A 51,710-nucleotide genomic window follows, 5' to 3' on the forward strand; every position below is an offset into this window, starting at 1 on the left:
TATAAAAAGCACATAAAAAATCCGTTGCCAGTAATCAAGATTGGTCTTGATTACCAACAACAGATATTATAGAGCCGAAAAAAACAAAGGCTTAGCAGAAAAGGATCAGCGCAACGTGTGAGTACGTTGCGCTGATCCTTTTGAATAAGCTTATTTAGGCCATTTTTCCCAATCTTTAGCCCAGAATAGTCCCATCACGCCTTCGCCAACGTGCACGCCGACGACCGGTCCAATTTCACTTTGGTCAATGGTCAAGCCAGGAAAGCTTTCAGCAATATCTGCGACCCATTCAGCTTGAAGCTTGGGGTTATTCCCATTAACGATGGTGATCCGTAAGGGATAATCAGTCGTCTCAATCGCCGCCGCCAATTTTGCTTTAATCGCGGCATAGGCCCGTTTCATCGTCCGTTCCTTTTCGATGGCAACGATTTTACCGTCTTCAAAGGTTAGAACCGGCTTAATTCGAAGCAGGTTACCAACGAGTCGTGAGGCGTTTGAAAGCCGCCCGGTTCGAACTAAATGGCTGAGATTATCAACGACGAAGTAAACTTCGGTCGTGTCACGTAAGTGTTTGAGTTGTTCAATGACAGCTTCCGGCGTTTGGCCTTCAGCAATTAACTTAGCGGCTAACATCGCCATATTGGCCTCGCCGGCAGCAGTGATCAAAGAATCAAATGGATAAACTTTAATGTTTGTAATATTTGGTAGATAGCTTTCAAGGTTGGTGATGAAACTAGTGATGCCAGAAGAAAGATGAATACTAATTACGGCGTCATAACCGTCGGCGGCCAACTGGTCATACATTTCTTGCATTTGACCCAATGTAATCTGTGTTGTGGTCGGTAATTCTGGTGCGGTCCGCATCCGTTCATAAAATTCCTTGGACGTGATTTCAATATTTTCTAAATAAGTTTGCTGACCAAAAATAACGGTAATTGGAACGACAAAAATATTATATTTTTTGATATCGGCGGCCGATAAATAACTTGCACTATCGGTTACAATTGCTGTTCGCATTTTTCCCCTGCTTTCATCGTGACAGATTATGTTGTATTATACCGCTTGTGTCGTGTTGAATGCTAGTTTTCATGAATGCGATGCTGGTTTTTAACGGCATTTTAAGGCCGAAAAATCCGCTATAATGTTGTATTCCAACGCCAAAACCGCCATAATAACTTTAATGATGGGGGAGTTGATCAACGATGGCAACAATTGAAATTAAAACAGCAACAGTGGCAGATCTTGACGCATTGGCTGAGATTTATTTGATTGACCGGCAGCGTGATTTTCCGTGGGCAACGAATCCTAAATTAGCCGACTTTGAACATGATAGTCGGGGTGAATTTATTCAAGTTGCCTGGGTTGATGGTCAACGAGCTGGGTTCTGTTCGCTATACCGGTTAGCGAATTTTATTCATCTCTTATTCATTGCGCCAGAGTTCCGGAAAATGGGCGTCGGCGAAAGCTTGTTAGCTGAAATGCGACAATATGCAACCGAACCAATGACCTTAAAATGCGTCATGGCAAACGAAGGGGCATTGAAGTTTTATGCACGGGTCGGCTTCAGGGTCGTCAAAGCTGATCGTGATGCATTACCACCGAATTACACGCTGCGTGATACGCGAACTGAACAATATGTTGCCTTAAATTTACAATAAGTCATAAAACTGAACAAGACTGTCAAAGATAAGGCTATTTTGATCAACGATAAACGTGACTGATGAGTCTGGGACAAACTCCCAGACTCTTTTTGTAACTCCGAATATTAATAGCCGAAACGTGGAACAAAAGGCACGGATGTCACAGAGCTACGAAAACCGAACGATTGAAAGTCCCAATCATCCGGTTTCCTAGGCTATGCTCGGTGGCAAACCGCCCTTTGTCCCACTCTCTTGGAGCGACCTGTTTTCAGGACACTTTTTTTATTTTACACAGTTATTTTTAATAATTGACTTGACATTGATTTAAACTGGCGCTAAACTCAATTTATAAATTAAAATTTGATTAAAAAACTTTGAAAAGGAACGGAACTAAGTGGGTTCAGTTAGCGAGCTGCGGATTGGTGTAAGGCAGTCTGAACAGCTTAGTCATGATCACCTTTGAGTTGAGCCCCGAAATTAAGTTGGAGGCGGTTCTGGATGGTACCCATTAGTGTACCGGCGTATCGCAATTTTGCTGTACGCGCTAAGGTGTTTGTTGTGAGATGAACACGAACAAAGGTGGTAACCCGTTATCGACGTCCTTTAACTAACTCAGTGGAGTTAGTGAAGGACGTCTTTTTTAGTCAATTTAAGGTGGTGAGGACGATGAAATCGGACATTAGAGTGGCTAGTACCCGACAAACATGGCCAAGGCGTACTAGTCCACTAACGGTTCAAATAATGAATACATTGAACGTCCTAATCCCTAGGACTTCAGAAATGGTCATGGCGTAAAGCACATAGAAGCCAGCTTATTTAGTCTATTGACTAAACACATAAATAGGACCAACACATATTGATTAGCAACAGGCACACATAGAAACGGAGACATCGCTTATGACAACTGCTACTGTAACAGAAACCGAATTTGCACAGAAATTATTTGACGCTTATCAGACACAACATGCCTTGAATCCAACTGATTTTAAAGATGTCGTTGTTGACGAGGAGATGGCTTATCGTGTTCAAGCCAAGTTAACGGACCTCAAGCAACAACCGGTTGGGGGTTATAAAGTGTCACTAACTAGTGCGGAAACGCAGAAGATGTTTAACGCGCACACGCCACTGTATGGTGCGCAAGTCGCAGATCATTTTTTAGCAGCACCGGCAAGCGTTCGATTAAGTCAGCTGATGGCACCACTCGTTGAAGTAGAACTTGTTTTTAAAGCCAAAGAAGCGCTAACTGCCACAGATTCTTTAACTGATTTGTGGCGTAAGACTACTGTCGCGCCCGGCTTAGAATTACCGGACTCACGGTTTTCTGACTGGTTTCCAAGTCTGCCTAAAAATTTAGTGGTGGCAGATGCGGCCGTCGGGGGACTAGTTGTCTATGGTGAAGAAGTGGCAACCTCACAACGGTTTAAGTCAGTTGGTGCGGTGGCGACTGTTAACTGTCGGTTAACACATGACGGCGTGGAAGTTAAAACTGGTGTGGCCAGTGAAGTTCTTGGGAATCCATTGAAGTCGTTGCACTGGTTGGTGGGCAAACTAGCGGAACAAGGAAAAGTGGTCGGGGCAGGACAACGTGTGTCGTCAGGGACATTCGTCTTGCCACCAAGTTTAACTGCCGGTCAGTGGGAAGTATCTTTTGATCAACAACTCGGCAATGTCGCACTCGTTGTCACGAATGAGTAAGTCAGTTTGAAGGTTATATCTCAAAACGGTCGTCACATTTTTTGTGGCGACCGTTTTGATGTTTCACGTGAAACATTAGTTGTTTAAACGATGATAATTCTGATCAAAGTACTTACCGTTACGAATCTCATCAGGTAAGTTCTTATAAGGTGCTTCACTGATGACATCTTCATTATCTTGTCCGGCATCGCCCATGTAAGTGATGGTTGCAAATTCAGGGACAACTAGTTTGGGATAGGTGGCGTATTTTTCACGTGACGCTTCCATTAAGGCAATGTGCTCATTTTGGAAGGTAACCGTGATTTCAGGATGGTCTTGAACCCATTTAGGAAAGAAGATCGTGCCGTTAACTTTGTTCTCATTAGGTAAGAAGTCCAAAGCGACATCGGTACCGGTAGGCTCTGTCCAGGCAACTTTATAAATACCCTCAGTTAGCATGACGATATTTGCTTCTTGATCTTTAACCCAACGACCAGCAACCATGCCACCATGAATGCGGTAGTCAACCGTATGATCGTTTTTAGCGTACCATTCATATTCCCAACCATTGTCGTAAGTATAAATAAAATGTGTGCCTAGAAAGTCGTCTAAAGTTTTAAACTTTTTTGTCATTAGTTATAGCCTCTTTTAATTAAATTAGTAAAATTAAAACATGTAATTAGTTATATGTTTTAATCAACAAGGTTAGTGTATACTGAACTTAATGATTCGTCAAGGAGGGTCTTCTCATGGCGCAAAAAAACAAGTTACAATTTATTATTCTAGGCTTACTAAATCAGCAACCGTTGACGGGCTATGACTTAACAAAAGCTTTTGAGCATGAAATTGGTGAATTCTGGCAGGCACAACATAGTCAGGTTTATCCGCAGTTAAAACGACTCGAAGCGCAGGGCTACATTACGCATGAAATTACCATTAGTGGCGAGAAACTTGAAAAAAAGCTCTACCATATTGTGCCCGCTGGTCAAGCCGCTTTAACGACTTGGATTACGGCGGGGACGCCAGAACTCACGGCAACTAAGGATGAGTTTATTTTGAAACTCTACTTTGTGCGCACGAATCGTGATCCACGATTACCTGAGATGCTGACAGAACAATTACACTTACATCAAGACAAGCTTGAGCATTTACAGCAGCGCTTAACGACTGTCTTTCCAACGAAAGCCACACAGTCGGAAAATTTTGGCCATTATTTAATCTTGCAACATGCTTTAGGTCGGGAAACAGACTATGTAACCTGGTTGAAGCAGACACTTACGGCCTTGCCGAAATGAGCTGAAATTGGGTTGAAAAAGCAACTGGAACGACCACGTTAAAGCGATGAAAGGGTTATAATATAGTGGCAATAACCAATTCAATTTAATGAGGAGGGATATCATGGACAGTAATAAAATGAATGACCCGTTAATTTATCGACGGATCTTGTTGACCGTGGACGAGGACGACAATACGTCTTCGGAACGGGCTTTTCGGTATGCAACGACGTTGGCGCGCGATTATCGGGTGCCGCTAGGGATTGTGTCTGTTATGGAAAGTGAAGATATTAATATTTTCGATTCGCTGACACCATCAAAAATTCAAGCCAAACGAAGACAGGTTGAGCAAGTTGTGCAGGGCTATGTTGATTTGGCTGAAGCTGGTGGGGTTAAGACGGTTGAACCGCTTGTTTATGAAGGCGGCGATGTGGATGATGTGATCTTGGAACAGGTTATTCCGGACTTTAAACCGGACTTGTTAGTCACTGGGGCCGATACGGAATTTGCACATTCAAAGATTGCCGGTGCGATTGGGCCACGGCTAGCACGGAAAGCGCCAATTTCCGTCATTGTCGTTCGTTAAAACAAAAAATCAAACTCAACCCCCTCAGGAGTTGTATACGCGGAAAGAGGGCGTACCGTTTTGAAAAAGAAAACGGGCGAAAAAAAACAAACCAGTAAATTCATTAAGGAGACTGGTACCCAGCGTAAGAGTCTGGATGAAATTAACGGGACGATCGAGGTCCCAGAAGATAAAGGCTACTTTCGGACACTGCTGGCATACACTGGGCCGGGGGCATTAATTGCGGTCGGCTATATGGATCCAGGGAATTGGATTACGTCAATCGGTGGTGGTGCGAGCTTTAAATACACCTTACTGAGCGTCGTTTTGCTATCTAGCTTGATTGCAATGTTGCTACAAGCCATGTCAGCGCGACTCGGAATTGTGACCGGTCGTGATTTGGCACAGTTAACACGGGAGCGAACTTCTAGATGGGCTGGAATTGGGTTGTGGATTATTACAGAGCTGGCGATTATGGCGACAGATATTGCTGAAATCATCGGTTCTGGGATTGCGTTAGAGCTATTATTCGGTTTCCCATTAATTGTCGGGATCACGATTACGGCATTTGATGTGTTGATCTTATTATTCTTGATGAAATTAGGCTTTCATAAAATTGAAGCGATTGTGGCGACGTTGGTCGCGGTTATTTTGTTTGTGTTTGCCTATGAAGTATTTTTGTCGAAGCCGGATGCGCTGGGCGTTTTAGGTGGCTATGTGCCGCGGGCCGAGATCTTGACCAATCAACCGATGCTTTATTTGGCGTTGGGGATTGTTGGGGCAACGGTTATGCCGCATGATTTGTATTTAGGTTCGTCAATTTCACAAACGCGGAAATATGATATTCATGACGAAGCGTCTGTTCGGAAAACGATTCGGTTTACGATTGCGGATTCTAACATTCAATTGACGCTGGCGTTTGTGGTCAATAGCCTCTTGCTGATTTTAGGCGCGGCGTTGTTCTTTGGGACACACAGTGACCTAGGACGATTCGCCGATTTGTTTAACGCGCTGAACAATTCTAAAATTGTTGGCGCGATTGCGAGTCCAATGCTCAGCATGTTGTTTGCAGTTGCGTTACTTGCGTCCGGGCAAAGTTCCACGATTACCGGGACGTTAGCTGGTCAGATTATCATGGAAGGCTTTATCCACTTGCGGATGCCATTGTGGGCACAACGGTTATTGACACGGCTAATGTCAATTACGCCGGTGTTGATTTTTGCGGTTTACTATCATGGCAACGAAGCAAAGATTGAAAGCTTACTGACATTTTCGCAAGTCTTTCTGTCGATTGCCCTGCCGTTTGCGATGATACCATTGATTATTTTTACGAGTGATAAAAAGTTGATGGGCGTTTTTGCGAATCGGCCATGGGTTAAATACACCTCATGGATTGTGGCGATTATTTTAGTTATTCTGAATTTACAATTAATTTGGACAACGTTAGCGTAGGGTTAAAAACGAGTTTCGGTTCTTTGATGAACTGAAACTCGTTTTTTTTGTCTGAAAAAATGAATCGTCGGGGAACTTTGTTCATTAATGAACTTTATTTTTGAGTGTCTTGGGACGCTTGAAAGCCCACCGGGATAAGGATGACAAACACTTGATATTATTGAATTTATAATTTTATAAAAGTATCGGTTGCATTTTTAAATGAGTTAGTTATAATAATGTTTGTAAATTAATTCACAAAGAATTTAACGGAGGAACCCGACATGATTAAAACTAACCAAAAACCTAAAGTTGAAACTGAAGTTGACACACTTGTCCAACGTTCTAAAAAAGCATTAGCGGAATTGAAAACGTATACACAAGCGCAAATTGATGATTTGTGTGAAAAGGTTGCTGTCGCTGCACTCGATAATCATATGAAATTAGCCAAATTAGCGGTAGAAGAAACTGGACGAGGCGTTGTTGAAGATAAAGCCATTAAGAATATTTATGCTAGCGAATATATCTGGAATAGCATTCGTCACGATAAAACTGTGGGAATTCTAAAAGATGATGATGAAACCCAGTTGATGGAGATTGCGGAACCAGTCGGAATCGTTGCCGGGGTCACGCCGGTGACGAATCCCACGTCAACAGTTGTTTTTAAAGCATTGATTTCATTAAAAGGTCGGAATACGATTATTTTTGGCTTTCATCCTCAGGCCCAAAAAGCGAGTTCCGAGGCTGCACGAATTATGCAAAAGGCAATTGCTGCAGCAGGAGGGCCGGCAGATGCAGTCCTTTATATTGAAAAACCTAGTATTGATGCGACGAATGCTTTAATGCATCATCCAGATGTAGCGACAATTTTGGCAACCGGTGGTCCTAGCATGGTAACCGCTGCCTATTCATCTGGCAAGCCAGCTTTAGGTGTTGGCCCTGGTAACGGACCGACATATGTCGAGAAAACAGCAGATATCAAGCAAGCAGTTAATGATATTGTATTATCGAAAACGTTTGATAATGGGATGATTTGTGCATCGGAAAATAGTGCTGTCATTGACAAAGAAATTTATGCGGCAGTGAAAGCTGAATTTATTCGGCTAGGCTGCTACTGGGTCAAATCAAAAGATGTTCAAGCTTTGAGTGATGCTGTCATTGATCCAAACCGGCATACTGTTCGAGGGCCAGTGGCCGGGAAATCAGCTTATCAGATTGCACAAATGGCTGGATTGGAAGATGTTCCCGTGGATTGCCGTGTATTGATTGCTGAAATTAATGGCGTCGGCGTAAAATTCCCATTATCTGGTGAAAAATTATCACCTGTCTTGACTGTTTACAAAGCAGATTCACATGCCTCAGCTTTCAAGCGGTGCAATGAATTATTACACTATGGTGGCTTAGGTCATACTGCGGGGTTACACACCACAGATGACGATCTTGTTAAAGCTTTTGGGTTAGCAATGCCTGCTTGTCGAATCTTAATTAATACGCCCTCTTCAGTAGGTGGTTTAGGCAATATTTACAACAATATGACGCCATCGTTAACCTTGGGAACTGGATCATATGGTGGTAACTCAATTTCTCATAACGTCACAGATATGGATCTGATTAATATCAAAACAGTTGCGAAGCGCCGGAATAATATGCAATGGGTCAAGATGCCACCTAAGGTTTACTTTGAACGAAACTCAGTTCAATATTTGGAACACATGGCTGGAATTAAGAAAGTCTTTATCGTTTGTGATCCTGGGATGGTTGAATTTGGCTATGCAGATCGAGTTACCGCAGTTTTAAATCGGCGACCAGAACCAGTGGATATTGATATTTTTTCAGAAGTTGAACCAAACCCATCGACTGATACGGTTTACAAAGGTGTTGCCCGCATGAAGGCATTCCATCCCGATACCATTATTGCATTAGGTGGGGGCTCAGCAATGGATGCAGCGAAAGGCATGTGGCTCTTCTATGAACATCCTGAAGCTTCCTTCTTAGGGGCTAAACAAAAATTCTTAGATATTCGGAAACGGACTTATCGTGTACCTGTTGCAAATAAGGTGACATACGTCGGGATTCCAACCACCTCTGGGACGGGTTCAGAAGTCACCCCATATGCAGTTATTACCGATTCAAAAACGCATGTGAAGTACCCAATTACTGACTATGCTATGCAACCAGATATTGCAATTGTTGATCCACAATTCGTTGAAACGGTGCCTAAGCGGACGACTGCCTGGACAGGGTTAGATGTCATTACTCATGCGACCGAAGCTTATGTGTCAACGATGGCCTCTGATTTTACTCGCGGCTGGTCAATCCAAGCCTTGCAACTGGCTTTTAAATACTTGAAGGCATCCTATGACGGGGACAAATTAGCGCGTGAAAAGATGCATAATGCGTCTACTTTAGCTGGGATGGCTTTTGCAAATGCGTTCTTAGGAATTAATCATTCCATTGCGCATAAATTGGGAGGAGAATTCAATCTTCCTCATGGTTTAGCGATTGCCATCACATATCCGCAAGTTGTTCGGTATAATGCGGAGATTCCAACTAAACTGGCAATGTGGCCCAAGTATAATCACAATACAGCGTTGGCAGACTATGCTAATATTGCGCGTGCTGTGGGATTAGCTGGTAAGACGGATGAAGAATTGAAGGAAAGCCTGGTCCAAGCTTATATTGACTTGGCACATTCGATGGACGTGACGCTTTCTTTGAAGGCTAATCGAGTTGAAAAGGAACACTTTGACGCGACCGTTGATAAGTTAGCTGAGTTAGCCTATGAGGACCAATGTACGACCGCTAATCCACGAGAACCATTAATCAGTGAATTGAAGGCTATCATGGAACGTGAATGGGATGGTCAGGGCACTGAAAAATAGCTAACAACTATTATTTTTGTGGGTTGTTGACTGAATAGTAAATAAAGAGCTGTCATTACTATACATTAGTGATGACAGCTCTTTATTTATGAAGTGTTTGTTCCTAACGACAAAACGATGGTAGCGATGGTAATGATATAAGTAGCATGTTTGAATTTTAGTTTAGAAACCAACAACATAAAGCGCAAACGCTAATAAATGGTCTATCATTAATCACCATTGGTATTATAAGTATTTTCAGGGGAATTTGGCAAAACATTATGTAAATGATTATACTAATGATTGTTATCACCAGTTAACTTTAATTTTGTTAGTTATTATTACGGAACTTATATTAGTTCCGTTTTTGACGTGTGAAGATAGTTTATTAGCCATTAGTATTATGAATGTAGCCCAGAGGTGATTATGTGACAACTAGTAGTGGTATGGGCGAACAAGTAAGTAATGACGTTCAAAGAGTTATTGCATATATTTATTCCAAGGATTTAGTGCACTATTCAGAATTAACTAAGTTGTTAGACGTCTCTAGGAAAAAAGTTCCAAAATATCTTGATTTGGTTGAGGAGGCTCTAAAAGGTACAGATGTTAGACTAATCCGCAAACGTAATGTTGGTATTTATTTTGAAGGTGACTTTGATAAGTTTAAACAAAAGTTTCAAGATGATGCGCAGTTATTAAATCTTGACGCGGTTGGGCGTGAAAGTCTGATCTTGTTAAAGCTGTTAATTTCAGATCATGAAATAACAATGGCACGATTATGTGAACGCTTTTATATTAGTGGAAGCACTTTAGATCGTGATATTAAACAAATCAAAATATCATTAGCCAAGTATCATCTGCAACTATTGAGCGATAATCATGGTCTTTATATAAAAGGAGCTGAACGCAATAAGCGCAACATTGCAAGTAAAATCGTTGCTCGATATTGGCGTGAATCGGTCAAGGCCAATACTCGGGTAGTTAATTTTCCGAGTTCTTTGAACGAGTTAATAGATAAGGATTCGCTAAAAAAAGTTCAAACAGTTTTGCATGAATTGCAAATCAAGACTGGATTAACTTTTACGGAATATCAGTATCAATCACTGCTTATCCATATCTGTATTTCGACGCTACGAATTAAGAATGATCGGTTTCTACAGGATAGTGATTATGGTGCTAACCAGTTTTGTGAGGAGACCAGAGTACTGGTTAAATTATTGGAGACAACTTTAAAAATTAGTATTCCTGTGACTGAACAAGAGTATCTAAATATTCATATTTTAGCTGCGAAAAAGAATCGAATTGAAGTTACTGATTTTGAGCAAAATACCAAGTTAAACACAAAATTGCAAACGCTTTCTGCGTTTTAACTAATGAGCTGTCAGATTATGACGACCAACTCATCAATGATTTATCAATTCACTTGGAACCGGCATTGCACCGCTTTCAAGTGGGATTACAGGCTTTTAATCCCTATACCAAGGAGATTATTAAACTTTATCCTCAATCTTTTGAACTAGCCTTTGAATTAAGTCAAAAGATTGATCAACGATTTATGGTCACGATGGATAAGAATGAAATTGCTTATCTAGCACTTCACTTTGAAGCCTTTCTAGAACGTAAACAACCAACAACCAAAGTCAAGAATCTCGTCAATATTGTTGTTGTATGTAGCACAGGAATGGGGACTGCACGTTTATTAACGCAAAGGATTCGTCGTTACTTTAATGGTGAAGTTGCAGTTAAACGGGTTATCTCGGTGTCAGAGCTATTTAGAACTAAGATTTCAGAGGACTTAATTGTTAGTACATTGCCATTGGATATTCCAAATCAACGGGTTGTAGTGATTGAACCATTCTTCAATGAAGCAGAACGGGTCCTTTTGAAGAAACAGATCGATGAAATATTAGGCAAGAAACAACCAACAGTTAATGCGTTTGTGGCATTGTTGAATTCTCAGCTAATATTTGTTAATCAAACGTTAAATACTCAGCAGGCGGTAATTAACTATGTGGGTGAACATTTGATTACTAAAAAGTTTGCAAAATCTGGAGTTGTTGAGGCTGCGCTTGAGCGTGAAAAAGTTGCCTCCACAGTTATTGAAAAAGGGTTAGCAGCTATTCCACATACAGCTAGCAAGTATGTTAATAGGTCTAGTATCTCGATCTTTATTAATCCGGGCGGTATTCAATGGGGCGATGATACTGTAAAGGTTGTCTTCTTCATTGGATTTAGTCAGGAAGATCTAAAAATTTTGTCGCTAGATGAAGTGTATAAATACTTTGATCGTCTGTTAGCTGCTAAGAAAACAATGAATCAACTTGTTGCCGCTAAGGATGTTACTTCAGTTCAACAAATAATTAATGAATTTTATAATTAAAAAACTAATTTTAAGAGGGTGATGCGGCATTCTTATTGGCGTCGCAATCAATATTAATAAAATAAAGGATGGTAAATTATGAAAGTATACTTAGTAGGTCTCGGAAAAATGGGTTACAATTTAGCGCTTAACATGAAAGCGCACGGACACCAGGTTGTTGGATTTGATGTTAGTGCGGACGTGTTAAAAAAAGCAAATGCCGATGGCTTTGAGACAATTGATTCTTTAGACCAATTACAAAAAGACACGGAACGAAAAGTTATTTGGGTGATGCTACCAGCTGGTAAAATTACTGATTCAACTTTGCTAAAGCTGGAAAAGCTAGTTTCTGAGAATGATATTGTGATTGATGGCGGCAATTCAGACTATCATGTTTCCGTTGAACGAGCTAAGGAATTTGCCAACGCTAAGGCCTTCTTTATGGACATTGGGACATCTGGTGGCACATACGGGGCATTACATGGTGCCAGCTTTATGGTTGGCGGAGATGAAAGCGCCTACAAATACATTGAGCCATTACTTAAATCCATGGCAGCGGAAGATGGGTTGCTTTATACCGGTAAATCAGGCAGCGGTCATTACTTGAAAGTTATCCATAACGCAATTTTACATTCAATGATGGAAGTTATTGGTGAAGGGTTTGATTTATTACATGCTAGTCCCTTTGATTATGACTTAAAGGATGTAGCTTATACCTGGAATAAGTCAGCATTAATTCGTGGCTGGTTAATGGAATTGATGTATCATGCATTGGATCAAAACAAGAAGCTGGATGATGTCAGCACAGTTATTCATTCAAGCAGTGCTTGTGCGGATGCAGTTAAATCAGGAATGGATTTAAATATTCCGGTACCGGCATTCGGACTTTCATTATTAATGCGTCAAAGAACTCAAAATCAAGAAACTTTTGATGCAAGAGTTATTAACTCTTTGAGAAAGGAGGTTGGCGGTTATCGGCCGGAAGCGTAAGTTATTTTATTGGTACAACGTGGAACATCAAAAAGGTAGAACTGTATACTGTTGGAACACTTTAATCAGTTATATAAGATTAATCCTAATTTTATCAGGCGTAATTCTCTGTGTTCAGAATCATTATGTAATTGCGCTACTGGTTGTGCTAGCCTACGGTGTTATTTACTTCTCATACCTTCATAAGAATCACAATATCCTACTTAAGATTCACCAAAAAGAATCAATTGCAAAAATTACGGGATTCAGATATTCATTTACCCGCCCATTAGAAATATGGGTTAAGTAGAATGCCAGGTGATTATAGGTAATTGCCAATAGAAAAGGTCTATTAATTGAAGGTAGTGAAATTATGAATGATTTGATAAAAGACAATATTAACTTGCATGCAGACGTGAAAACAAGAAAAGAAGCGTTATATCAAATGAGCGTCATGCTTGAAAAAAATGACGTCATTAGTGATAAAGATGCCTTTTATGCAGCTGTACTTGATCGTGAGGCGATAGGCCCTACTGGAATGGAAAATGGCATTGCGATCCCTCACGGTGAATCTGATGTTGTTAAAGATGCAGCTATTGCAGTCTTTAAGACCAACCAAGATTTGAAATGGGATAGTTTAGACGGTAAGCCGATTAAATTGATCTTCATGTTGGTTGTTCCGACACAGCATCGAGATGTTAACCATCTGAAGATATTATCGCATCTCTCAGCAGCTTTAACACATAAAGATGTTCAGCAACAGCTATTAACAGAAAATAATGTAACCGATTTCAAGAAAATATTAGAAAAATCTGGAGGAATGTAATTATGAAAATTGTCGGAGTAACAGCTTGTACTGTCGGAATTGCACACACTTATATGGCTCGTGAAAAATTAATTAGCGCAGCTGAAAATTTGGGTATGGAAGCTCATGTTGAAACCCAAGGGAGTGCAGGAATGGAAAACCAACTTACAGAACAACATATTAAAGACGCCGATATTGTCATTATTGCGGCGGACGTTGCGATTACTGGTGAGGATCGTTTCCATGGTAAAGCGGTTGTTAAAGTTCCAACCAATACAGCCATTCAAACGCCTGAAAGTTTATTACGAACAATTCAAAAGAAGTTGCAAGTCGCCAATTAATTTTAGTGATGTTCATAAACTTTAAGGAGTGGTAGGACATGTATCGGGATATATTTAAAATCGACAACTTAAAAAGACACTTTTTAAGTGGATTATCTTATATGATTCCTCTTATCATTATGTCTGGGTTTTGTACAGCAATTGCCCGAATTATCGGTGGGACAGATATCAAAGGATCCTTCTCATATTATTTACTCGCAGCCGGTAATGATGGTTTTACAATTATGATTGCTGTTTTAGCCGCCGGGATTGGCTATTCGATTGCCGGTAAGTCGGCAATTGCACCCGGACTATTAGGTGGGTATCTGTCAACTGTTGTTAACGCTAGTTTCTTAGGTGGGATTATTGTTGGGATTACATCTGGGATGTTAGTTCTCTGGTGTAACAGTTGGAAATTGCCGAAGTCAGTTAAGTCGATGGTGCCATTAGTTATTATTCCATTATTGGGCGGGATTTTAGAGACAGTATTGGTAATGTATGTCATCGGTCCGCCATTGGCTGCATTGACTGGAGCTGCGGTCAAATTCTTTATGGGTATGAATCACGCTTCAAGATTTGTACTTGGTTTTCTACTTGGTAGTATGACGGGGTTTGATATGGGCGGTCCCGTTAACAAGATCTCATTTGCGATTGTTACCGCGTTTGCATCATCGGGTGTCTGGGGGCCAGCGGCAGGCAAAAATGTTGCTGCAATGGCGCCACCATTGGGAATTGCATTCTCAGTATTATTATTTTCACCACATAAATACACGCAGGCAGATCGTGAAAATGCTAAAGCTGCAATTATCATGTCAATGTGTCAAGTCACTGAAGGTGCCTTACCGTTTGCCTTTGAAGACCCTGTCAGGGTTGTACCAGCAGTAGTATTAGGATCAGGAATTGCCGATGGATTGATCTTGTCTTGGGGTGTCACAGTACCATTACTTTCAGGTGGGATCTTTACCATTCCAGTTGCAAGTAATCCATTCCTCTATTTAGCAGCGTTATTAATTGGTGCTTGCATCACTGGGGTAACGCTTTCCCTAATCAAACCTAAGATCAAGGAAAGTTCTAAAGAAGAAGAAGTTCATGATGATTTAGATATTGATATTAATATTGATTAAAGATTAGGAGATTGTTAGTTATGACTAGACCAAATTTACAAATTGCTTTAGATCAAGATTCTTTGGAAGACGCGCTTGGAATTGTTAAACAGGCTGGTCCAGAAGTTGATGTTGTTGAAGCCGGAACCATCTTGCAATTACAAGAGGGCGTTAAAGCAGTTAGCTGTTTACGGCATATGTTCCCAGATAAGATTGTTGTTTCTGATACTAAGTGTGCTGATGCCGGTGGAACCGTGGCAAAACACAGTAAGGACGCTGGGGCCGATTGGATGACGATGATTTGTTGTGCAACGATTCCAACGATGCAAGCAGCCAAGAAAGAACTGAATGACTTACAAGTTGAATTATATGGTGATTGGACTTGGGATCAAGCTAAGAAGTGGCGTGAGATTGGGATTGATCAGGCTGTCTATCATCAAAGTCGGGATGCTTTATTAGCTGGTGAAGTCTGGGGCGAAAAAGATTTATCAGTTGTTAAAAAACTAATTGATATGGGCTTTAAAGTTTCAGTTACTGGTGGCTTAACCGTTGATACCTTAAAACTCTTTAAAGGTGTGCCTGTCTTTACATTTATTGCTGGTCGAGCAATTACTGGTCAAGATGATCCTCATGCTGCTGCTAAGGCATTACGGGACGAAATTACCAAGTATTGGGGTTGAGATAAATGTTAGGAATCTACGAAAAAGCTTTACCACATCAAATGGACTGGAATCAAAAACTGAAATTGGCGAAAGGGTTAGGATTTGATTTTGTTGAAATGTCAGTTGATGAAAGTGATGAGCGCTTAGCACGATTGGACTGGGATAATGATGAAATTGAATCGGTACACCAAGCCATTATCAGTAATGATTTGCCAATCCTGTCAATGTGTTTGAGCGGTCATCGGCGGTTCCCATTAGGTTCCCATCAGCTTAAAAATCGTCAGACAGCGCTGACAATGATGCTGAAAGCTATTAAGCTCGCATCTCGACTTGGTATTAGAAATATCCAATTAGCCGGTTATGATGTTTATTACGAAGATAAGTCGCCCTTAACTCGGCAATTATTTATACAAAACTTGACTAAATGTGTCAAAATGGCTGAAAAATATGAAGTTATGCTTTCAATTGAGATTATGGATGATCCGTTTATTAATTCTATTTCCAAGGTTCAACATATTAAGACGTTGATTCATAGTCCTTGGTTGCAAGCTTACCCGGACATCGGTAATTTGTCTGCTTGGCCAGAAAATGATGTTGGATACGAGTTAGAACATGGTATTGATAATATTGCTGCAGTTCATTTAAAGGATACCTTGCCAGTTCATGGTGATTTTCCAGGTAAGTTTAAAAATGTTCCATTTGGTGAAGGAACGGTTGATTTCGTTGGATGTTTAAGAACATTGAAATCTTTGGGATACAATGGTCCTTACATGATTGAAATGTGGAGTGAAATGAGTTCTGACCCAGTTGGGGAAATTAAAGTCGCTAAGCAATTTATTGATAAGGCATTTACTAATGCTGAGGCGGAGGTTGACGAACATGCTTGAAACACTGAAACAAAAAGTTTATGAAGCAAATATGCAATTGCCAAAGTTAAACTTGGTAACGTTTACGTGGGGAAATGTTAGTGGTATTGATCGTGATAAGGGCTTGTTTGTCATTAAGCCGAGTGGCGTTGCCTATGATCAGCTAAAGCCAAGTGATATGGTTGTTGTGGATCTGGATGGTCAGATTGTTGAAGGTGAACTGAATCCTTCCAGTGATACACCAACACATGCAATTTTGTATCGTGAATTTCCTGAAATTGGCGGAATCGTTCATACCCACTCGCCATGGGCAGTTTCATTTGCACAAGCGGGGATGGCTGTGCCCGCCTGTGGGACGACACATGCAGATACTTTCTACGGCCCTGTTCCGGTCACACCACAATTGAGTAAACAACAAATTGCTGATGATTATGAGGGCAATACTGGGCGTGTAATAGTTGATACCTTTAAAAAGCAGCAGTTGGATACGGACGCTGTGCCAGGAGTTTTGGTACAAGATCATGGTCCATTTACTTGGGGTGCAACTCCCGATAAAGCAGTTTACAATGCTAAGGTATTGGAAGTTGTCGCTGAGATGGCTTATCATACAATGCAGTTGTCTGGACACGCTGATCCGTCAGTACCGCAATATCTATTGGATAAGCACTACTATCGTAAGCACGGAGACAATGCTTATTATGGGCAGAGCAATCCTAAGTCAATGACACATGAACACATCTTATAAAGGGCGTTGATAGATTGGTTTGAGTAAAAGTCACTTTACTCAAACCAATTTTTTTGATTTTTTAAACTGATGTTGCGTTAGATTCTGCTCTTGATTGAAAGAAAAATGTCACAGGGTTAGTGACAAAGTGTGTATTAACTGTGTAAGCGCTATCACATATACTGAACTTGTAAATAAGTAAGGGAGTTGAAAAACATGGCAATGTTTGAAGTAAGTCATATGAACATGGCGCTTAAGGGTGCCGATCAAGATAGTATCTTAAAGGATCTTGCCAAATTAGCAAAGTCGATTGATGTTGTTGATGACGAAGCCCAACTAGTTGCGGATTATCACGAACGTGAAGTTGAATCAACAACTGGTTTTGGCAATGGTGTGGCGATTCCACATGCTAAATCAAACAATGTGAAAACGGCAACGATTCTATTTGGTCGCAGTGCCAATGAGATTGAATGGCAATCATTGGATGGCAAACCGGTAAATACGTTTATCAGTTTATTGGTCCCAGCAAATGCTGGAGATGTTCATTTGAAGTTATTAGCTAGTTTAAGTCGTAAGTTAGTTCATAAAGATTTTGTGGCCATTTTAAAAAATGGCGATCAGTCAGCTGTTTTGGATGCAATTAATCAAGCAATTAGTTAGAGGAGGGATTTTAAATGGCAAATATGAAAATTGTTGCCGTTACTAATTGTCCGGCCGGAATTGCGCACACTTACATGGTTGCTGAAGCGATTGAAGAAAAAGCAAAGTCGCTCGGTTATGAAGCTCATGTTGAAACGCAAGGTGCTAGCGGGGTTGAAAACAAGTTAACACCAGATCAAATTGCTACGGCGGATTATGTCATCTTAGCCCTTGGTAAAGGGATGACAGATGAGGATAAGCAACGGTTTAATGGTAAAAAAGTTGTTGAACTACCGGTTTCAGAAGCGTTAAAAGAAATCGATACGTTATTTGACAACATTGATGATAAGGCTAGAGTCTTTGAGGCCTCAAAAGTTAAACTAGGTAGTGAACAAGATGCCGTTACAGACGGCGTGATGAGTTACCTGATGGCTGGTGTTTCGGCGGCATTGCCATTTGTTATCGGTGGTGGGTTATTAATCGCGATCGGTAGTATGATGGTTCAATTTGGGATGCCCAATACGGCCTTGGCTAAGGGCGTACAGCCATCATTGGCTTGGGTCATTACCAGCATTGGTAATTTAGGCTTTCAGTTCATGATTCCAATTATGGGTGCCTATATTGCGTTTGCGATTGGTGATAAGCCAGCCTTTGCACCGGCCTTCTTAGTAACCTTTTTGGCGAATGATACTGATTTACTAGGAACAAAATCTGGTGCTGGTTTCTTGGGCGCGATTGTCGTTGGGCTATCAATTGGTTACTTTGTTAAATATTTCAAGAAAGTTAAACTGGGTAAGAATTTCCAATCAATTTTAGGGTTTATGATTATTCCGTTTGTGACATTATTAGTCTTTGGACTATTAACTTATTACCTGTTAGGACCATTTATGGGTTGGTTAATGAGTATCCTCTTAGCATTCTTGAAAAACATTCCAACTTCAATGAAGTTGGGCGGCGGCTTCCTAGTTGGCTGTATGTTGGCTTTCGATATGGGTGGCCCAATCAACAAGACCGCTTGGTTCTTTAGTTTTTCATTGTTAAGTTCCGGTGTTTATAACTGGTACGGGATTGTTGGGGTTGTAACGTTATTACCACCAATGGCAGCGGCAATTGCCACTTGGATTCGTCCAAGCCTCTTCTCTAAACAAGAACGAGCGGCTAGCTGGAGTTCATTCTTAGTTGGGATGACAGTTGCGACTGAACCTGCGATTCCATATGCTTTGGCGGCACCGTTACCAATGATTGCGGCGAACACGCTTGCTGGTGGGATCACCGGTGCGATTACGATCATGTTAAATGTTCAACGGATGGCGCCTGGGATTGGGATCTTTGATCCATTAATTGGTTTGGAAAAGCCATGGTATTGGTTCTATCTCTCATTGGCAATTGGGTTGTTCTTGAACGTGTTCTTCATTATCACTTTCAAGTCAGCTTGGTTAAAGCGGCGCGAAAAGAAAGAACAAGAAAAGCTTGCGCAGGTTGAAGATAAATAATCGATACATGCCACTTTTAAAAGAATATTAATAAACAGGCATGTTTGATGACATGTCTGTTTATTTATCGAGCGGAGGAGTGTCAAAGATGAAGTATAATTTTGATCAAGTTATTAATCGTCGTGGAACTTATAGCACGCAATGGGATTACATTCAGGATCGGTTTGGTCGATCAGACATTATCCCATTCTCGATCTCAGATACTGATTTTCCAGTCCCAGTTGGCGTTCAGGACGCCTTAAAAAAGCGAATTGAACATCCAATTTACGGCTATACACGTTGGAATCATGACGATTATAAAAATAGTATTGTAAACTGGTTTAAAAATCAGAATGACTATGAGCCCAATCCAGATTGGATTTTATATAGTCCCAGTGTTGTCTTCACAATTGCGACTTTCATGCGGCTGAAATCTGAGGTTGGTGACGGTGTTGCGGTCTTTACGCCAATGTATGATGCGTTTTATCATGTTATTGAGGATAATGATAGACTATTAATGCCGGTGAGGTTAGGCAGCGCACAACAGGGTTATCAGATTGACTGGGATGCTTTAGAGACGGTGCTTGCACAGCATAATACGAAGATCTTATTGGTTACCAATCCGCATAATCCAACGGGGAAAGTCTTCTCACCAGCCGAATTGAAACGGATGGTGGCACTTTGTCAGCAATACCATGTGTTTATTATTTCGGATGATATTCATAAAGATATCGTTTTTTCAGCCGCAACCTATACGCCGATTACGACGTACGTTCAAAAAAACGTAGTCTTGTGTTGCTCCGCGACGAAAACCTTTAATACGCCAGGATTAATTGGCTCGTATTTATTTGAACCAGAAGAAGCATTACGATCAGCATTTTTAGTGGAATTGAAACAGAAAAATGCCTTGTCATCAGCTAGCATCTTTGGGATCGAGTCGCAAATCGCGGCATATAATACAGGTGCTGATTATTTGTTACAATTAATTAGCTATTTGCAAAACAATTTTGATTATTTGTCTGACTTTTTACAAAAACAATTGCCAGAAGTTACCTTTAAACAGCCGCAGGCGACCTATTTAGCTTGGATGGATGTGTCAAAGTTAGGGTTAACATCGGAAGCGTTACAGTCCAAATTAGTCAATCAAGGCCGGGTTGGCATTATGCCTGGGAAAACGTATGGTGATAGCCAATATTTACGGATGAACATTGCGTGCCCAATCTCGAAACTACAGGAGGGACTGAGAAGAATGGAGCAGGGAATCCGTTCGTAAAATATGCTGAATTCACGGGAATTAAGGATTATCTTATTATTACAGGAACACGACCTTTCAGGCGAGGAATTAGCGACACTATTAGCGACTTCTAGAAGAACAATTGTGCGTGATATTGCTCAAATCAATACTTTGTTGGCAACTGAAAAGATTGGATCGGTTGAAAGTGTTAAAAAGTATCATTTGCTAGTATTAAATACGGCTAACTTTAATCAACTGCTAACGAGAGTTAACAATGAAAGTGATTTGGTCCTGCTTCACTTGCTAATTCAACCAAATATTAGTATGGCTGAATTAGCAGAAAAGACTTTTTTATCGCGTCAAAATATTCTTAACAATATTGAAAAGTTGAATCGGCGGTTCCAGGATGTTTTAAAAATTAGTTCTAAACCCCGAATTGGGATTGCCCTTAAAATAAAGCATATTTCTAAAATTGATGTTTTAGCAGCCTTGATTTTAGATAATCAGCAACTAGTGACGAAACAATTAAAACAATGGCAACTAGCTCCGGAAATTGAGACGCCAGCACGGATTATTCGCCAACAACTGCCGGAACAACTATTTGACTATTTAACAGCAGGACAATTGCATGCTCAGATCCTGGCTTGTTATTTAGTTGCGCAACAAGCCGTGACCGTATCGAACCAGACATTATTAAATGAGTTCGTACGGCATGAAATTAACATTAGCGTTGCTAGTATTTTGACTAATTTCTTTGAGATTAAGCTTAAACTATTAACTGATCTGACGATGGTTAAAGTTCAAACAGCGATTCAAGTCACTAAAACGCGGTATACATTAGATGCGCTGGATAATAATTTTACCAGTGAAATCTTGAACCATCTACGTCGTAGTTCGATGTTTCCAACGTTTGTGCCAGAATCATTACTTGAACAAATTCGCTATCTTAAAATTCAAAACCCGTTCGCCTTTGATTTTGCTTTTGATCTAACGAAAAAGTTACAAAGTACATTTAAAAGCAGTCAAATTGAAGATGAGTATATCGCGCTGTACGTTTTACGGGCAATTGAAACGCCAGTTGCCCATAATGTTCGAACTTTAATGTATGGAACACGTCAATCTGTCGCAAATATCAACAAAATGATTATTACCGAACAGGTACCGAACCTAGATATTGAAATGGTATTTTCGAGAGAACAAATGGAAACACGGCTCGCTTATATTGACTTCGACTTGGTGATCGGTAATGGCTTGCATCCCAATGATTTACGCGTACCAGTTCATTTTGACAGCACTTTTGATGGCATCATCAGCCAGGATGAGTTAGATCGACTTAAGAATTTGGGGAGTGAGAGTTACATTCAGGAGAACTTACTGAAGTTTTTCCCAAAGAGTCATTTTGTTCGATTGAAAGGTGTCCATCATAGTGCTAAGCGTGTGCTGCGTGATGGATTAGCTAAATTTAGTGACCTTGGCCTGTTGACCGATGACCAAGCCACGGCACTGATTAACCGTGAAGAGGCTGGCAATCAACTAGTCTTAAATCATATCTCGATTCCGCATGCTTCCACTGAATTAGTCGATGCTTATGAATTATTTGCCATTTCGTTTGATGGTGAGGTTAAAATAGACGGCAAACCTATTTATTTAATGATTATGGTTTTGGCTAACCAGGGCCGTAAAGATAATGGTCAGGTCTTTGGTTATATCTATGCCAAAATTAAGCATTTAAGTGCAGTCCAGTTGCAGCGGCTGACCGACCACGAACAATTAATTGATCAATTAAAACAAAACTAATGGTGCAGTGATGATCAGCATCAATTTAAGAAGGGCATAGCGTTTGAAAACAGGCTCGTTTTCAAACGCTATGCCCTTTTAGTTTCTGGTTGATTAGATCGAATGGCGAATCGTAACTTGTGGCTGTACGTATTGTTTTAAGTGGTAATCGACTAATTGGTTGTCTTTTATTTCCTGTAATCGTGAAACAGCAACTTTAGCGATGGTGGTCACGGGGACGTGGACAGTAGTGAGATCAGGACTAGTTACGCGTCCCTCGCCAATATCATCGAACCCCATAATGGCTAAATCTTGCGGAATTTTCAGTCCTTTTTGTTGGGCCAACCGCATTAGTCGAATGGCGATATAGTCATTATCACAGAAAAATGCACGGGGTAGTGGCTTTGTAAAAATAGTAGCCATATCGCTATCTTGATTCATGGTCATTGAACCAACTTGATATTTCAAATGAATTTTCATCTGTGCTTCGGCTAATCGGGCATTAAAGCCTTGTTGACGCTCAAGATAGTTAGGGTATGGTTCTCGAGCTGCCACGTAACCAATATCTTCATAACCACGTTTTAATAATTCATTAGCGGCACAATAACCGCCAAGATAGTTGTCAATTGAAACAGCGTTGACTGAAAGATTTTTAAATGGGGCATCCAATATCAGGACTCGTTTTAAGGCTTTAGTAAAGCTTTCAACTTGTTTACGGTTTAATGCAGTCGCTAAAACGATGGTTCCGAAGTATCCGGGAGCATCCTCATCAATGGTTGAAATTCGATCTGCTAATTGTGCTGGCTCGAGATTTTCAATTTGTAAACCAATACTTTTTTGCTGTGTAATCACAGAAAATTCTGCAATTAAACTGGCAAAGAAAGGTAGTTTAGTCGCTTGTTGAGTGTGATCTTCAGGGCTAATTGTAATAAAATGCAGAATTGATTTGGCCGGAGCCTTGTGCAATCGATGCTGCGGCGAATAGTTTTGTTCTTTAACAATTTTTAAAATGCGCTGTCTAGTTTCATCACTTACGCCGGGGCGATTGTTTAGGGCAATCGAGACGGCCGATTTGGATACATTCGCTAGTTGAGCAATATCATCCATTTTCATATGCATAACTCCATTAATGTCTTTGATGATTCCAATAATAACATAGATAGATTTTAAATAAACAGGAAAATAGCTAAACTTTAGTTTTGTTTATATATCTTGTTGACTTTGTTTATGTATAAACTTATACTGTGTTTGTGAAAGCGATTTCTTTTTAAAGCGTTTAGGAGGAAATATTTATGAGTAAATTAGATGAAATTAAAATTGGTTTTGCGCCAACGCGTCGAAACATTTTTTCCGCAGATGCAGCAATTGAATTTGCCGATAAGACACGGGACAAGCTTGATTCGATGGCGGTCAATTATGTCGATATTAAAGACGTAAATGATGATGGCTTGCTCTATGATGATGCGGGCATGAATAAAATCACCGATAAATTTAAAGCTGCTAAAATTGATAGTTTGTTTTTAGCGAATGAGAACTTTGGAACTGAATATGAGTGTGCTCGTTTAGCTAAACAATTTGATGTTCCAGTGCTCTTGTGGGGACCTAAGGATGAAGCACCAGCAGCAGATGGCTCGCGATTACGCGATACACAGTGTGGTTTATTCGCTATTGGGAAGGTCTTACGACGTTTTCAAGTCCCATTTACCTATTTAGTTAATGTTGATATTGATGATCCGGAATTTGAACGTGGTGTTACTGATTTCATTAAAGTATGCAATGTTGTTAAAACATTTAAAAATACGCGAATTTTGCAAGTCGGTCCACGACCATTTGATTTCTGGTCAACCATGGTTAATGAAGGCGAATTACTTGAACGATTCAATATTTCAATGTCACCAATTCCGCTGAATGAACTTGTTGATGAAATTCATGCTTGCCAAAAAGATAACGATACTGAAATCGATGAAACCATTGCGACGTTACGTCAAGTTGCCGACATTGATATTAGTGACAAGGATTTAAACATGGTCGCAGCTTTGAAGGTCGCACTAAAGCATAAAATGATTGAGTATGGTTGCAATGCTGGGGCAATTCAATGCTGGACGGCATTACAAGACTTAATTGGTATCTTACCTTATGCATCTGAATCCTTGTTGCAAGATGAAGGTATGCCGGTAACTTGTGAAACTGATATCCATGGGGTCATCTCAGAGTTGATCGTTGAAGCTGCAACTTTGGGCGAACATAAGGCAGTCTTTGCTGATGTGAACTGCCGACACCCAGAAAATCCAAACGGTGAATTATTACAACATTTAGGTGTTTTCCCATTTTCAACAGCCAAGAATCGACCATCACTACCGAAATCACATTTTGTTTTTGATTATCCTGGCTCAGTTGCGTTTGAAGCCCAGACAGGCAATTACACACTTTGTCGTTTTGATGGTGACAATGGCAAATATTCGATGTTAATGGGGAATGCTGAGGCGGTTGCCGGACCATATGAACAAGGAACCTATCTTTGGCTGCAATTTAAGAATTTAAACCGATTTGAAACCAAACTGGTATATGGACCATACATCCATCACATTGCTGCTGTTACTGACGATGTGGTACCAATCCTTTATGAAGCATGTAAGTATATTGGCGTAACACCTGATTTCTATGATCCAATTGAAGATGATGTTCAGGCATATTTACGTGGAGATATTACTTCGATCGTTAAATAGGAGGGAAATAGTTTGAATACAGAAGAACTTGGTTCAAATATTAAGGAACTAAAAATTACTGCCGCGCAAGTTCGGAAAGCAACTTGGGAAATGATCTACCGGGCCAAAACAGGACATACTGGTTCTGATTTGTCCTGTGCTGATATTTTAGTCGCGTTATATTTCAGCGTATTGAAACAAGAACCAGATGCATTTGATGACCCTAACCGTGATCGCTATATCCAATCAAAAGGTCATGCCGTTGAAATTTTGTACAATGTTTTAGCTGAGCGAGGCTTTATTCCAAAGTCAGACTTACTCACTTATTCACAATTCAAATCGGATTATATTGGACATCCAACTAACCATATTCATGGGATCGAAATGAATACCGGTTCATTAGGTCATGGTTTGGGCCTAGGTGTGGGGATTGCTAAGGCAGCTAAATTAAATCATCAAGATTATCATACCTTTGTCCTAATGGGTGATGGTGAACAAGCAGAAGGCTCGGTTTGGGAGGCTGCGATGGCAGCCGGTAGTTTTAAACTGGATAATTTAACAGCAATTATTGACCACAATGGGTTACAGATTAGTGGTCCCATCAAAGATGTGATGAACAGCGAGCCACTATTTGAAAAATATGAAGCTTTCGGATTTGACGTTCAAGAAGTGGATGGCAATGATATGGCTCAATTAGTTACAGCTTTGTCAGCACCAAACGAGACTGGCAAACCACGTTTAATTTTAGCTGATACGGTTAAAGGCAAAGGCGTCAGCTTTGCAGAGAACCAGGCCGCTTGGCATCACAAGGTTCCGACTGAAGAACAATATCAAGAAGGTTTGCAAGAATTCGACGCAGAGATTGAGAGGTTACGTAATGAGTAATAGTAAAAAAGCGGGCGACGTTATTTGTGAAGAGTTGATTGCAGCGGCAACGGCCAATCCAGATGTTCTGGCGGTTACTAGTGACTCAAGAGGTTCGGCTTCTTTAAGCCCATTTGCAGTCCAGCTTCCAGATCAATTGATCGAAATGGGAATTGCCGAACAAAACTCAGTAACTGTTAGCGCTGGCTTGGCTCACAGCGGTAAGCGGCCGTTTACATTTTCACCAGCGGCCTTTCTGAGTGCTCGGAGTATTGAACAAGTTAAAGTTGATGTAACGTACTCTAATACGAATGTTAAATTAGTTGGAATTAGTGGCGGGAATTCTTATAGTGTCTTGGGTAATACCCATCACTCGTTACAAGATTTAGCAACAACGCGGGCTTTACCTAATTTACAAGTTTATATGCCGGCCGATCGTGCTCAAACGCAAGGATTGATGAGATATTTGGTTAAGTCTGATCTACCAGCGTATATTCGAATTGGTAAGAAAGCTTTAACAGACGTGTATGACAGTGCTGAAGTAGCTTTCAAAGGCCCTGGCAAAGCTAACTTAGTTGTTGATAATGGTGATGATATCACGTTGCTGGCAGCAGGTGAAACGGTAGCAATTGCCGTTGATGCTGCAACCGAACTTAAACAACGCGGGATTCAAGCTAAGGTTGTCGATTTGGTTAGTGTTAAACCGATTGATAAAGAGATGATTAATGCTGTCGCTGATGCCACCCATCATTTTGTGACAATTGAAGAACACTCAACTATCGGCGGTTTAGGTTCAGCAGTTGCTGAAGTAGTTGCACCGCGAGGAGATACTAAGGTAGACTTCGTTGGTTTTCCGGATGCACCAGCGATTGCTGGCACACAAGATGAGGTCTTTAAGTATTACGGTATTGATACTCAAGATATTGCTGATCGTGTTGAAAAATTGTTGAAGGCGTGAGGTTATATTATGGCAGATTATATAATTGGGATTGATGAAAGTACCCAAAGTACTAAAGCATTTTTATATGATCAGCAAGGTAAAATTGTCGCGAAGTCAAATCGTAAACATCGACAAATCATTAATGATCAAGGTTGGATCAGTCATGATCTTGATGAAATCTATGCGAACTTAATGAGTTGCATTGATGAAGTAGTGAAAGTTGCTGACGTTGACGCAACCAGTATTAAAGCGATTGGCTTAACTAATCAACGAGAAACCGTTGCAGCTTGGTCACGGAGTTCCGGTAAACCTCTGGGATTGGCAGTTGTCTGGCAAGATGCGCGTTCTGACGCGCTTTGTCAGCAACTACGTATGAAACATCCGGGATTGGACGACCTTGTACGAGAAAAATCTGGGATACCGTTATCTCCGTATTTTCCAGCAGCCAAGATGGCTTGGTTGCTGACACATAATGAACAAGTGGAGCAAGCTGCTAATCAGCATGATTTGTGTTTAGGCACTATTGATAGTTGGTTGCTATTTCAACTCACTCACGGCCGTTACTTTGTCACAGAACCCTCGAATGCCTGTCGAACTGAGTTAATGGATCTTAAAACACTAACGTGGGATCCAGAGTTATTGAATTTATTCGGAATCCCAGAAGATGCGTTGCCAACAATTCAGCCATCTGATAGTGATTTTGGTAAGACTGATTTCAATGGTGTTTTATCACAACCGGTAACGATTCATGGTGTTCTTGGTGATTCAGAAGCTGCCCTTTATGGCCAAGGTGGTACCGAAGTAGGTGCATTGAAGGCAACCTATGGAACGGGCTCCTCAATTATGGTCAATGTTGGACCTGAGTTGGTGCGATCTACTGCTGGATTAGTTAGTTCTATTGGCTGGCAACAAGGCGGTAATGTTGCTTATGTTCTGGAAGGAAATATTAATTACACTGGTGCTTTGATTACTTGGTTGAAAGATCGACTACATTTAATCCATGATGCTGGTGAGACCGAACAGTTAGCACTTGCTGCTAATTCAAAAGATCAAACTGTGATTGTGCCAGCATTTACTGGTTTGGGAGCGCCATACTGGTTAAATGAAGCCCGAGCAACGGTAGTTAATATGTCATCGACAACTGGGCGGGAAGAGTTCGTTAAGGCTAGCTTAGAAGCAATTGCCTTACAAATTCAGGCAGTTATTGAGTCAACCGTAAATGATATCGACCACATTAGCCATGATCTATTTGTTGATGGCGGTCCTACCCACAATGATTTCTTAATGCAGTGTCAGAGTAATTTTAGTAACTTACGTGTCGCAGTTCCTAATAATGAAGATATGAGTGCCTTTGGAGCCGCTTTGATTGCTGGGAATGCGGTCGGATTTTACGATAGCAGTCAAGTAAGCACATATCTGGACTATCGTTACTATGAACCTAAATTGTTACCAGCCGATCGTCAGCAGAAGTTACAAAATTGGAACGATGCGATTCAAACTGTGAAGTATCATGCTCAAAATTTATCAAAATAAATTAAACGCACACTAATGTAAGCGCTTTATACACCTGTGGAGGTGATTGTTGTTGAAAGTTGAATTAAAGAATATTTCGAAATCGTTTGGTGAAAACCATGTTTTGGAAGGTGTTGATTTAACTGTTGAACCGGGTGAAGTTCATTCACTTGTAGGTGAAAATGGTGCCGGAAAATCAACATTGATGAATATTTTTACCGGACTTTTAAAGTCCGATGGTGGTGAGATTCTAGTGGATGGTAAAGCAGTCCATTATTCAGGTCCACTAGATGCAGAACAACATGGCATTTCATTTATTCATCAGGAAATGAATAATTTTGCGGAAATGTCGGTTGTTGACAACATGTTTCTAAGTAAGGAATTGCGAACCAAGTTTGGATTAATGGATCAGAAGACGATGATCAAGCAAGCAAATCATTATTTAGGTGAGTTGGGATCAAATATTGATGTATTGGCACCAATTGGGTCGTTAACTGTTGGTAATCAACAAATGATTGAAATTGCTAAGTCATTAATGACTAATGCTAAAGTGATTATCATGGATGAACCAACGGCGGCCTTAACTGGTAATGAAATTAAGCAATTATTTGAAGTTGTCAATAAATTAAGAGCCAAAGGGGTTTCGTTTATTTATATCTCTCATCGGATGGAAGAAATCTTTAAAATTGCAGATCGTGTGACGGTTATGCGTGATGGTGTTTCAGTTGCGACTTATAAAGTTGCTGATGTTGCAATGAAACAATTAGTTCATGACATGGTCGGTCGTGACATTGGGTCATTTTATCCGGATCGTAATCCCAAAATTGGTAAAGTCGCTTTAGAAGCAAAACATCTCAAAGAAAATGGTGTCTTTGATGATATTAACTTTGAAGTCCATGATGGTGAAATATTAGGTTTCTCGGGCTTGATGGGTGCCGGAAGAACTGAAATTATGCGCGCTATTTTCGGGATTGATAAGTTAACTTCGGGTGAAATTTTATTAGATGGCAAGAAAGTTTCGATTCATACACCAGAGCAAGCCATCAGGCATAATATTGGTTTCTTGACGGAAGACCGCAAAGATGAAGGCCTGATTCTGGAAGATTCGATCTACAACAATATTGCCTTACCTTCAATTGAAGGGTTCAAAAAACATGGTCTGATTGATGATAAAACCATCGATGACTTTGTGAAGATGCTAATGAAACGCCTAACAGTTAAAGCAATGGGTGCGGATGTTTCTGCGGGAAGTTTATCCGGTGGTAATCAGCAGAAAGTTGTTTTGGCCAAGTGGGTTGGATCAGGTGCCCGGGTGTTAATTTTGGATGAACCAACTCGTGGGGTTGATGTTGGAGCTAAACGTGAAATTTATGAACTGATGAATGAGTTAACCGACCGAAATGTAGCGATTATCATGATTTCCAGTGATTTGCCGGAAGTTCTAAGTATGAGTGATCGAATTGCGGTTGTTTATGAAGGGCGAATTACCGGAGTGGTTGATGCCAAAGGCGCTACTCAAGATATGGTTATGACGCTCGCAACGGGAGGAACAGTCAATGCAACAAGTAGATAATGAGACACCAAAGAAAAAGTTTGATTTTAAACAAATTATCAGCAAGATGGGAACAGTAATTGCACTACTGATACTAGTCTTGGTAGTAACAATTGCTAATCCAGGCTTCTTGCAACCAGATAACTTACTTAATCTGCTACGGCAGACTTCGATTAATGCCATTATTGCCTTTGGGATGACCTTTGTTATTTTAACTGGTGGCATTGATTTATCTGTTGGTTCTATTCTTGCCTTTACGGGTGCAGTTACTGCTTCCACAATCGGAAGTGGGACACCGGCCTGGTTAGCGATTCTTTTTGGATTATTGTTAGGTGCATTATTTGGCTGTTTGAATGGTTTCATCATTGCTTACGGGAAGGCGGCTGCGTTCATTGCAACTTTAGCCACTATGACCATTTTTCGTGGGGCAACCTATGTCTTTACAGACGGGAATCCAATTTCCAGCAATGCATTGAATAATAGCTTTCTCTTCCAATACGTTGGGCGCGGTTACCTGTTTGGAATTCCATTTCCGATTATTATCATGGTTGTAGCCTTCCTGATTTGGTTTGTTGTTTTAAACAAGACAGCGTTTGGTCGTAAGACATATGCTTTAGGTGGTAACGAAAGAGCCGCATTTGTTGCTGGGGTTAACACTAATAAAACAACTATATTGATTTACACGATTTCAGGCCTAATGGCGTCATTGGCCGGAATGATTTTAACTTCACGATTGAGTTCAGCGCAACCTGATGCTGGGACCTCATATGAAATGGATGCGATTGCGGCGGTTGTCCTTGGTGGGACTAGTTTAGCCGGCGGGAAAGGTCGTATTACAGGAACCCTAGTTGGTGCATTAATTATTGGGACATTGAATAATGGGATGAACTTATTAGGAATTTCTAGTTTCTACCAACAAATTGTAAAAGGTGTTGTAATTTTGATTGCTGTTTTGTTAGACCGTAAAAAAAATAAAGCCTAGGGGCCAAAAGAAGCGGGGAATAAGAAAATGAAACGTTCATTTAAGCGTCTGTTAACAATTGGAGCAGTAGTGTTACTTAGTGCTGGTGCACTAGCAGGGTGTGGTGGTACTGGATTAAGTAGTGGTACAAGTTCTTCAAATAAAGTTGAGAAGAAAAAGCCAGATAAATTAACTGTTGGGGTTTCAATTTCAACTTTATCTAATCCAGCATTTATTGTTTTAAAGAATAAAATTGAAGATTATGCTAAAAAGAACGGAACTAAAGTCCAAATTACTGATGCCCAAAATGATACTGCTAAACAAAATAACGACGTGGAAGACTTTGTTCAGAAGAAAGTTGATGCTATTATTGTCAACCCTTGTGATTCTTCAGCAATTACGCCAGAAGTTAAGAGTGCTAATAAAGCGGGTATTCCAGTCGTCTGTGTTGACCGTTCTAGTGATGGCGGTAAAGTTTTAAGTACCGTTGCAACTGACTCGGTTAAAGGTGGTAAGATGGCTGGTGATTACCTGATCAAGCAACTTGGTGAAGGTAGTAAAGTGGCTGAAATTACAGGTATTCCAGGGGCTTCTGCCACCCGTGAACGTGGTCAAGGATTTGATGGTGCTGTTAAAGGTAAATTGGATATTGTTACTAAGCAAACTGCTAACTTTGACCGTGCTAAAGGGTTAACTGTTGCTGAAAATATTATTCAAGCCCATCCAGAAATCAAAGCAATCTTTGCTCAAAACGATGCGATGGCTGTTGGGGCTGCTAAAGCTGTTTCAGGTAGTAGCCACAAAGACATCAAGGTCGTTGGTTTTGACGGTGAAGCTTCATTCTTGAAGATGATTAAGAATGGACAAGGGACTGCTACGATTGCCCAACGTTGGGACTTAATGGGGACGATGAGTTTAGACGCTGTTTATGACCATTATCAAGGTAAGAAAGTCAAGAAGACGATTCATTCACCAATTAAGTTAACAACTAAGGCTAACGTTAAATAGTTAAGACTGAAGAGGTTTAAGCTAAATGAAAAAGAGTGCAGTGTTGAATACTGAAATATCGTACGTGATTGCTGACATGGGACATTTTGACACATTGATGATTGGTGATGCTGGAATGCCAGTACCTGATGGCACAAAGAAAATTGATTTAGCAGTTACGTTAGGACTCCCAACTTTCATCGACGTTTTAAAAAATGTTTTGAGTGAGTTACAAGTGCAAAAGGTCTATCTTGCAGAAGAAATCAAGGTTGAGAATCCGAAACAACTGGAAGCGATCAAATCACTAGTGGATGTGCCCATTGAATTTATGCCACATACAGAAATGAAAGCGCATTTAACTCATGATAAGGCCTTTATCCGAACGGGTGAAAGCACACCGTTCTCAAATATCATTTTAGAGAGTGGTGTCACGTTTTAAAAATATTGTGAGGAGTGATGCTTAATGTCAAATCGAGTTGTCATCTTAGGTAGTATCAACGTCGATAATATTTTGCATATTCAGGCGTTACCTAAACCAGGAGAAACCATTGAAATGGCTGACTTTTCTAAGGCTGCGGGAGGCAAAGGCGCAAACCAGGCAATTGCTGCGGTTCGTTCAGGTGCTCAGACGACCTTTATTGGTAAAATTGGCAATGATTCAAATGGTCAGATGATGTTGACTGCCTTGAAAAAGGATAATATCAATACGGAAAATATTGGTGTTGCAAAAACGCAGACGGGTCAAGCTTATATACTGCTAGTGGCAAGCGGTCAAAACTCAATTATTATTCAGCATGGTGCTAACTTTGAGTTAACGCCAACGGATGTTCATCAAGCTCGAGAAGCGATTGTTGCAGCTGACTTTGTAGTTGCTCAAGCTGAAACGCCACTTGATGTGGCAGAAGAAGCGTTTAAAATTGCTCACGAAGCTGGAAAAAGGACCATTTTGAATCCAGCACCTGCTCATCAAGACTTACCAGAATCGTTACTAGCTGAAACTGATATTATTATTCCTAATGAAACAGAAAGCGCGGCCATCACGGGAATTCCAGTGACTGATGATACTACCTATCGAGAAAACGCTGAGTTTTACCATCGTTTAGGCGTTGCTGGCGTGATTATCACGCTTGGATCAGCCGGATCATATGTTTCAACTAAACAAGTTAAACAACAAGTGCCGGCATATAAAGTCAAGGCTGTTGATACAACTGCTGCTGGGGATACCTTTATTGGTGCCCTCAGTGCGGTTCTGCAGCCAGATCTAGCTAATTTAGTTGCAGCGGCCACATATGCCAGTCGGGCGTCATCGTTAACAGTACAACATCTGGGAGCTTTTCCATCGATTCCGCTGCGTGCTGCTGTTGTCAAAGCGTTAAAGAATTAATAAGGGCGAAACTTGAAGATGATGTTGTACAATCACGATTACTATACCTTTTTGAAAATTCAGAAGTATTAACCCTTATTGATGCTTTAAGGCGGTTCAAGCCAGTCAGTTGACTGGTTTGAGCCGCCTTTTTGGCTTCGTAAAATAAAAAGGATATACTTTAAACTCGTATGTGAATACATGAGCATTTTGTTACTTGTTTTAACGAATTTAAGGAACGCTATTTCTGAGATTGATAAGTTTTTTGTGATTATAAGCATAATGTATATCTATCAAATTTAGACTATTTATATTTTTTGTTAATGATAAAACATTGACATATAGCTGTTTTTAAGTGATGGGTACAAATTCATGAAAAAATTTCCACAACTTGAAATTAATTTAAAATCTTGAAACGCTATTCTAAATCCCCTCAACTTATTGCAGTCCAGTAGTGAGCATGCAATAATGAAAACGTCAATTGATGAAAGCGCTTTATATGAAGCTATAAAAAGGTTTGGAGGGTATTTTTATGACTCACGCAGCAGATGATCGTAAATTTTCAGTTTTAATTGCCGGTGGTGGGAGTACTTACACACCCGGGATTGTGCTAACTTTATTGAACGGACTCGACAAGTTTCCACTTCGTAAATTAAAATTTTACGATAATGATGGTGAACGCCAAAAGAAAATTGCGGATGCCGCTAGAATCTTAGTTAAGGAACGCGCACCAGAAATTGAATTTGAAGCAACGACTAATCCTGCCGAGGCTTTCACGGATGTTGACTTTGTGATGGCTCAAATTCGGGTTGGTAAATATGCCATGCGGAGCTTGGATGAAAAGATTCCACTCAAACATGGTGTTGTCGGCCAAGAAACAACTGGTCCTGGGGGGATTGCTTATGGATTACGCTCAATTCCTGGTGTTATCGAATTAGTCGATTATATGGAAAAGTATTCACCAAATGCTTGGATGCTTAACTATTCTAACCCAGCTGCAATTGTTGCGGAAGCCACTCGTCGGCTCCGTCCAAACTCAAAGATCATTAACATTTGTGATATGCCAATCGGTATTATGGATCGGATGGCTAAAATCGTTGGATTGAAGGATCGTAACGACTTAGTCTTCAGATATTATGGCTTGAATCATTTCGGCTGGTGGACAGATGTTCGCGATAAAACTGGTAAAGATTTGATGCCACAATTGAAGAAGCATGTTGCAAAACATGGTTATTTAGTTGATGACGACTATGAAGACGGCATCGAACCAAGCTGGGAAGAAACTTTCAAAATGGCTGCGGATGTCTATGCCCTGGATCCAACGACCTTACCTAATACTTACTTGAAGTATTACACGTATCCAACCCAAGTGGTTAAACATTCAGATCCTAACTACACTCGAACAGATGAAGTTGAAGCCCATCGTCAAAAATTAGTCTTTGGTGAATGTGCACGAATCGTTGAGAATGGTTCCGCTAAAGATACTGGATTCAAACCAGATGATCATTCAACTTATATTGTAGATTTATGTACTGCGATTGCTTATGACACAAAGCAACGGATGCTAGCAATTATTCCTAACGAAGGGGCCATTTCAAATATCGACCCAACAGCGATGGTTGAAGTGCCTTGTCTGTTTGGTGCCAATGGGGCAGAACGTTTAGCCATGGGTAAGGCGGCGACTTACCAGACTGGGATGATTACGGAACAAAATAGTGTTGAAAAGTTAGCCGTTGATGCCTTGTTAGAACATTCTTACACGAAATTATGGCAAGCATTTAGTTTATGCAAGATTGTGCCTGATGCAGGTGTCGCTAAAGATATCTTAGATGATATGGTTGTTGCAAATAAGGACTACTGGCCAGAACTTAACTAGTTTTTGACAAGTAGCAGTTAAGAAGGACTATTGCAATGATTTGTACTAGTCTTTCTTTTTAATTTAAAAAAAGTGAGATGAATTAATCATGATGCAGAAACTGCAAAAATTTGGGGCCGCGATGTTCGTACCTGTTTTGCTCTTCTCCTTTGCTGGGTTGATTGTTGCCTTTGGTTCCTTGTTTACCAATGCTGCTATTTTTCCAAGTTTAGCAAAGACTACGACGACTTGGTATGGTATTTGGTACACTATTGAAGAAGGTGGTTGGACCATCTTCCGGCAAGTCCCATTACTGTTCGTTGTCGGGCTACCAATTGGCTTAGCTAAAAAATCACAAGGCCGGGCCGCACTAGAATCATTAGTGACTTATTTAACTTTTAATTATTTCGTAGGTGCTATTTTAAGTATCTGGGGCCCAACCTTTGGGGTTAAAAACTACGCCGCTGAACTTTCTGCGAACTCGACTAATGGTGGGTTAACCATGATTGCTGGTATCAAGACACTTGATACTAGTATCGTTGGGGCCTTAGTTGTTGCCGGGATCGTGGTTTGGCTACACAATAAGTACTTCGATAAGAAGTTACCTGACTGGTTAGGAACGTTCCAAGGATCATCGTATGTTGTTATTTTAGGCTTCGCTGCAATGTTTGTTTTAGCCTTTGTCACTTGCTTAGTATGGCCAAAGATTCAATTAGGTATCTCTGCACTACAAGGGTTTATGAAGACATCCGGTGTAATTGGGGTCTGGGTCTACTGTTTCTTACAACGGGTCCTGATTCCAACTGGGTTACACCACTTTATTTACATTCCATTCCAATACGGACCAGCCGCAGTTGCTGGTGGGCTAGAACCATACTGGTTACAACATTTATCACAATTTGCAACCAGTACCGCACCAATCAAGTCATTAGCACCAGCAATGGGCTTCGAATTGTTTGGTAACGAAAAGGTCTTCGGGATTCCAGCAATTTGTTATGCATTCTACGTTACCGCTAAAAAGAGCCGTAAGAAGCAAACTGCTGCATTATTAATTCCAGCTGGATTAACTTCAATCGCCGCTGGGATTACTGAACCTGTTGAATTTACATTCTTGTTTGCTGCGCCTGTTCTCTGGGTTGTTCATTCATTATTAGCTGCTACTTTGGATGCAACGATGTTCGCCTTTGGGATCGTTGGTCAGTTCGATGGTGGATTAATTAACTTCTTGAGTATGAACTGGATTCCACTGTGGGCTAACCATTGGCACACTTGGGTTCTTCAAATTGTAATTGGTTTAATTTTCTCAGTTATTTACTTCTTTGTCTTTAAGATTATGATCCAACACTTCAACTATGCGACTCCAGGCCGTGAAGCAGAAGGTGAAGATACTAAGTTAATCAACAAGAAAGAATACAAAGCAAAGACTGGTTCAACATCAAATCCATATATTGAACGTGCCCAAGCTTACCTTGAAGGTCTTGGTGGTGCTGGGAATATTGAGGACATGACTAGTTGTGCCACTCGTTTACGGGTCACGGTTAAGGACCCTGAAAAGGTTGCCTCAGATGGCATGTTTAAAGCTAATAAAGCTGTTGGTGTGGTTCGGCACGGCAAGGCGATTCAAGTTATTGTTGGTTTAGATGTTGCTCAAGTGCTCGAAAAGATGACTGATTTGTCCAGTGGGCCACTCCAAATGGATACTGAATCAAAACCAGAAGTTAAAGAATTGACACCAATGCAACAGAATGCTGTTTTGCTGATGGATTCATTAGGGACTGATCAAAACATCGAAAATGTTGAAGATACTGCTAGTGAATTAGTTGTCACTGTTGTTAATCCAGCTGAGGTTGATCAAGAATCAGTCTTTAAAGAGTTAAATATTGGCATTGACAGTGTTAAGGTTGATGGCAAGAAAGTCACAATCAATATGAAAGATCACGAAAAGTTTGCGCAAGCAATGTTGTCGTTGATTTAGTTGCGAAGTGTTAGTCAGTAGGTAGGGGGTCAGCCAGATGGTTGCAAAGAATGGTAGAATTTCAAGATTTTTTGACCGAGTCATCACCGGATTGCATTATGATTTACGAAAAGCGCTGAATATTTATATTGCAGTTTTGATGATCGTCCCAGTAGCTTACTTTGCTTATATTGCTCTGGCTTTAAACATGAATAACATGGGGTTAGAGACTTACTTTAAGCAGAGTCCAATCACAACGGTAATGTTCATCGTGACATTGATGGACTTGATTGTTGCTTATGTGCTTTACTTTAGAAAGTCGGTGCTATTGACCAACCGGATGACGGTGATTGTAACGTTTAGTGTTTTAACCGTCTTACAATTGATGGTCGGTAATGTGATCTCAGTTATTCTAGGTTTAATTGTGCTCTATCTATCGAAAAACATCGTTGCAGCACAATCAACAGCCGTTGATAAGCAGACTTTAGCCGTGATTATTGGCAGTACACCATTTTACTTGATCTGTACTTGGTTACTGTTTACCATTGGTTTAAAATAAGCGTTTTGAATCATAATTTGATTGCGTAAAATTGGTAATATAAGATTGAAGACAGCCTGGCCAGCACTTAGTGTGATGACTGGGCTGTTGTTTTGTAAAAATAAATGAGCCCGGATTTAAAATTGAAGTGCAACACCAAGTAAAGTAAACAAAAAGGCCATGGAGACCTATACTTTAATCACCACGAATAAAGAAAGAGGACTCTCCATGACCCAATTAAATATTACCACTACTCATAACTACCAACAACTGTCGGAAGCTGAAAGAGGCGCCATTCAAGCGTTTCATGAAGATCATTATTCAATTCGAACTATTGCTCAACGACTCCATCGAAGCCCTAGTACAATTAGCCGTGAGCTCAAGCGTGGCACGGTTCGTCAGCTTAATTCAAACTACTTACCATACTATCAATACTTCGCTGAGACCGGACAAGCTAATTACCTCAAGCACCGTAAAAACTGCCATGCTAACGGACTCTTAAACCGCTGCTGGTTGTTCTTTTCAATGCTCTGTAAGGCTCTTAAAAAGCATGTCCGGTGGGATAGTATTGATAGCTTTGTCCATCGTTTTCGGCGCGATCATCCAGACAAGCCTTGTCCATCAACCCCAACGGTTTACCGTTATATTGATATGGGAATGCTTGACTTGAACAATAGTGATCTACCAATGAAATTACGCCGCCGAGTTAAGGGCAGCCATAAGCCCCATCTACGCATGAACAAGAAGAACTTAGGAACTTCCATCGATGATCGTCCAAGCTATATTGATGATCGTCTACTGCTTGGTGATTGGGAAGGTGACCTGGTCAAGGGGAAGCGAGTCGCTAGCGAACCAGCTGTCATGACTTTGACCGAACGTTTAAACCGGTTTGAAATCATCGTCAAGATCCCCGACTATCACGCCGAAACCTGTCTTGATGCCTTACAAGCTATCATTAACCAGTATGGCCGGGACAAATTTCATTCCATCACTTTTGACAACGGTAGTGAATTCTCTTTGCTTAACCAGGTCCAAGGAACTCAGGTCTATTTTGCCCATCCTTATTCACCTTGGGAACGTGGTAGTAACGAGAACCAAAATGGGTTGATCCGTGAGTTTATGCCTAAAGGTAAATCAATGAAGAACTATACAGATAGCTACATCACTGAAGTCCAAGCTGCCCTTAACAACCGACTCAGAAAGTCACTTGGCTATCTAAGTGCCTGTGAAGCTTTCAAGCTCTTCTCACCAATCAAACTCAGATTACATTAATGAGTATAGCTCCATGTCTTTGTTTATTTTACTTAGTGTTGCACTTGATTTGACAATTCGGGAAAAATAAATGAGGAGTGATTAGCATGACCAATGCCCTGATTTTTGATTTTAATGGCACAATGTTTTTTGACGCTGCTTTCCAAAAGACAGCTTGGGGAAATTTCTTGGCTGAAGTGTTTAATGTTAAAATGACTGAATCAGAATTTCAAAGCCATATTGCTGGGCGTAATAATCGATATACCTTTGAATACTATGCTCATCGACCAATTACTGAGACTGAATTAGAAACAATGAGTGAAGCTAAAGAACAAGGTTATCGTACCTTGTGTCTATCTCAACCGGAAAACTTCCATTTAGTTCCTGGATTATCTGAATTTTTGGATAACTGTCGTACTCAAGGTATTAAGTTAAATATTGCCACTGCTTCAGAACGCCCCAATGTTGAATTCTTCTTTAAAAATTTGGGCCTAGCACGTTGGTTTGCGATTGATCAGGTTGCCTTGAATGATTCTTCACTACCTGGTAAACCGGCACCTGATATTTTTTTGAAGGCGATGGCTAATGTTGGTGCGAACGGTGCTGAAAGTGCCATTTTTGAGGACTCTGTTTCGGGTATTCAAGCGGCGAACCGTGCGCAAACTGGTCAGGTTATTTTGGTGAGAGACCCGCAAGCAACTGCTATTAGCCTGCCAGTAGATCTGCGAGTGGACCATCAAATTAGTGATTATTATCGGATTGGTGAAACACTATTGGAAAATCGATAGGGGTGTGCCAGTCGTTGTAAATGGCTTACTTTGGGGATTTGTGAGCTGAAAGAACTCTGAAATATATTTCAATTTATGAAACATGGGATAGCTTGTGAAACTGTTTCCAAACTCGTTCCAAAGCATTGAAAGCGCTTAATTTCGGAGTAATATTAAGACTGTAATCAAGTGAAACACAAATAGTTCTAGGAGGAATTACTCATGGATGATAGAAAGTTTTCCGTATTAATTGCCGGTGGCGGTAGCACCTATACCCCAGGAATCGTTTTAACTTTATTGGAACATATTAAAAAATTCCCGTTACGAAAATTAAAATTTTACGATAACGATGGTGAACGCCAAAAGAAAATTGCTGATGCTTGTCGTATCTTAGTCAAGGAACGCGCACCAGAAGTTGAATTTGAAGCTTCGACTAATCCAGAGGAAGCTTTCTCAGATGTTGACTTTGTGATGGCTCAGATCCGGGTTGGTAAATATGCAATGCGGAGCCAAGATGAAAAGATTCCGCTCAAACATGGTGTTGTTGGTCAAGAAACGACTGGCCCTGGTGGGATTGCTTATGGACTTCGCTCAATTCCAGGTGTCATTCAATTAGTTGACTACATGGAAAAGTATTCACCAAATGCTTGGATGTTAAACTATTCAAATCCTGCTGCGATTGTTGCTGAAGCAACTCGCCGTTTACGTCCAAACTCAAAGATTATTAATATTTGTGATATGCCAATTGATATCATGGACCGGATGGCGGCAATTCTTAATTTGAAGGATCGTAATGAATTAGTCTTCCGTTATTATGGTTTGAACCACTTTGGTTGGTGGACAGATATTCGCGACAAGACTGGTAAAGATTTGATGCCTGCCTTGAAGGAATACGTTGCTAAGAATGGTTACTGGGTTGGCGGCGACTATGATAAGAATACTGAAGCTAGTTGGGAAGAAACTTTCAAGATGGCGGCTGATGTTTATGCTTTGGACCCAACCACGTTGCCTAATACGTACTTGAAGTATTATCTCTATCCAACTGAAGTGGTTAAACACTCAGATCCTAACTATACTCGGACGGACGAAGTTGAAGCCTATCGTCAAAAGAATGTCTTTGGTGAATGTGCTCGAATCGTTAAGAATAATAGTGCTAAGGATACTAACTTCGTTTCAGACCAACACTCAACGTACATTGTTGATCTATGTACCGCAATTGCTTACGATACTAAACAACGAATGCTAGCAATCATCCCTAACGAAGGTGCTATTTCAAATATTGACCCAACTGCAACGGTTGAAGTTCCTTGCCTGTTTGGTGCAACTGGTGCTGAACGAATCGCCATGGGTAAAGCTGCCACCTTCCAGAAAGGGTTAATTACCGAACAAAACAGTGTTGAAAAGTTAGCTGTTGATGCTTGGGAAGAGCATTCTTACACGAAGTTATGGGAAGCCTTCAGCTTATGCAAGATTGTACCTGACGCTGGTGTTGCCAAGGATATTCTTGATGACATGGTTGTTGCTAATAAAGACTTCTGGCCAGAATTGAAGTAATTCGAAAAAATAGAATAAGGATAACAATTGGAGAGCAAACTTAGATAGTAAAATAAGGGTGCGCTCCTTTGTTAATATAATGGTATCAGTCACTAAACCTAAAACTTTCTAATGGGACTGGAATGGTAATTTTTGAGCTGAATTAAGGCGTTAATTGTTTTGTAAAACTAGGCAATAAAGCAGTCATACCAGGCAATTCACCGTTTAAATAGTGAGTAATGGGCATGTTATAATCTAAGAAGTTTAGTAGATTAAAACGTTTACTAAATGAATATACAGATTAGATTGAGGGATACGATTTGAATTTAGAAGCTCTGGAAAACGAACACTTTAGTGAGTTAAATGAAACGGACAAAGAAATTATCCAATTTATTAACCGAAATCGAGCGATGGTTAGAGAGGCAAGTTTAGCAGATGTTGCAACGAGGTCATTGTTTTCTAAGTCGTCCATATTTAGAGCGTGTCAAAAATTAGGGTTAACGGGTTTTAGCCAGCTTAAATATTTATTGCAGGAAGAAGCAAAGCAAGTTCAAGATGTGAATATTGATTTTGTGTCACAAACCGTTAAATCAGTTTTATGGATGTCAAATCAATTTAAAAGTACCAAGTTGGATGATATCTATGGCATGTTAAATCGAGCTAAAACAATCTTCATTTACTCAACTGGCTGGGAACAGCAAATTGTGGCACAGCAGTTGCAACGCAACCTATATTTGTCAGGCAAAATGGCATTTAGTTTTCCGAGTGCAGTTGACGAGATGAGTTTGTCGCGAACACATATTGATGCAAATGATGCGCTGATTGTGATTTCTTATTCTGGGATGAATGATGTTGTGTTAAAGATGGTACAAAACTTTAATTTGCAAGGTGTGCAAACCTTGGCCTTTACATCATTTCGACAAAACAAGTTGTCACAAATAGCAAAATACAATCTTTATTATGATACCGTCTCAAAAAATGTGAGTTATGAGAATCGAAAAGAACAATTTTTCTCAGATTTACATGTTTTGATAGATTTGTTCAGTATGGGACTGATAAACTATATTAGTAGTACTAATCAGGACTTGGAAGATTAGCACCTATTTGATGGCAGCAAATGTTAGCGTTTCCTGATTAGATTCTGAATCGTAAATTTGAAAAGGCTAATTAAGTAAAAGTTATGTTAAGCACAATCAGTTTTGCTAGTTGTTCTGCTTAGCAATTATTATTGATTCAGGAGGATGTCTAGGATGAGGAAAGGAAATAGTTTCTCTCAGCAGGCGGTTGATTACCTGAAGGATTTAGGCGGAAGTGCCAATGTCGAGGATATCGTTAATTGTGCTTCACGAATTCGGGTCACTGTAAATGATGTGACCGCAGTGGCTTCCGATAAGCAATTTATTGCGGATGGTGCCATTACCGTTGTTCGACATGGGAAAGCGATTCAAGTAATTGTCGGTTTGGACGTCCCCCAAATACTTAGTGTAATGCGACAACTCATATCAGGTCTGGATATTTACGATGCTGAGCTTGATGAATACGGTTTAACACCAATTGGTGAAAAAGCAACAATGCTCTATGAGTGTTTTGGCTTGGATGGTAATATTCAACAAATTACAGTGTCAAATGACCAGATTATCGTACAAGTTAAAGATGTCTCATGGGTTGATCCGTTTGATATTATGCTGCAGCTAGGAATTGGTGTAACAGCCGTTAAGACTGTTGATACTCGAATATTTGTCGAGATTGCGGATGCGACGGATATTGCCCGACAGATGTTAATGATGGATATGACCAAATCGAAAGAATTGATGCGGCATGACAGTAATTAAAAGGGATATTCATATTGAATTACCAACTAACAGTATTTATCATATCGTCACGGCTAATGGCAAAATGAAAATTGTGATGAAATGTGAGGATACTAATATTTATGCGCCGGTAGCAGGGATTATTGACGCTTATTCACAAGTTGATCGAAGTATCAATATCATCATTGCCGGTTCAAAGATACCAGTGGTCATGCAATTACCAGCAGTGCCTGCCGAGCTAATTACTTTTTATGTGAATCCAGGAGAGCGCGTCACTAGTGGCTTAAAATTAGCAGATTTGAAAAAGTTAACGAGTAACCTGCTGATTACGACAATTGATTTAGACGAAAATTGCCATTACGAAGTCTATAAACGGCAATCATTAAATTGAGTGGAGGATTTATTATGTTTAAACTATTTAAGAAAAATAAAACAGAAGCTGTCGTGGCACCAGCTACGGGTCAATTGATTAAGATCGAATCAGTTTCAGATGATGTTTTCTCACAAAAAATGATGGGTGATGGGTTTGCTGTTGAACCGTCACATAATGATATTGTTTCGCCGGTAGCTGGAACGATTTCAACCGTCTTTCCAACGAAACATGCGATTGGGATTACTACTGATGAAGGTCTTGAAGTCTTAGTTCATATGGGGCTCGACACGGTTGAATTAAATGGCGAACCTTTCGAAATGCTCGTTAAGGCTGGCGAAAAAGTTGAACCAAACACCCCACTTGCCATCATGGATTTAGACAAGGTTAAAGCCGGTGGTAAAGGAACAACCGTTGTTATTGTTTATACAAACATGGACAAGATTGATAGTGTTCCAACAGTTGAACCGCAATATGTTGATCATGGTGATTCAGTAGGCACATTAACTTATCAAAAGTAAGATATGTCTAAATGATTAAGTGAAGGACCGGATGTCAGTCATCTGGCCCTTTTTTAGATTGAAAGAGTGAGGCGATAATTATGGCATTAACAGATTCAATGAGTACGGTTCTCGATGATCAAGGTATTCAGCAGTTACTTTCAGAAAGCGTGAAACTGCAGACCTGGTTAGATGTCGAAAGCGCTCTGGCAACTGCCCAAGCGGAGAATGGTTTAATTCCTAAGGCAGCGGCAATACAAATTAAGAAAAATGCTAAAGTTGAAAATTTAGATTTGACGAAAATGGCTGAAATTAAGCGCCAAGTTGGCCATGGTTTTGTGCCCTTTGTTAAAGTCTTTGTTCAAACTTGTGATTCGGAAAGTGGTAAGTATATTCACTATGGCGCGACGACTCAAAATATTCAGCAAAGTTCACAAAATATTATTTTGAAGCAGATTAATCATAAGTTTTTGACCATGACAAAAACAATTTTGTTAAATTTAGCGATGTTAGCTGAAAATAATGCGGCGAGTGTCATGGCTGGTCGCACGCATGGTAAACATGCGATTCCGATTACTTATGGTTATAAGGTTTCAACGTGGCTGTCTGACATGCTCATGAGTCTAGACCGCCTTGAACAATTGGAACCACGTGTATTTACCATTATGATGGGAGGCGCAGTGGGTGCTTTTAACTCTGTGGGTGCAGTTGGTCCCAAGATTCAAGCACGAGTGGGGGAGTTGTTGGATATGCCGGTAATGATGATTCCTTCACGGGCCATCCACACACCGCAGATTGAGTATATTAATGCGCTCGCTTTGTTAGCGAATAATTGTGAGACGATTGCTGAGGAGGTCTTTCAAACTTCAATTGAAGAGTTCGGGGAAGTTTCTGAGCCATTTCAGAAGGGCACTATTGGGAGTTCCACGATGCCACATAAGATTAATCCTAAATTGTCTAAAGGTATCATTGCGAATGCGCAGAAGCTCTACTCGTTAACGCAAGTGGGTTACTACTCAAGTGCTCGGCCATTTGAAGCTGATAGTAGTTCTAATATGTTGTTCGATGGCCTACTGACTGAAGCCGTGGGGTTAATGCGTGAAATTTTGAGTCGCACGGTGGCACTAACCGAGACTTTGCAAGTGCATGTGTCGCGACTATATGCAAATGCGACGATTAATCATGGTATTGATAACAGTGAATATATCATGATGACTTTAGCAAAAAAGATTGGTAAAGACCGTGCGCATACGATGGTCTATCAAATGGCAATTGATGCGGAGGTTAATCATAAATCGTATCAAGATATTTTATTGAAGAACGAGTTATTAGGCCAGATGTTTTCGAAGGATGAGCTTAATAATTTACTAAAACCGGAAAACTACACGGGTTTATCTCAAGAACTCACCTTGAAGATGGTTAAAATAGTTCGGCAACGCTGTGCAAAGTAAGGTAAGGACAGTGAAATTAAAAGGCTCACAACTGGGAAAAAGCCTAGTTGTGAGTCTTTATTAATCACCAATATTCACTGCGATGGACGTCAATCACGAATTTAGAATGATCTTCAATAAATTGTGATATGGAATATTCGAAAGCATCGCCTTTTTGGTCATAAGCGATTTGTTCGATGACTAATACTGGCGTACCAACTGTAACAGCCAACGCTTGGCTACTTTCTTCGTTGGCTGCTTGTGCATAGACAACACGACGGGCATCAGTCATGAAGAGATTCTTTTTGATTCCGAGATAATCATAAATGGAACCAGCCAAAATCTTTTTATCGAGTGGTGCAATCCGAGTTGGCATGATGGTATGTTCAAAGCTGTAATGTTTACCATTACGGAAACGGACACGTTTAATTTCGTAAACGGGCTCATTAGCAGCTATTCGTAAGTTTTTTTGTTCCGTTTCATCGGGGAGCCGTGCACTGAAAAGCAAAATTTTACTAGTGATTTTTTGATCCCGATGAGTATAGGTTGTGCCAATGGGGAGATCCAAGGGTAATAATTCACCGTTATTATTAGCAATTTGTGATCGAACAATGGTTCCGGAACCTTGCTGACTGTAAATTAACCCTTCATCACTTAATAGTTGTAATGATTTGCGCAACGTTAAACGACTCACCTTATATTTATGAGCTAATGCTTCCTGAGTTGGCATTGCCATCCCAGCGCGATAATGGTTGCGTAAAATATCGCGTTTAATATCAGAATAAATTTCTTTATATCTATACAACTTATTTCGCTCCAATCGTCCTAGGTAATAGTCATATTGTAGCATAACTAAATTATATGTATACAAATATAACGAAAATTATCTAAATTTGGCAATACAAATCTTTAAATTCTTCTTTACATCTACTCAATTCTTGCTATAATCAAAAGTGTTAGAAAACGCTTTCTGAAAATACATTATAAAAAGGGGTAGCAGATTATGGCCTTCAATGTCGAAAAGCTCCAAGAACCGTTACTTAAAGCTTCTGGTTGGGTGCAACAAAATAGTATTTTGCAAGCAATTAAAAACGCTTTCATCATGACGATTCCTTTCTCAATCATTGGTTCTTTCTCCAATTTGATTAAGATGCAACTCGATGCCTGGATTAAAAGTGCTCATATTACCAATGTCTGGTTAACAAATACGAGTGAATTATTTGGTTACTTAAATACTGCCACATTAGGGATTATTGGAATTATTGTCGTTTTGAGTTCGTCATATTCATATGCACGAGAACTAAAGAAGAAGTATCAAGATATCAACATATTCTTGGCTGTAATTTTGGCTTTGGCCGCTTACTTTGTAATGGTGCCTAAGAATATCAACTTTGCAGATCCTAAAGCTAAAGTGATTGAAGGCTTTGCGACGGGATTCTTCGATTATTCGGGGATGTTTACCGGTTTGATCGTTGGGATGATTTCCGTTTATATCTATGCACGGTTGAGTAAGAGCAAGATTACGATTAAAATGCCTGACAGCGTCCCACAAAACATTTTCGATTCATTTGCGTCATTGATCCCAATTACTGGAGCTTTATTGATGTTTGGGATTGTTCGAATTATTATTCAAAGTTTAGGTTTCGTTTCATTAATTGAATTAATCTCTGAAGTTTTGATCAAGCCGCTTTTGACTGTTGGAACTGGGTTACCAGCTATTATTGTCGTCATTATCGTGGAACAAATTCTGTGGTTCCTTGGCTTACACGGATTTAACATTGTTTGGGGCGTGATGTCAGCGTTCTGGTTGCCGGTCTTCCTACAAGATGTTGCTAAGTATGCGGCAACGCAAAGCTTTGCTGGCATTACGATTGCACCAAATACCATGACTAACGTTTATGCCATGATTGGTGGCTCTGGGGCAACCTTTGGACTAATTATTGCCATGTTGATCTTTACCAAAAAAGGTGAAAAAGAGCGCGAAATTGCCAAATTAGGCTTTATTCCAGGTTGTTTTGGGATTAATGAACCGATTATCTTTGGGTTACCCATTGTCTTGAATCCAATTATGTTTATCCCATGGCTAGTTGTACCGTTGATGAATGCGATTATTGCTTACACCGTCACTAAAATTGGTTGGGTTGTGCCATTGGTTGTTCTGAACTCGGGTAATGAACCAATCTTCTTAAGTACTTGGATTCTAGGGGCGTTCCATACGAGTCCAGTTGTCTTGACCTTGGTCCTAGTTATCTTAGATGTTTTACTTTACTCACCGTTTGTCATTTTAAATCAACGAAGCGAACGCGCCCAATTTGCAAAACAAGCTAAGGCTGCAGCGGCCGAAGATGCTGCTTAGTCCTCGTTAGAAAGAGAGTCGACTTATGAAAGAAGTTTCGGTAATTGCCCATACCCATTGGGATTTTGAATGGTACTTTACACGGCAAGATGCCCGTGTTCAATTTGCCTATCATATGGATGAAGTTTTACAGGCGTTAGCGACAAATCAACTTGATTATTATTTATTGGATGGTCAAATGGCGATTGTTGATGATTATTTGCAAACTGATCCCGAAAAAAGGTCAGCGATGACGAAGTTCATCACTGCCGGTCGTTTGTTTGTCGGGCCTTGGTACACGCAGATTGATGAACTAGTCACTTCTGGCGAATCAATTGTCCGAAATTTGCAACAAGGGATTGCATTGTCAGCATCGTTGGGCAAGACGATGCCGATTGGTTATTTGCCGGATTCATTTGGCCAAGGGCAAGATATGCCTAAGATTTACCGTGGTTTTGGCATTGATAAGGCCATCTTTTGGCGGGGCATGCCAGCGGAAAACTCTGCCCGTTATTTCTACTGGACTAGTGATGATGAGTCAAAAGTATTAGTGACGAATTTACGTAATGGTTATCCAGTGGGCGCTGAGTTAATGGAATCAGATGACTACGTCTCATTGCTGCACAAAATCAGTTCAGATACTGAGGTCAGTCATTTAGCATTGCCGGTGGGTGGTGATCAGCGGCCAGTAGACTTCAACTTAAAGCAACGGATCGCCGCTGCTAATACGGCCCAGTCTGAGTACCATTTACATGAAAGTACTTACCCAGAATATTTTGACGCGCTGTCAAAGGAAGCCGATTTGCCAACTTATCAAGGTGAGTTTGTCGATCCTAGCACGTCGAAAATTCATCGCGGCATTTACTCGTCACGGGCAGATTTAAAACAGTTGTATGATCAGATTGAGCGTCTAATGACTTATGAAGTTGAACCATTGATGGCCATTGCCCAATACCATGGTATTGAAACGAAGCAGGGACTTGTCGCAGAGGTTTGGAAAGCAGTGGCCCGTGGACAAGCCCATGACTCTTCGGGTGGCTGTAACAGTGATGCCACCAATCAGGATATCTTCCATCGTGGCACGGTGGCACTACAATTAGCGACGTCCGTTAAAGCTTATTTATTGCGTAAGTTAAGCAGTCATATTGATGGTGATCTTGATCTGTTCTTCTGGAACGCTACAGCAAACGCTACGAACACTATCAAAACAGTCACGTTGGCGACGCGGGCGTCTAAATTTGAGTTAACTGATGAACAGGAAAATCCCGTTACATTTCAAGTTTTGAAACAAGTAACTGTTGATATGGCTACTTTGCGACATGATCGGTCAGCAATGAAACCTGATTTGTACTACGAGACAACGATTGCATTGCCAGTAACAATTGCAGCGACTGATTGGGCCGGCGCCAAAATTATTGAAGTTGCGGGAACCTTTGCTCAGTCAGCGGCAGTTGACTCAATTGAAAATGAATTTTATCAGCTTGTGGCTGATAAATCGGGGATCACCTTAATTGATAAGCGGACGCAGCAAACTTATGAAGACTTTTTAAAAGTAGAAGATAGCGGCGATGAGGGTGATACCTATGATTATTCACCTGCCTATCAAGATTGGCTTTTAAACCTTGATTTCAAACAAGCGGTTATTCATGGTACAACGGGAAAATATCATTCCCAACTAACCTTGACAGGAACGTGGCAGTTGCCAGCTGATTTATCGCAACGCGCTGAAAAAGTTCGTGAAACCGCTGTGCCATATCAGTTGACGTTAACTTTACAACATGCAAATGAAACGATTGGTTTCAAACTTGACCTTGATAATCAGGTGAAAGATCATCGATTACGGTTGTTAGTACAAACGAGTGTACAAGCTGAAAATAGCTATGCTGATACACCTTTTGGCGTGATTAAGCGTCCTGTGATTGATCCCCATTTAGCTGATTGGCGAGCGATTGGGTATCATGAAGAAACAACGGCCTTAAGACCAATGTTACATTTCGTCAATATTCATGATCAGAATAGTAGTTGGTCAGTGATTGGTTTAGGTGAAAAGGACTTTCAAGTAATTGGGCAGCATTATGATCAATTAGCCATTACGTTACTTCGAGGGGTCGGTTTTCTAGGACGGCCGGATCTCATTCGTCGGCCGAGTGATGCGTCCGGGTTACAAACTAAGTATGTACCGACACCGGATAGTCAATTATTAGGACCAATGAGTTTTAGGGGTGGGATCTGTCTTGATGAACAATTCGATCCGGCAACAATCCAACAGCGCCATCATGCGTTGTCTATTGGGACCATGGCGTACCAGAATCAGACACTAGATCGGTTTACGAGTCCGATTCAATATTTCCAGATTAATGCGACTGCAGCGACGTTGACGCATTTACCATTATTACAGTTAACTGCACCAAAATTAGTCATTAGTTCATTAACGACGACACCAGATCAAACTGGATTAGTCTTACGGGTGTATAATCCAACTAAGAAATCACTAGCAACACCTGGTAAGTTAACGCTTGGTCAAACGAGTGTTGTCAAACAGTTAAATTTAAATCATGTGGCGATTGATAATCTTGCTGATTGTGTGACCGACTTATCGTTAGCAGATTTTCGTCCAGGTGAAATTCGGACTTATGGCATTTATCCAGTTTCGTTCAACAATTGCTAAAAGTTAAAACACCCTGCCTAGTCGCAGGGTGTTTTAACTAAGAAGGAGATTAGTTAAAATGGAGATTAAGTTAGCCGAAGTTATTAAAAAAGTGGAGGCTTATGCGGCCAACCAGACCCTACCGACGGCTCGAACTACTGAGTTATTTCGGAATTTATTGAGCGACGCGTTGGCAAAGGCCACTACGGCAGAATCTGATGGGACGTTTTTCGTTAAAACTGGTGACATTCCAGCGATGTGGCTACGAGATGCCACTTTTCAAGTGCTGCCTTATCTTAGCCTGACGCAAGCAGTGCCGGAATTAATCCCAGTGCTAGTTGGTGTGTTACGGCGTGAATTGCGCTATGTCCAACATGATCCATATGCCAATGCCTTTAATCAAACTGCGTCTGGCGCTCATTGGAGTGATGACGAGTCCAACATTCCGGTTTCAGATTTAGTTTGGGAACGAAAATTTGAAATTGATTCGCTATGCGCACCCCTGTTACTAGCGCTGAGATTATATGAAAGAACTGGTAGTTCTGATCATTTAGACGATGAGTTTTGGCAGACCTTAGCAATTATTATGACAGTCTTCGAAACCGAGCAGCATCATGACGCGTCATCGTATTATTTTAGCCGCGTTGACTGTCCGGCAAATGATACTTTAGCGAATGAAGGAAAAGGAACGCCCGTTAGTTATACCGGTATGATTTGGGACGGCTTCCGACCGAGTGATAATGTTTGTGAATATGGTTATCATGTACCGTCCAATATGTTTGTCGTCGCAGTTTTGACGCGATTAGTGCCATTAATACCGGCCAGTTTTAAAATATTAAAGGACCGTGTTCAAGAGTTAGTGGCAACGATTAAGCAAGGTATTACGCGCTATGCAATGGTTACGTTGCCGAGTGGTCAAGTGGGTTACGCATACGAAGTTGATGGGCTAGGCCATCAAAAATTGATGGATGACGCTAATGTGCCAAGTTTGTTAGCTTTGCCGTTTATTGGTTATACAGATGTGGATGATGTCATCTATCAAAATACGCGAGAATTTATTCTTAGTCATCAGAATCCGTATTACTATCAAGGCAAAGTTTTGTCCGGAATTGGGAGTAATCACACGCCGGAAGCGTACGTTTGGCCAATTAGTCTGGCTATGGTGGGCCTGACTTCAACTGATCAAGCAACGAAGCTCACCCAATTAGAAAAGATTGCGACCACTGATAATACAACCGGTCAATGTCATGAGAGTGTTAGTGTGGACGATACGAGTCAATATACCCGGGATTGGTTCTCATGGGCAAATATGACGTATTGTGAGTTGGCGTTAGATATTTTGCATGGTGAATAATAGTAACGGCAAAAAGACCATCAGGGGACTCGGCGCGGCTCCGTGTCAAGTAGACAATCAAATAATTAAAATTGTTAAGCAATTTTCTTGAGGGCATGATTCCGGTA

General features: G+C 40.5%; 46 protein-coding genes. 42 read left to right on the forward strand and 4 right to left on the reverse strand.

Annotation, left to right across the window (positions count from 1 at the left end):
* Positions 1 to 150: 150 nt before the first annotated feature.
* A complete protein-coding gene (locus FFM74_RS11265; RefSeq protein WP_137626727.1) occupies positions 151 to 1,017 on the reverse strand; it encodes a DegV family protein in 867 nt (288 codons plus the stop codon).
* A 185-nt stretch (positions 1,018 to 1,202) separates the two neighbouring features.
* On the opposite strand from FFM74_RS11265, the gene FFM74_RS11270 reads away from it, so the two are divergent.
* Both FFM74_RS11270 and FFM74_RS11275 read left to right on the forward strand, forming a co-directional pair.
* Complete coding sequence (locus tag FFM74_RS11270) at positions 1,203 to 1,658, forward strand: GNAT family N-acetyltransferase (RefSeq protein WP_137626728.1); 456 nt, start codon at positions 1,203 to 1,205, stop codon at positions 1,656 to 1,658.
* An 879-nt stretch (positions 1,659 to 2,537) separates the two neighbouring features.
* Positions 2,538 to 3,335: a 2-keto-4-pentenoate hydratase gene (locus FFM74_RS11275; RefSeq protein WP_137626729.1), complete on the forward strand. Its 798-nt coding sequence runs from the start codon at positions 2,538 to 2,540 to the stop codon at positions 3,333 to 3,335.
* Positions 3,336 to 3,410: 75 nt separating this feature from the next.
* Here the strand turns inward: FFM74_RS11275 and FFM74_RS11280 are convergent, their stop codons facing one another.
* Complete coding sequence (locus FFM74_RS11280) at positions 3,411 to 3,947, reverse strand: phenolic acid decarboxylase (protein WP_137626730.1); 537 nt, start codon at positions 3,945 to 3,947, stop codon at positions 3,411 to 3,413.
* Positions 3,948 to 4,063: 116 nt separating this feature from the next.
* Here FFM74_RS11280 and FFM74_RS11285 point away from each other — a divergent pair, with 116 nt between their 5' ends.
* The 17 genes from FFM74_RS11285 (at position 4,064) to FFM74_RS11370 (ending at position 22,395) form a co-directional block, all read left to right on the forward strand.
* Entirely contained in the window at positions 4,064 to 4,609 is a 546-nt protein-coding gene (locus FFM74_RS11285) for a PadR family transcriptional regulator (protein ID WP_137626731.1), read from the forward strand.
* Between the two features lie 103 nt (positions 4,610 to 4,712).
* Positions 4,713 to 5,174, forward strand: a complete 462-nt coding sequence (locus FFM74_RS11290; RefSeq protein ID WP_137626732.1) for a universal stress protein — start codon at positions 4,713 to 4,715, stop codon at positions 5,172 to 5,174.
* A gap of 60 nt (positions 5,175 to 5,234) precedes the next feature.
* On the forward strand, positions 5,235 to 6,605 hold the full coding sequence (locus FFM74_RS11295) for an Nramp family divalent metal transporter (protein ID WP_137626733.1): 1,371 nt from the start codon (positions 5,235 to 5,237) through the stop codon (positions 6,603 to 6,605).
* A gap of 263 nt (positions 6,606 to 6,868) precedes the next feature.
* The gene (gene adhE, locus FFM74_RS11300; RefSeq protein ID WP_137626734.1) at positions 6,869 to 9,466 is read left to right on the forward strand and encodes a bifunctional acetaldehyde-CoA/alcohol dehydrogenase; all 2,598 of its coding nucleotides are present in this window, start codon (positions 6,869 to 6,871) and stop codon (positions 9,464 to 9,466) included.
* 407 nt (positions 9,467 to 9,873) lie between these two features.
* Positions 9,874 to 10,815, forward strand: a complete 942-nt coding sequence (locus tag FFM74_RS11305; RefSeq protein WP_137626735.1) for a BglG family transcription antiterminator — start codon at positions 9,874 to 9,876, stop codon at positions 10,813 to 10,815.
* Positions 10,816 to 10,823: 8 nt separating this feature from the next.
* Positions 10,824 to 11,825 (forward strand): BglG family transcription antiterminator, encoded by a 1,002-nt coding sequence (locus FFM74_RS11310; protein WP_263405201.1) that lies wholly within the window; start codon positions 10,824 to 10,826, stop codon positions 11,823 to 11,825.
* Between the two features lie 78 nt (positions 11,826 to 11,903).
* On the forward strand, positions 11,904 to 12,794 hold the full coding sequence (locus FFM74_RS11315) for an NADP-dependent phosphogluconate dehydrogenase (protein WP_137626737.1): 891 nt from the start codon (positions 11,904 to 11,906) through the stop codon (positions 12,792 to 12,794).
* Between the two features lie 352 nt (positions 12,795 to 13,146).
* On the forward strand, positions 13,147 to 13,599 hold the full coding sequence (locus FFM74_RS11325; RefSeq protein WP_137626739.1) for a PTS sugar transporter subunit IIA: 453 nt from the start codon (positions 13,147 to 13,149) through the stop codon (positions 13,597 to 13,599).
* 2 nt (positions 13,600 to 13,601) lie between these two features.
* Positions 13,602 to 13,919, forward strand: a complete 318-nt coding sequence (locus FFM74_RS11330; protein ID WP_137626740.1) for a PTS fructose transporter subunit IIB — start codon at positions 13,602 to 13,604, stop codon at positions 13,917 to 13,919.
* Positions 13,920 to 13,957: 38 nt separating this feature from the next.
* Positions 13,958 to 15,022, forward strand: a complete 1,065-nt coding sequence (locus tag FFM74_RS11335) for a PTS fructose transporter subunit IIC (protein ID WP_137626741.1) — start codon at positions 13,958 to 13,960, stop codon at positions 15,020 to 15,022.
* Between the two features lie 20 nt (positions 15,023 to 15,042).
* On the forward strand, positions 15,043 to 15,681 hold the full coding sequence (locus tag FFM74_RS11340; protein WP_137626742.1) for a 3-keto-L-gulonate-6-phosphate decarboxylase UlaD: 639 nt from the start codon (positions 15,043 to 15,045) through the stop codon (positions 15,679 to 15,681).
* A 5-nt stretch (positions 15,682 to 15,686) separates the two neighbouring features.
* The gene (locus tag FFM74_RS11345; protein WP_137626743.1) at positions 15,687 to 16,550 is read left to right on the forward strand and encodes an L-ribulose-5-phosphate 3-epimerase; all 864 of its coding nucleotides are present in this window, start codon (positions 15,687 to 15,689) and stop codon (positions 16,548 to 16,550) included.
* On the forward strand, positions 16,543 to 17,274 hold the full coding sequence (locus FFM74_RS11350) for an L-ribulose-5-phosphate 4-epimerase (RefSeq protein ID WP_137626744.1): 732 nt from the start codon (positions 16,543 to 16,545) through the stop codon (positions 17,272 to 17,274). Before FFM74_RS11345 ends, FFM74_RS11350 begins: the two co-directional genes overlap by 8 nt.
* A gap of 195 nt (positions 17,275 to 17,469) precedes the next feature.
* Positions 17,470 to 17,913, forward strand: coding sequence for a PTS fructose transporter subunit IIA (locus tag FFM74_RS11355; protein ID WP_137626745.1), 444 nt, complete (start codon positions 17,470 to 17,472; stop codon positions 17,911 to 17,913).
* Positions 17,914 to 17,927: 14 nt separating this feature from the next.
* Complete coding sequence (locus tag FFM74_RS11360; RefSeq protein ID WP_137626746.1) at positions 17,928 to 19,385, forward strand: PTS fructose-like transporter subunit IIBC; 1,458 nt, start codon at positions 17,928 to 17,930, stop codon at positions 19,383 to 19,385.
* 88 nt (positions 19,386 to 19,473) lie between these two features.
* Positions 19,474 to 20,637: a MalY/PatB family protein gene (locus FFM74_RS11365; protein WP_137626747.1), complete on the forward strand. Its 1,164-nt coding sequence runs from the start codon at positions 19,474 to 19,476 to the stop codon at positions 20,635 to 20,637.
* A 3-nt stretch (positions 20,638 to 20,640) separates the two neighbouring features.
* Complete coding sequence (locus tag FFM74_RS11370; RefSeq protein WP_137626748.1) at positions 20,641 to 22,395, forward strand: putative frv operon regulatory protein; 1,755 nt, start codon at positions 20,641 to 20,643, stop codon at positions 22,393 to 22,395.
* A 93-nt stretch (positions 22,396 to 22,488) separates the two neighbouring features.
* On the opposite strand, the gene FFM74_RS11375 is transcribed toward FFM74_RS11370, so the two are convergent.
* Positions 22,489 to 23,487 carry a LacI family DNA-binding transcriptional regulator gene (locus FFM74_RS11375; protein WP_171000727.1) on the reverse strand — a complete coding sequence of 333 codons (999 nt, stop codon included), beginning with the start codon at positions 23,485 to 23,487 and terminating at the stop codon, positions 22,489 to 22,491.
* A 179-nt stretch (positions 23,488 to 23,666) separates the two neighbouring features.
* Here FFM74_RS11375 and FFM74_RS11380 point away from each other — a divergent pair, with 179 nt between their 5' ends.
* From FFM74_RS11380 to FFM74_RS11475, 20 genes are all read left to right on the forward strand, one after another.
* A complete protein-coding gene (locus tag FFM74_RS11380; protein ID WP_137626750.1) occupies positions 23,667 to 25,100 on the forward strand; it encodes an L-fucose/L-arabinose isomerase family protein in 1,434 nt (477 codons plus the stop codon).
* A 12-nt stretch (positions 25,101 to 25,112) separates the two neighbouring features.
* Positions 25,113 to 25,964 (forward strand): transketolase, encoded by an 852-nt coding sequence (locus tag FFM74_RS11385; protein ID WP_223877224.1) that lies wholly within the window; start codon positions 25,113 to 25,115, stop codon positions 25,962 to 25,964.
* Positions 25,957 to 26,901: a transketolase family protein gene (locus FFM74_RS11390; protein ID WP_137626751.1), complete on the forward strand. Its 945-nt coding sequence runs from the start codon at positions 25,957 to 25,959 to the stop codon at positions 26,899 to 26,901. The genes FFM74_RS11385 and FFM74_RS11390 overlap by 8 nt, the downstream gene beginning before the upstream one ends.
* A 9-nt stretch (positions 26,902 to 26,910) precedes the next feature.
* Positions 26,911 to 28,416 (forward strand): FGGY-family carbohydrate kinase, encoded by a 1,506-nt coding sequence (locus FFM74_RS11395; protein WP_137626752.1) that lies wholly within the window; start codon positions 26,911 to 26,913, stop codon positions 28,414 to 28,416.
* A gap of 52 nt (positions 28,417 to 28,468) precedes the next feature.
* Positions 28,469 to 29,968 carry a sugar ABC transporter ATP-binding protein gene (locus FFM74_RS11400; RefSeq protein WP_137626753.1) on the forward strand — a complete coding sequence of 500 codons (1,500 nt, stop codon included), beginning with the start codon at positions 28,469 to 28,471 and terminating at the stop codon, positions 29,966 to 29,968.
* Complete coding sequence (rbsC, locus tag FFM74_RS11405) at positions 29,952 to 30,929, forward strand: ribose ABC transporter permease (RefSeq protein WP_137626754.1); 978 nt, start codon at positions 29,952 to 29,954, stop codon at positions 30,927 to 30,929. The genes FFM74_RS11400 and rbsC overlap by 17 nt, the downstream gene beginning before the upstream one ends.
* Before the next feature lie 27 nt (positions 30,930 to 30,956).
* The gene (locus tag FFM74_RS11410; RefSeq protein WP_137626755.1) at positions 30,957 to 31,916 is read left to right on the forward strand and encodes a substrate-binding domain-containing protein; all 960 of its coding nucleotides are present in this window, start codon (positions 30,957 to 30,959) and stop codon (positions 31,914 to 31,916) included.
* 25 nt (positions 31,917 to 31,941) lie between these two features.
* Positions 31,942 to 32,334, forward strand: coding sequence for a D-ribose pyranase (gene rbsD, locus FFM74_RS11415; RefSeq protein WP_137626756.1), 393 nt, complete (start codon positions 31,942 to 31,944; stop codon positions 32,332 to 32,334).
* 24 nt (positions 32,335 to 32,358) lie between these two features.
* Complete coding sequence (rbsK, locus tag FFM74_RS11420; protein ID WP_137626757.1) at positions 32,359 to 33,279, forward strand: ribokinase; 921 nt, start codon at positions 32,359 to 32,361, stop codon at positions 33,277 to 33,279.
* 511 nt (positions 33,280 to 33,790) lie between these two features.
* Entirely contained in the window at positions 33,791 to 35,134 is a 1,344-nt protein-coding gene (locus FFM74_RS11425; protein WP_137626758.1) for a 6-phospho-alpha-glucosidase, read from the forward strand.
* Positions 35,135 to 35,222: 88 nt separating this feature from the next.
* Complete coding sequence (locus FFM74_RS11430; RefSeq protein WP_137626759.1) at positions 35,223 to 37,088, forward strand: alpha-glucoside-specific PTS transporter subunit IIBC; 1,866 nt, start codon at positions 35,223 to 35,225, stop codon at positions 37,086 to 37,088.
* A 37-nt stretch (positions 37,089 to 37,125) separates the two neighbouring features.
* Complete coding sequence (locus FFM74_RS11435; protein WP_137626760.1) at positions 37,126 to 37,626, forward strand: hypothetical protein; 501 nt, start codon at positions 37,126 to 37,128, stop codon at positions 37,624 to 37,626.
* 207 nt (positions 37,627 to 37,833) lie between these two features.
* On the forward strand, positions 37,834 to 38,877 hold the full coding sequence (locus FFM74_RS11440; protein WP_137626761.1) for an IS30 family transposase: 1,044 nt from the start codon (positions 37,834 to 37,836) through the stop codon (positions 38,875 to 38,877).
* An 86-nt stretch (positions 38,878 to 38,963) separates the two neighbouring features.
* Entirely contained in the window at positions 38,964 to 39,644 is a 681-nt protein-coding gene (locus tag FFM74_RS11445; protein ID WP_137626762.1) for an HAD family hydrolase, read from the forward strand.
* Between the two features lie 201 nt (positions 39,645 to 39,845).
* Positions 39,846 to 41,177: a 6-phospho-alpha-glucosidase gene (locus FFM74_RS11450; RefSeq protein WP_137626763.1), complete on the forward strand. Its 1,332-nt coding sequence runs from the start codon at positions 39,846 to 39,848 to the stop codon at positions 41,175 to 41,177.
* Positions 41,178 to 41,476: 299 nt separating this feature from the next.
* On the forward strand, positions 41,477 to 42,253 hold the full coding sequence (locus FFM74_RS11455) for a MurR/RpiR family transcriptional regulator (protein ID WP_137626764.1): 777 nt from the start codon (positions 41,477 to 41,479) through the stop codon (positions 42,251 to 42,253).
* 153 nt (positions 42,254 to 42,406) lie between these two features.
* Complete coding sequence (locus FFM74_RS11460) at positions 42,407 to 42,988, forward strand: PTS sugar transporter subunit IIB (protein ID WP_137626765.1); 582 nt, start codon at positions 42,407 to 42,409, stop codon at positions 42,986 to 42,988.
* Positions 42,975 to 43,358 (forward strand): hypothetical protein, encoded by a 384-nt coding sequence (locus tag FFM74_RS11465; protein ID WP_137626766.1) that lies wholly within the window; start codon positions 42,975 to 42,977, stop codon positions 43,356 to 43,358. Before FFM74_RS11460 ends, FFM74_RS11465 begins: the two co-directional genes overlap by 14 nt.
* Positions 43,359 to 43,372: 14 nt before the next feature.
* Positions 43,373 to 43,858 carry a PTS sugar transporter subunit IIA gene (locus FFM74_RS11470; protein WP_137626767.1) on the forward strand — a complete coding sequence of 162 codons (486 nt, stop codon included), beginning with the start codon at positions 43,373 to 43,375 and terminating at the stop codon, positions 43,856 to 43,858.
* Positions 43,859 to 43,938: 80 nt separating this feature from the next.
* Complete coding sequence (locus FFM74_RS11475) at positions 43,939 to 45,288, forward strand: class-II fumarase/aspartase family protein (RefSeq protein WP_223877225.1); 1,350 nt, start codon at positions 43,939 to 43,941, stop codon at positions 45,286 to 45,288.
* Positions 45,289 to 45,352: 64 nt separating this feature from the next.
* Here the strand turns inward: FFM74_RS11475 and FFM74_RS11480 are convergent, their stop codons facing one another.
* Complete coding sequence (locus FFM74_RS11480) at positions 45,353 to 46,072, reverse strand: GntR family transcriptional regulator (protein ID WP_137626769.1); 720 nt, start codon at positions 46,070 to 46,072, stop codon at positions 45,353 to 45,355.
* Between the two features lie 198 nt (positions 46,073 to 46,270).
* Here FFM74_RS11480 and FFM74_RS11485 point away from each other — a divergent pair, with 198 nt between their 5' ends.
* From FFM74_RS11485 to FFM74_RS11495, 3 genes are read left to right on the forward strand one after another with little or no spacing between them, the layout of a single operon-like run.
* A complete protein-coding gene (locus FFM74_RS11485) occupies positions 46,271 to 47,623 on the forward strand; it encodes a PTS sugar transporter subunit IIC (RefSeq protein WP_137626770.1) in 1,353 nt (450 codons plus the stop codon).
* A 25-nt stretch (positions 47,624 to 47,648) separates the two neighbouring features.
* Complete coding sequence (locus tag FFM74_RS11490) at positions 47,649 to 50,270, forward strand: glycoside hydrolase family 38 N-terminal domain-containing protein (protein WP_137626771.1); 2,622 nt, start codon at positions 47,649 to 47,651, stop codon at positions 50,268 to 50,270.
* Between the two features lie 58 nt (positions 50,271 to 50,328).
* A complete protein-coding gene (locus tag FFM74_RS11495) occupies positions 50,329 to 51,603 on the forward strand; it encodes a glycoside hydrolase family 125 protein (protein ID WP_137626772.1) in 1,275 nt (424 codons plus the stop codon).
* Positions 51,604 to 51,710 lie beyond the last annotated feature (107 nt).

Source organism: Lactiplantibacillus pingfangensis (assembly GCF_005404945.1).
Lineage (GTDB): Bacteria > Bacillota > Bacilli > Lactobacillales > Lactobacillaceae > Lactiplantibacillus > Lactiplantibacillus pingfangensis.

Bases quoted from the DNA above. Each gene is read 5' to 3' on its own strand.
- FFM74_RS11265 (WP_137626727.1), bottom strand. From the start codon at position 1,017: ATGCGAACAGCAATTGTAACCGATAGTGCAAGTTATTTATCGGCCGCC.
- FFM74_RS11270 (WP_137626728.1), top strand. From the start codon at position 1,203: ATGGCAACAATTGAAATTAAAACAGCAACAGTGGCAGATCTTGACGCA.
- FFM74_RS11275 (WP_137626729.1), top strand. From the start codon at position 2,538: ATGACAACTGCTACTGTAACAGAAACCGAATTTGCACAGAAATTATTT.
- FFM74_RS11280 (WP_137626730.1), bottom strand. From the start codon at position 3,947: ATGACAAAAAAGTTTAAAACTTTAGACGACTTTCTAGGCACACATTTT.
- FFM74_RS11285 (WP_137626731.1), top strand. From the start codon at position 4,064: ATGGCGCAAAAAAACAAGTTACAATTTATTATTCTAGGCTTACTAAAT.
- FFM74_RS11290 (WP_137626732.1), top strand. From the start codon at position 4,713: ATGGACAGTAATAAAATGAATGACCCGTTAATTTATCGACGGATCTTG.
- adhE (WP_137626734.1), top strand. From the start codon at position 6,869: ATGATTAAAACTAACCAAAAACCTAAAGTTGAAACTGAAGTTGACACA.
- FFM74_RS11315 (WP_137626737.1), top strand. From the start codon at position 11,904: ATGAAAGTATACTTAGTAGGTCTCGGAAAAATGGGTTACAATTTAGCG.
- FFM74_RS11325 (WP_137626739.1), top strand. From the start codon at position 13,147: ATGAATGATTTGATAAAAGACAATATTAACTTGCATGCAGACGTGAAA.
- FFM74_RS11330 (WP_137626740.1), top strand. From the start codon at position 13,602: ATGAAAATTGTCGGAGTAACAGCTTGTACTGTCGGAATTGCACACACT.
- FFM74_RS11335 (WP_137626741.1), top strand. From the start codon at position 13,958: ATGTATCGGGATATATTTAAAATCGACAACTTAAAAAGACACTTTTTA.
- FFM74_RS11340 (WP_137626742.1), top strand. From the start codon at position 15,043: ATGACTAGACCAAATTTACAAATTGCTTTAGATCAAGATTCTTTGGAA.
- FFM74_RS11345 (WP_137626743.1), top strand. From the start codon at position 15,687: ATGTTAGGAATCTACGAAAAAGCTTTACCACATCAAATGGACTGGAAT.
- FFM74_RS11350 (WP_137626744.1), top strand. From the start codon at position 16,543: ATGCTTGAAACACTGAAACAAAAAGTTTATGAAGCAAATATGCAATTG.
- FFM74_RS11355 (WP_137626745.1), top strand. From the start codon at position 17,470: ATGGCAATGTTTGAAGTAAGTCATATGAACATGGCGCTTAAGGGTGCC.
- FFM74_RS11360 (WP_137626746.1), top strand. From the start codon at position 17,928: ATGGCAAATATGAAAATTGTTGCCGTTACTAATTGTCCGGCCGGAATT.
- FFM74_RS11365 (WP_137626747.1), top strand. From the start codon at position 19,474: ATGAAGTATAATTTTGATCAAGTTATTAATCGTCGTGGAACTTATAGC.
- FFM74_RS11370 (WP_137626748.1), top strand. From the start codon at position 20,641: ATGCTGAATTCACGGGAATTAAGGATTATCTTATTATTACAGGAACAC.
- FFM74_RS11375 (WP_171000727.1), bottom strand. From the start codon at position 23,487: ATGAAAATGGATGATATTGCTCAACTAGCGAATGTATCCAAATCGGCC.
- FFM74_RS11380 (WP_137626750.1), top strand. From the start codon at position 23,667: ATGAGTAAATTAGATGAAATTAAAATTGGTTTTGCGCCAACGCGTCGA.
- FFM74_RS11390 (WP_137626751.1), top strand. From the start codon at position 25,957: ATGAGTAATAGTAAAAAAGCGGGCGACGTTATTTGTGAAGAGTTGATT.
- FFM74_RS11395 (WP_137626752.1), top strand. From the start codon at position 26,911: ATGGCAGATTATATAATTGGGATTGATGAAAGTACCCAAAGTACTAAA.
- rbsC (WP_137626754.1), top strand. From the start codon at position 29,952: ATGCAACAAGTAGATAATGAGACACCAAAGAAAAAGTTTGATTTTAAA.
- FFM74_RS11410 (WP_137626755.1), top strand. From the start codon at position 30,957: ATGAAACGTTCATTTAAGCGTCTGTTAACAATTGGAGCAGTAGTGTTA.
- rbsD (WP_137626756.1), top strand. From the start codon at position 31,942: ATGAAAAAGAGTGCAGTGTTGAATACTGAAATATCGTACGTGATTGCT.
- rbsK (WP_137626757.1), top strand. From the start codon at position 32,359: ATGTCAAATCGAGTTGTCATCTTAGGTAGTATCAACGTCGATAATATT.
- FFM74_RS11425 (WP_137626758.1), top strand. From the start codon at position 33,791: ATGACTCACGCAGCAGATGATCGTAAATTTTCAGTTTTAATTGCCGGT.
- FFM74_RS11430 (WP_137626759.1), top strand. From the start codon at position 35,223: ATGATGCAGAAACTGCAAAAATTTGGGGCCGCGATGTTCGTACCTGTT.
- FFM74_RS11435 (WP_137626760.1), top strand. From the start codon at position 37,126: ATGGTTGCAAAGAATGGTAGAATTTCAAGATTTTTTGACCGAGTCATC.
- FFM74_RS11440 (WP_137626761.1), top strand. From the start codon at position 37,834: ATGACCCAATTAAATATTACCACTACTCATAACTACCAACAACTGTCG.
- FFM74_RS11445 (WP_137626762.1), top strand. From the start codon at position 38,964: ATGACCAATGCCCTGATTTTTGATTTTAATGGCACAATGTTTTTTGAC.
- FFM74_RS11450 (WP_137626763.1), top strand. From the start codon at position 39,846: ATGGATGATAGAAAGTTTTCCGTATTAATTGCCGGTGGCGGTAGCACC.
- FFM74_RS11460 (WP_137626765.1), top strand. From the start codon at position 42,407: ATGAGGAAAGGAAATAGTTTCTCTCAGCAGGCGGTTGATTACCTGAAG.
- FFM74_RS11465 (WP_137626766.1), top strand. From the start codon at position 42,975: ATGACAGTAATTAAAAGGGATATTCATATTGAATTACCAACTAACAGT.
- FFM74_RS11470 (WP_137626767.1), top strand. From the start codon at position 43,373: ATGTTTAAACTATTTAAGAAAAATAAAACAGAAGCTGTCGTGGCACCA.
- FFM74_RS11475 (WP_223877225.1), top strand. From the start codon at position 43,939: ATGGCATTAACAGATTCAATGAGTACGGTTCTCGATGATCAAGGTATT.
- FFM74_RS11485 (WP_137626770.1), top strand. From the start codon at position 46,271: ATGGCCTTCAATGTCGAAAAGCTCCAAGAACCGTTACTTAAAGCTTCT.
- FFM74_RS11490 (WP_137626771.1), top strand. From the start codon at position 47,649: ATGAAAGAAGTTTCGGTAATTGCCCATACCCATTGGGATTTTGAATGG.
- FFM74_RS11495 (WP_137626772.1), top strand. From the start codon at position 50,329: ATGGAGATTAAGTTAGCCGAAGTTATTAAAAAAGTGGAGGCTTATGCG.